General features: G+C 50.0%; 56 protein-coding genes and 8 pseudogenes (2 of these 64 only partly in view). 36 read left to right on the top strand and 28 right to left on the bottom strand.

From position 1 onward, the window contains the following. Positions 1-1,147: the 5' portion of an ABC transporter substrate-binding protein gene (locus tag JXQ78_RS15025; protein WP_330633333.1), read on the bottom strand. 140 nt of this gene lie to the left of the window's left edge; only the first 1,147 of its 1,287 coding nucleotides appear in the window; its start codon is at positions 1,145-1,147; its stop codon lies off the left edge, out of view. Between the two features lie 724 nt (positions 1,148-1,871). Between JXQ78_RS15025 and JXQ78_RS19125 the strand changes: the two are divergent. The 6 genes and pseudogenes from JXQ78_RS19125 to JXQ78_RS14990 form a co-directional block, all read left to right on the top strand. Continuing rightward, positions 1,872-2,161: pseudogene (locus JXQ78_RS19125) on the top strand (glycoside hydrolase family 97 N-terminal domain-containing protein); the annotation flags it as partial. Between the two features lie 36 nt (positions 2,162-2,197). Continuing rightward, positions 2,198-2,512 (top strand): hypothetical protein, encoded by a 315-nt coding sequence (locus JXQ78_RS15010; RefSeq protein WP_330633559.1) that lies wholly within the window; start codon positions 2,198-2,200, stop codon positions 2,510-2,512. Beyond that, complete coding sequence (locus JXQ78_RS15005; protein WP_330633332.1) at positions 2,509-2,925, top strand: hypothetical protein; 417 nt, start codon at positions 2,509-2,511, stop codon at positions 2,923-2,925. The genes JXQ78_RS15010 and JXQ78_RS15005 overlap by 4 nt, the downstream gene beginning before the upstream one ends. A gap of 357 nt (positions 2,926-3,282) precedes the next feature. Beyond that, positions 3,283-3,555, top strand: coding sequence for a hypothetical protein (locus JXQ78_RS15000; RefSeq protein ID WP_330633331.1), 273 nt, complete (start codon positions 3,283-3,285; stop codon positions 3,553-3,555). Continuing rightward, positions 3,552-3,758, top strand: a complete 207-nt coding sequence (locus tag JXQ78_RS14995) for a hypothetical protein (RefSeq protein ID WP_330633330.1) — start codon at positions 3,552-3,554, stop codon at positions 3,756-3,758. The genes JXQ78_RS15000 and JXQ78_RS14995 overlap by 4 nt, the downstream gene beginning before the upstream one ends. 440 nt (positions 3,759-4,198) lie before the next feature. Continuing rightward, positions 4,199-4,543, top strand: coding sequence for a hypothetical protein (locus JXQ78_RS14990; protein WP_330633329.1), 345 nt, complete (start codon positions 4,199-4,201; stop codon positions 4,541-4,543). A 312-nt stretch (positions 4,544-4,855) separates the two neighbouring features. On the opposite strand, the gene JXQ78_RS14985 is transcribed toward JXQ78_RS14990, so the two are convergent. After that, complete coding sequence (locus tag JXQ78_RS14985; RefSeq protein WP_330633328.1) at positions 4,856-5,479, bottom strand: helix-turn-helix domain-containing protein; 624 nt, start codon at positions 5,477-5,479, stop codon at positions 4,856-4,858. A gap of 88 nt (positions 5,480-5,567) precedes the next feature. Then, positions 5,568-6,029, bottom strand: coding sequence for a helix-turn-helix transcriptional regulator (locus JXQ78_RS14980; RefSeq protein WP_330633327.1), 462 nt, complete (start codon positions 6,027-6,029; stop codon positions 5,568-5,570). Positions 6,030-6,309: 280 nt separating this feature from the next. On the opposite strand from JXQ78_RS14980, the pseudogene JXQ78_RS14975 reads away from it, so the two are divergent. The 4 genes and pseudogenes from JXQ78_RS14975 to JXQ78_RS14955 all read left to right on the top strand — a co-directional run. Beyond that, positions 6,310-6,641, top strand: a pseudogene (locus JXQ78_RS14975) (TrmB family transcriptional regulator); the annotation flags it as partial. 610 nt (positions 6,642-7,251) lie between these two features. Continuing rightward, a complete protein-coding gene (locus JXQ78_RS14965) occupies positions 7,252-7,605 on the top strand; it encodes a phosphotransferase (RefSeq protein WP_407934075.1) in 354 nt (117 codons plus the stop codon). Between the two features lie 328 nt (positions 7,606-7,933). Beyond that, entirely contained in the window at positions 7,934-8,779 is an 846-nt protein-coding gene (locus tag JXQ78_RS14960; protein ID WP_330633323.1) for a formate/nitrite transporter family protein, read from the top strand. 368 nt (positions 8,780-9,147) lie between these two features. Beyond that, positions 9,148-9,987: a UbiA family prenyltransferase gene (locus JXQ78_RS14955; protein ID WP_330633322.1), complete on the top strand. Its 840-nt coding sequence runs from the start codon at positions 9,148-9,150 to the stop codon at positions 9,985-9,987. A gap of 160 nt (positions 9,988-10,147) precedes the next feature. Here JXQ78_RS14955 and JXQ78_RS14950 read toward each other — a convergent pair whose 3' ends face one another. From JXQ78_RS14950 to JXQ78_RS19120, 3 genes and pseudogenes are all read right to left on the bottom strand, one after another. After that, positions 10,148-11,740, bottom strand: coding sequence for a flavin-containing monooxygenase (locus JXQ78_RS14950; protein ID WP_330633321.1), 1,593 nt, complete (start codon positions 11,738-11,740; stop codon positions 10,148-10,150). Between the two features lie 24 nt (positions 11,741-11,764). Then, positions 11,765-12,646: a ribonucleotide-diphosphate reductase subunit beta gene (locus JXQ78_RS14945; protein ID WP_330633320.1), complete on the bottom strand. Its 882-nt coding sequence runs from the start codon at positions 12,644-12,646 to the stop codon at positions 11,765-11,767. Between the two features lie 334 nt (positions 12,647-12,980). Continuing rightward, positions 12,981-13,651 (bottom strand): annotated as a pseudogene (locus tag JXQ78_RS19120) (hypothetical protein); the annotation flags it as partial. 8 nt (positions 13,652-13,659) lie between these two features. Between JXQ78_RS19120 and JXQ78_RS14940 the strand changes: the two are divergent. The 3 genes from JXQ78_RS14940 to JXQ78_RS14930 all read left to right on the top strand — a co-directional run bounded on the left by JXQ78_RS14940 (position 13,660) and on the right by JXQ78_RS14930 (position 16,021). Next, positions 13,660-14,034, top strand: coding sequence for a hypothetical protein (locus JXQ78_RS14940; RefSeq protein WP_407934074.1), 375 nt, complete (start codon positions 13,660-13,662; stop codon positions 14,032-14,034). Between the two features lie 264 nt (positions 14,035-14,298). Then, complete coding sequence (locus JXQ78_RS14935; RefSeq protein WP_330633319.1) at positions 14,299-15,081, top strand: class I SAM-dependent methyltransferase; 783 nt, start codon at positions 14,299-14,301, stop codon at positions 15,079-15,081. A gap of 151 nt (positions 15,082-15,232) precedes the next feature. Further along, entirely contained in the window at positions 15,233-16,021 is a 789-nt protein-coding gene (locus JXQ78_RS14930) for an SDR family NAD(P)-dependent oxidoreductase (protein ID WP_330633318.1), read from the top strand. Positions 16,022-16,384: 363 nt separating this feature from the next. Here the strand turns inward: JXQ78_RS14930 and JXQ78_RS14925 are convergent, their stop codons facing one another. The 3 genes and pseudogenes from JXQ78_RS14925 to JXQ78_RS14920 form a co-directional block, all read right to left on the bottom strand. Next, the gene (locus tag JXQ78_RS14925) at positions 16,385-16,807 is read right to left on the bottom strand and encodes a hypothetical protein (protein WP_330633317.1); all 423 of its coding nucleotides are present in this window, start codon (positions 16,805-16,807) and stop codon (positions 16,385-16,387) included. 5 nt (positions 16,808-16,812) lie between these two features. Beyond that, positions 16,813-16,954 (bottom strand): annotated as a pseudogene (locus JXQ78_RS19115) (DUF6166 domain-containing protein); the annotation flags it as partial. Continuing rightward, complete coding sequence (locus JXQ78_RS14920) at positions 16,911-17,087, bottom strand: hypothetical protein (RefSeq protein WP_330633316.1); 177 nt, start codon at positions 17,085-17,087, stop codon at positions 16,911-16,913. The pseudogene JXQ78_RS19115 and the gene JXQ78_RS14920, both read right to left, overlap by 44 nt. A 50-nt stretch (positions 17,088-17,137) precedes the next feature. On the opposite strand from JXQ78_RS14920, the gene JXQ78_RS14915 reads away from it, so the two are divergent. Next, the gene (locus JXQ78_RS14915) at positions 17,138-17,473 is read left to right on the top strand and encodes a hypothetical protein (RefSeq protein WP_330633315.1); all 336 of its coding nucleotides are present in this window, start codon (positions 17,138-17,140) and stop codon (positions 17,471-17,473) included. 1 nt (position 17,474) lies between these two features. After that, positions 17,475-18,350 (top strand): fumarylacetoacetate hydrolase family protein, encoded by an 876-nt coding sequence (locus tag JXQ78_RS14910; RefSeq protein ID WP_330633314.1) that lies wholly within the window; start codon positions 17,475-17,477, stop codon positions 18,348-18,350. Between the two features lie 255 nt (positions 18,351-18,605). Here JXQ78_RS14910 and JXQ78_RS14905 read toward each other — a convergent pair whose 3' ends face one another. Together JXQ78_RS14905 and JXQ78_RS14900 are read right to left on the bottom strand one after the other, a co-directional pair. Continuing rightward, a complete protein-coding gene (locus JXQ78_RS14905) occupies positions 18,606-18,731 on the bottom strand; it encodes a hypothetical protein (protein ID WP_330633313.1) in 126 nt (41 codons plus the stop codon). A gap of 166 nt (positions 18,732-18,897) precedes the next feature. Next, positions 18,898-20,292: a dihydrolipoyl dehydrogenase family protein gene (locus JXQ78_RS14900; protein WP_330633312.1), complete on the bottom strand. Its 1,395-nt coding sequence runs from the start codon at positions 20,290-20,292 to the stop codon at positions 18,898-18,900. Positions 20,293-20,524: 232 nt separating this feature from the next. Between JXQ78_RS14900 and JXQ78_RS14895 the strand changes: the two genes are divergently transcribed. Then, positions 20,525-20,734, top strand: coding sequence for a hypothetical protein (locus tag JXQ78_RS14895; protein ID WP_330633311.1), 210 nt, complete (start codon positions 20,525-20,527; stop codon positions 20,732-20,734). 68 nt (positions 20,735-20,802) lie between these two features. Then, positions 20,803-22,266: a 2,5-dioxovalerate dehydrogenase gene (gene xacF, locus JXQ78_RS14890; RefSeq protein WP_330633310.1), complete on the top strand. Its 1,464-nt coding sequence runs from the start codon at positions 20,803-20,805 to the stop codon at positions 22,264-22,266. 65 nt (positions 22,267-22,331) lie between these two features. Here xacF and JXQ78_RS14885 read toward each other — a convergent pair whose 3' ends face one another. Continuing rightward, positions 22,332-22,556, bottom strand: coding sequence for an SDR family oxidoreductase (locus tag JXQ78_RS14885; RefSeq protein ID WP_330633309.1), 225 nt, complete (start codon positions 22,554-22,556; stop codon positions 22,332-22,334). A 769-nt stretch (positions 22,557-23,325) separates the two neighbouring features. Here JXQ78_RS14885 and JXQ78_RS14880 point away from each other — a divergent pair. Beyond that, complete coding sequence (locus tag JXQ78_RS14880) at positions 23,326-25,023, top strand: S8 family serine peptidase (RefSeq protein ID WP_330633308.1); 1,698 nt, start codon at positions 23,326-23,328, stop codon at positions 25,021-25,023. 398 nt (positions 25,024-25,421) lie between these two features. Here JXQ78_RS14880 and JXQ78_RS14875 read toward each other — a convergent pair whose 3' ends face one another. After that, on the bottom strand, positions 25,422-25,667 hold the full coding sequence (locus JXQ78_RS14875) for an AsnC family protein (RefSeq protein ID WP_330633307.1): 246 nt from the start codon (positions 25,665-25,667) through the stop codon (positions 25,422-25,424). A 350-nt stretch (positions 25,668-26,017) separates the two neighbouring features. Here JXQ78_RS14875 and JXQ78_RS14870 point away from each other — a divergent pair, with 350 nt between their 5' ends. Next, positions 26,018-28,033: a copper-translocating P-type ATPase gene (locus JXQ78_RS14870; protein WP_330633550.1), complete on the top strand. Its 2,016-nt coding sequence runs from the start codon at positions 26,018-26,020 to the stop codon at positions 28,031-28,033. A gap of 441 nt (positions 28,034-28,474) precedes the next feature. On the opposite strand, the gene JXQ78_RS14865 is transcribed toward JXQ78_RS14870, so the two are convergent. Further along, positions 28,475-28,801: a DUF7351 domain-containing protein gene (locus tag JXQ78_RS14865; RefSeq protein WP_456237579.1), complete on the bottom strand. Its 327-nt coding sequence runs from the start codon at positions 28,799-28,801 to the stop codon at positions 28,475-28,477. 35 nt (positions 28,802-28,836) lie between these two features. Further along, positions 28,837-29,158: pseudogene (locus JXQ78_RS19110) on the bottom strand (hypothetical protein); the annotation flags it as partial. A 253-nt stretch (positions 29,159-29,411) separates the two neighbouring features. Here JXQ78_RS19110 and JXQ78_RS14855 point away from each other — a divergent pair. Next, a pseudogene (locus JXQ78_RS14855) lies at positions 29,412-29,929 on the top strand (alcohol dehydrogenase catalytic domain-containing protein); the annotation flags it as partial. 174 nt (positions 29,930-30,103) lie between these two features. Here the strand turns inward: JXQ78_RS14855 and JXQ78_RS14850 are convergent. Next, the gene (locus JXQ78_RS14850) at positions 30,104-30,340 is read right to left on the bottom strand and encodes a PRC-barrel domain containing protein (protein WP_330633304.1); all 237 of its coding nucleotides are present in this window, start codon (positions 30,338-30,340) and stop codon (positions 30,104-30,106) included. A gap of 190 nt (positions 30,341-30,530) precedes the next feature. Between JXQ78_RS14850 and JXQ78_RS14845 the strand changes: the two genes are divergently transcribed. After that, positions 30,531-31,037 carry a CBS domain-containing protein gene (locus JXQ78_RS14845; RefSeq protein ID WP_330633303.1) on the top strand — a complete coding sequence of 169 codons (507 nt, stop codon included), beginning with the start codon at positions 30,531-30,533 and terminating at the stop codon, positions 31,035-31,037. A 232-nt stretch (positions 31,038-31,269) separates the two neighbouring features. Here JXQ78_RS14845 and JXQ78_RS14840 read toward each other — a convergent pair whose 3' ends face one another. The 3 genes from JXQ78_RS14840 to JXQ78_RS14830 form a co-directional block, all read right to left on the bottom strand. Next, on the bottom strand, positions 31,270-31,539 hold the full coding sequence (locus tag JXQ78_RS14840) for a hypothetical protein (RefSeq protein WP_330633302.1): 270 nt from the start codon (positions 31,537-31,539) through the stop codon (positions 31,270-31,272). A 661-nt stretch (positions 31,540-32,200) separates the two neighbouring features. Beyond that, positions 32,201-32,362 (bottom strand): DUF1059 domain-containing protein, encoded by a 162-nt coding sequence (locus JXQ78_RS14835; RefSeq protein WP_330633301.1) that lies wholly within the window; start codon positions 32,360-32,362, stop codon positions 32,201-32,203. A gap of 351 nt (positions 32,363-32,713) precedes the next feature. Beyond that, positions 32,714-33,682 (bottom strand): ring-cleaving dioxygenase, encoded by a 969-nt coding sequence (locus JXQ78_RS14830; RefSeq protein WP_330633300.1) that lies wholly within the window; start codon positions 33,680-33,682, stop codon positions 32,714-32,716. A gap of 240 nt (positions 33,683-33,922) precedes the next feature. Between JXQ78_RS14830 and JXQ78_RS19105 the strand changes: the two are divergent. Both JXQ78_RS19105 and JXQ78_RS14815 read left to right on the top strand, forming a co-directional pair. Further along, positions 33,923-34,422 (top strand): annotated as a pseudogene (locus tag JXQ78_RS19105) (hypothetical protein); the annotation flags it as partial. 604 nt (positions 34,423-35,026) lie between these two features. Further along, complete coding sequence (locus tag JXQ78_RS14815; RefSeq protein WP_330633297.1) at positions 35,027-35,395, top strand: cupin domain-containing protein; 369 nt, start codon at positions 35,027-35,029, stop codon at positions 35,393-35,395. Positions 35,396-35,539: 144 nt separating this feature from the next. Here JXQ78_RS14815 and JXQ78_RS14810 read toward each other — a convergent pair whose 3' ends face one another. Together JXQ78_RS14810 and JXQ78_RS14805 are read right to left on the bottom strand one after the other, a co-directional pair. Next, positions 35,540-35,683, bottom strand: coding sequence for a hypothetical protein (locus JXQ78_RS14810; RefSeq protein ID WP_330633296.1), 144 nt, complete (start codon positions 35,681-35,683; stop codon positions 35,540-35,542). Positions 35,684-36,072: 389 nt separating this feature from the next. Then, a complete protein-coding gene (locus tag JXQ78_RS14805; protein WP_330633295.1) occupies positions 36,073-36,840 on the bottom strand; it encodes an SDR family NAD(P)-dependent oxidoreductase in 768 nt (255 codons plus the stop codon). A gap of 281 nt (positions 36,841-37,121) precedes the next feature. Here JXQ78_RS14805 and JXQ78_RS14800 point away from each other — a divergent pair, with 281 nt between their 5' ends. Next, positions 37,122-38,762 (top strand): potassium channel family protein, encoded by a 1,641-nt coding sequence (locus JXQ78_RS14800; protein ID WP_330633294.1) that lies wholly within the window; start codon positions 37,122-37,124, stop codon positions 38,760-38,762. 390 nt (positions 38,763-39,152) lie between these two features. Here the strand turns inward: JXQ78_RS14800 and JXQ78_RS14795 are convergent, their stop codons facing one another. Beyond that, the gene (locus tag JXQ78_RS14795) at positions 39,153-40,034 is read right to left on the bottom strand and encodes a CPBP family intramembrane glutamic endopeptidase (RefSeq protein ID WP_330633293.1); all 882 of its coding nucleotides are present in this window, start codon (positions 40,032-40,034) and stop codon (positions 39,153-39,155) included. A gap of 271 nt (positions 40,035-40,305) precedes the next feature. On the opposite strand from JXQ78_RS14795, the gene JXQ78_RS14790 reads away from it, so the two are divergent. Both JXQ78_RS14790 and JXQ78_RS14785 read left to right on the top strand, forming a co-directional pair. Beyond that, entirely contained in the window at positions 40,306-40,953 is a 648-nt protein-coding gene (locus JXQ78_RS14790; protein ID WP_330633292.1) for a helix-turn-helix domain-containing protein, read from the top strand. Between the two features lie 112 nt (positions 40,954-41,065). Then, positions 41,066-41,410, top strand: a complete 345-nt coding sequence (locus JXQ78_RS14785; RefSeq protein ID WP_330633291.1) for an ABC transporter permease — start codon at positions 41,066-41,068, stop codon at positions 41,408-41,410. A gap of 621 nt (positions 41,411-42,031) precedes the next feature. Here the strand turns inward: JXQ78_RS14785 and JXQ78_RS14780 are convergent. Further along, positions 42,032-43,084, bottom strand: a complete 1,053-nt coding sequence (locus JXQ78_RS14780; RefSeq protein WP_407934073.1) for an NAD(P)-dependent alcohol dehydrogenase — start codon at positions 43,082-43,084, stop codon at positions 42,032-42,034. 292 nt (positions 43,085-43,376) lie between these two features. Between JXQ78_RS14780 and JXQ78_RS14775 the strand changes: the two genes are divergently transcribed. The 6 genes from JXQ78_RS14775 (at position 43,377) to JXQ78_RS14750 (ending at position 49,687) form a co-directional block, all read left to right on the top strand. Beyond that, on the top strand, positions 43,377-44,180 hold the full coding sequence (locus JXQ78_RS14775; protein WP_330633289.1) for an N-acyl homoserine lactonase family protein: 804 nt from the start codon (positions 43,377-43,379) through the stop codon (positions 44,178-44,180). 343 nt (positions 44,181-44,523) lie between these two features. Further along, the gene (locus JXQ78_RS14770) at positions 44,524-45,042 is read left to right on the top strand and encodes a phenolic acid decarboxylase (protein ID WP_330633288.1); all 519 of its coding nucleotides are present in this window, start codon (positions 44,524-44,526) and stop codon (positions 45,040-45,042) included. 291 nt (positions 45,043-45,333) lie between these two features. Then, positions 45,334-47,022, top strand: a complete 1,689-nt coding sequence (locus JXQ78_RS14765) for a thiamine pyrophosphate-binding protein (RefSeq protein WP_330633287.1) — start codon at positions 45,334-45,336, stop codon at positions 47,020-47,022. 81 nt (positions 47,023-47,103) lie between these two features. Continuing rightward, positions 47,104-48,156: an NAD(P)-dependent alcohol dehydrogenase gene (locus tag JXQ78_RS14760; protein ID WP_407934072.1), complete on the top strand. Its 1,053-nt coding sequence runs from the start codon at positions 47,104-47,106 to the stop codon at positions 48,154-48,156. Positions 48,157-48,361: 205 nt separating this feature from the next. Beyond that, positions 48,362-48,766 (top strand): hypothetical protein, encoded by a 405-nt coding sequence (locus JXQ78_RS14755; protein ID WP_330633285.1) that lies wholly within the window; start codon positions 48,362-48,364, stop codon positions 48,764-48,766. 318 nt (positions 48,767-49,084) lie between these two features. Continuing rightward, positions 49,085-49,687 carry an aldehyde dehydrogenase family protein gene (locus JXQ78_RS14750; protein ID WP_330633284.1) on the top strand — a complete coding sequence of 201 codons (603 nt, stop codon included), beginning with the start codon at positions 49,085-49,087 and terminating at the stop codon, positions 49,685-49,687. Positions 49,688-49,899: 212 nt separating this feature from the next. On the opposite strand, the gene JXQ78_RS14745 is transcribed toward JXQ78_RS14750, so the two are convergent. After that, a complete protein-coding gene (locus JXQ78_RS14745; protein WP_330633283.1) occupies positions 49,900-51,624 on the bottom strand; it encodes a GMC family oxidoreductase N-terminal domain-containing protein in 1,725 nt (574 codons plus the stop codon). Continuing rightward, complete coding sequence (locus tag JXQ78_RS14740) at positions 51,624-52,727, bottom strand: hypothetical protein (RefSeq protein WP_330633282.1); 1,104 nt, start codon at positions 52,725-52,727, stop codon at positions 51,624-51,626. Before JXQ78_RS14740 ends, JXQ78_RS14745 begins: the two co-directional genes overlap by 1 nt. A 404-nt stretch (positions 52,728-53,131) precedes the next feature. On the opposite strand from JXQ78_RS14740, the gene JXQ78_RS19100 reads away from it, so the two are divergent. Then, positions 53,132-53,233: a PLP-dependent transferase gene (locus JXQ78_RS19100; protein ID WP_407934080.1), complete on the top strand. Its 102-nt coding sequence runs from the start codon at positions 53,132-53,134 to the stop codon at positions 53,231-53,233. Positions 53,234-53,491: 258 nt separating this feature from the next. Here JXQ78_RS19100 and JXQ78_RS14735 read toward each other — a convergent pair whose 3' ends face one another. Continuing rightward, positions 53,492-53,650 carry a hypothetical protein gene (locus JXQ78_RS14735; RefSeq protein ID WP_330633281.1) on the bottom strand — a complete coding sequence of 53 codons (159 nt, stop codon included), beginning with the start codon at positions 53,648-53,650 and terminating at the stop codon, positions 53,492-53,494. A 908-nt stretch (positions 53,651-54,558) separates the two neighbouring features. Between JXQ78_RS14735 and JXQ78_RS14730 the strand changes: the two genes are divergently transcribed. Then, on the top strand, positions 54,559-55,110 hold the full coding sequence (locus JXQ78_RS14730; RefSeq protein ID WP_330633280.1) for a type II toxin-antitoxin system death-on-curing family toxin: 552 nt from the start codon (positions 54,559-54,561) through the stop codon (positions 55,108-55,110). 2 nt (positions 55,111-55,112) lie between these two features. After that, positions 55,113-55,250 (top strand): hypothetical protein, encoded by a 138-nt coding sequence (locus JXQ78_RS14725; RefSeq protein WP_330633279.1) that lies wholly within the window; start codon positions 55,113-55,115, stop codon positions 55,248-55,250. Between the two features lie 134 nt (positions 55,251-55,384). Here the strand turns inward: JXQ78_RS14725 and JXQ78_RS19095 are convergent. Next, positions 55,385-55,622: pseudogene (locus tag JXQ78_RS19095) on the bottom strand (hypothetical protein). 134 nt (positions 55,623-55,756) lie between these two features. Here JXQ78_RS19095 and JXQ78_RS14720 point away from each other — a divergent pair. Beyond that, the gene (locus tag JXQ78_RS14720) at positions 55,757-55,963 is read left to right on the top strand and encodes a hypothetical protein (RefSeq protein ID WP_456237580.1); all 207 of its coding nucleotides are present in this window, start codon (positions 55,757-55,759) and stop codon (positions 55,961-55,963) included. A gap of 295 nt (positions 55,964-56,258) precedes the next feature. On the opposite strand, the gene JXQ78_RS14715 is transcribed toward JXQ78_RS14720, so the two are convergent. Then, positions 56,259-56,760: the 3' portion of a TetR/AcrR family transcriptional regulator gene (locus tag JXQ78_RS14715; RefSeq protein WP_330633278.1), read on the bottom strand. 56 nt of this gene lie beyond the right edge of the window; only the last 502 of its 558 coding nucleotides appear in the window; its start codon lies beyond the right edge, outside the window; it ends in the stop codon at positions 56,259-56,261.

Below are 56,760 nucleotides of genomic sequence, written 5' to 3'. Positions count from 1 at the left end.
TCGAGTCCTGGAGGGACTCGATCTGTGCGGTCTGGAACGGGCCGAACTCCCCCGTAGAGACGTCAGCACGGGGCGGAACGGATCCCTTCTTCGTGTTAAAGCGGACCTGTGCGTCTTTCGTTCCGACGTACTGTAGCCACGTTTTCGCTGCTTTAGACGCCGGTCCGTCCTGCGGGATCACCCACGAATCCATGTTGAGTGCGTACTGCCCGCTCGTTCCAGGAAATGCGACGTGGTCCCAGTTCTCTCCGAAAGCAAAATCCGACCCATAGGCACCGGCCGCCCAGTCGCCCTGGTGGAAAAAGCCAGCAGCGCCTTCCACGAACATGTTGTTGGCCTCCTTCCAGCCGATGGTAGAGGCGTCGTCCGGAAACTGTTCACTGTAGGCGAGAAGAGTCTCGAAGGCGCTGGCGACAGCATCTTTGTCGCCGTTACCGTTGATGAACGCCTCATAGGCATCGATACCCGCTTGTCCGAGGAACACGGTTGCCCACAACTGGAGTGTCGTCCATGGCGACTTCGTTGAGTGAGCCATACCGACGGCATCCGTGTTCTCACTGATCGTCCGTATCGCATCGGCCAGTGCCATTGGGTCGTTCAGCTTCGATGGATCCACGCCAGCCGCTTCGACGACGGTTGTATTGTAGAAGAGGTTATTCATCCGGTGAATATTGGTAGGAATGCAGACGAAGGTCCCGTTCGACGTTGCGGCCTGCTTTGGCCCGTCAAGGTAGGCGCTTTGCATGTTGTTGTTTGACCAGACGGACTCACCGATGTCGCCAAGGAGATCCGCGTTCGTGAACTGTTGGAGATTTTTGCCAGGCCATTCGGTCCACGAACCTGGTGGGTTCTGATTGTTGAGTCGGGTGTTGATGCGTGCGTCGAGACTCGTGTTGCCGCCGCCACCAATAGCCTTGGCGTTCACATCGATGTCTGGGTGTTTCTCCTTGAACCCTTCCAGCATACTGTCGAAGGCGATCTGTCCGTCACCTCCGCTCCAGCCGTGGAGAATTTCGAGCGTTTCGTTGCCGCTATTATCGCCGCCACCGGTACAGCCGGCAAGACTCGTGAGTGCTGCGGTTCCAACGAGACCGAGCCCCTCGAGATACGTTCGTCGCTGAAGATTTTGCGTGAGTTTCTGTGTCATGGGTGGTGTTGATGCGAGTTGCATTCACAAGAGGTCGGTAACACTCCTTAAAGGTTATCAAAATTAACTCTATTCCGAATAATTATTTTGAGACCATAGTTCAATCGGCCTATCGAAAGTGTACCTCGCACATCGCGAACGCTACACGCTCTGAAATAGGGATTAGAGAAGTCGTAAACGTCTATTGTCTATGAAGCGTTTCGATCTGGAAAGCATGTTAAGAACAATCACCGACTCTGCATACGAGTAGACCGATGAATCATCATCTCGGACAACCGGTTAATGACCCCCGTTGTCTGATTCGCTCGGAAACGGGTCTAACGAGAGCGAGTGATGAATCGATGCCCATTACAAACGTAGGAGTGTAAAGTGAATTCCTATCTCAAAGATTTACCCACCGATAAAATCACACCTCACGAATCGATCGCGAGCATAGAGTGAAACAGGCTAGATACAGTCCAAGAACAGTTGCAAAACGGGACTGTTGGAAGCCCCATTCCGGTAGAATTCCTCAATGTGGCAGTACAATCGTAAGTAAACACCAGAAATATTAAGTCACTTTGTAGTGAAAAAGTGAGTGAATGACAAATAATGGTGGCAGAAACTCCATATAGAGAGGTATGAACCGTCGTTGTTGAGTCGCCGATCCGGTATCGGCGGGATCGCCACATTGTTTGCCGCATCGACATACTCGCTGTCCGTTCCGGATGCTGTTGTTGCACAGGTGACGAACAGCGACGATTCGGTTACTCAGACAGTCACGTCCCCGAACGAACGCGTGGTTGTGACAGTTGACGTTTCTGATGGCCGGGTAAGTTACAGCGTTGCATACGATGGAGTATCAGTTATCTCGGATTCAGCACCCGGTTTCGAGTTCAAAACCAGGACGCCTTCCGTGAGAAACTCACGGTCACTGGAAGCGAACGCTCAACAGTCGATACGACCTGGACGCCCGTCTGGGATCAGTACGACGAGATCAATGAACAGTATAAAGAACTCCGACTCGGGCTCTATGAGAGCGAGAATCCAGGTCGGACCGGAACACTCGAAGTGTGGGTGTTCGACGAGGATCTCACTGATGTCCGTATCGATAAACTCATCGTTGATCCGAGTACAACCATACTCGCGTCACTAGTCCGGGGCGGTGGGCAGGCAACCAGATTGACACGTGCGACACACAAAGAAATAAAGACGCTCCCAGCCTATGAATCTCCTGAGCAACAGTATACGTCCCTCAAAGTGCCGGAAGCTGCGGTATCGGGCCAAACAATCGACATCACAGTCACAGGAACGAACTCGGGGACAGTTATCGGTGGAGAAACCGTAAACGTCTACATCGATGGGAGGCAGGTTGGAACGACATGAATTGGGCGGCCACCAACTACGACGATAGTGACTGGGAACAAGTCGAACTACCTGCAAGCTGGGAAGATCATTCGGGATACACGGCGGACCAAGTCTTTGGCTGGTACCGGAAAACGATCGAGATCCCAAAATCCTGGGACGACTATGGAAATAGCCTACTACTACCATTAGGCAAGATCGACGATGTGGACCGAACGTTCTTCAATGGGACGGAAATCGGCAAAAGTGGGAGCATCCCCGCAGATGACTTTCGCACTGCGTGGACGGAACACAGAGAATACCCATTGTCGATGGTCGATGTTAATTTCGGCGAGAAAAATACCATTGCAATCAAAGTCTACGACGAGTTTGGGGGTGGCGGACTCTATGCGGGGCCACTTGGTCCCCTCCGTCTCAGATCCAATCATCCTTGAACGAGACAGATCTCACGACGCTCCTCGATTGAGATCACCGCTTTGTCTTTAACGGGTTGCTAGAGGGTGCCAGTATCGATATTCTAGAGGAAGAGTCCGATCACTCCGACCAAGACACTAAGATTCTTCCAGTCTAACCTGGCATAGAGAGTCGCGACAGCTATTTTGGAAAGAAGTGACAGTAGTCGCTGTGCATCACCTCCTCAAGCAGTGAATGTTCAGCACGGTGCAGGTTTGTAGTCTACCAATGCTGTTGTTATTACCGATCTGAAGGCGTAATCTGTCCAGTTTGCGTAGTGATGCTGACGGGATGGCGATCGAAGGGGAAATTACAACTCAACCACCAAGCATCATGTGATGAGTGATTCAAGACGGTGGAGTAGTACGGAGAAAGAAAAACGACTCCGCCGACTGTTCGAGAAGATACACAATCGAGGCAATGAAGCGGAGTTCATCAATGCCAAGTTTGGGGACGACGATCTGCTGTACCAATATATGATCGGATTCCACAATGTCACCGGACTGGATGACGAGATGGTTGAATCAATGAACGACATCATGGACAAGCACGATCTCGGAATCGAATCGAGTAGTGCTGACCGTGGCCTGCTTGGAGTATCGTCTCGATGATTCGCCGATTGGTCACACGTGAGTCCACATCGACCGATAACGAGTGGATCAATGCGTATCATAGAAGCCCTGAGTCCGCCGATGATGCATACACCGTGTTTGTTGACATCTGTAAGACGGTCTACGGATACAATCCAAGTGATGTGACTGACGCAGTCATCGTCAACACCGACACGACCGACATTTCCTGGACAGACGTATGAATACCAGCCACTAGTTGAAGGTAGATAAATTATCTTAAGAAAACGGACATAGTTGATAAGATCTGAGATAACGAATTGGTTATAGATCGTTGTACGGTCTCGTAATACTCAAACTCCTACGCTAGGGACCTATCACAGCATCCAGAGGACAGGCGTTTGGTGGGCGTCTGGCTGGTGAGAACTATCCACAATGGCTCCGCAGTAGATCCGCTCTCTGACCCTCGCCATCAGAGTATCTCGGAGGGACGTTTCGAGCGAGCATTCAAATTCGAAAGTGATCGTTCCCGCGGTAGTGCATGGATATCGTTTGCATGAACGGTCTCGGGATGGGAAAAACGTTTAGAACACCGGAGAAACGCTATAGACGAATATAAGCCAGTGTGTTCACACCCATATCATTACCCCATCTAGATCCATTTTGATAGGTGGAGAACAGCCCAATGCGTAAAACAACAATCGCCGTCGTGGTTGCTATCGCCATCGCACTGATTGCTGTTAGTGCCGTGAGCGCGATGGGAATCTACGACAATACCAAGAGCACCGAGACTGATGGGACCACAGCACCGGATATAAATGAGAAGTGTCAGATATTGATGGAACAACATGAGAATGTGTCTGTGGATCAGTGCATTCGAATGATAGAAGACAATGGTGGATCGCAGATGGAACAATGTGGAGAGATGATGCAGACGTGTATGCAGATGATGAACGGAAATGAATCGAATCAGAGGGGCAGTTCCGGTATGGATGGCATGATGAACAGTGGCCCAATGGGCTGCCACTAATCTCTTGTTTCCTTCAGATCTGATATAACGAAGTTGAATGCATGCGTGACTCCATGACGATCCAAGGCGAATCATTTCGCCTTTATTTCGTGGGAGATCCTAAGAGGCGTTTGTCTCATGGTGGCGGAGACAGCTCAGATTGCTCTACTACGATGCCCTGGTACCCGTAGTCAATCGTTTCTCATCGTCCTTCTCGTAATGGGGATGGTTCTGAATCGGACACTCACCAAGTCGCTCGGTGGTATCGATCGCGTGCTGAAAGAACTCGAATAGCGTTGGAAGGTTATCGAACAGAGGGAATGTCTCTGACGTTCATCCCTCAGCGATTGAGGAGAGAATTCGGGCTTCTATCTTTCGGAGATGTTCGGACGCCGTGCTTGGCGCACAGCCCAGAGCTGCAGCGACGTCTTCTGCAGTTCCTCGGCGCGGAACATCGTAGTAACCAACAGTGACTGCCGCGTCAAGAACCTCACGCTGGCGCTCGGTAAGGTCAGATCGTGGTGTTGTTGCTTGTGGTGAGTACTCGTTCACGCGATCAATCGAGGCTCGCCGACGAACGTCAGCGGGGAGCGCATCGAACCCGTGTTGGACGTCTGAATCGCGGCCAATAATCTCAATCGTACAGCCGGTATCATCAAAGACGACCGGGAACATGATCATGAGTTGGTAGTCATTGAAAAGCCGAAGGAGCGTCAATGCCTGCTCGGTTGGCTGACAGTGCTGATAGACATACCAGAAATCCTGTTTTGTCTCTACCACTTCGTACGCTAACTGGTTCGGCTCGTTCGTTGTCTCTAGTTCACTGAGAAGCTCATCGGGATCGATGTGAACCAGTGATAGCTCGAGTATCGTTCCATCCGGAAGGAGCTGGATATTGAGTAGACGACCTTCTGTTATCACTGAGGCGGGAGCAATGACGTCTTGTGGGAGCGTCATACGGAGATATTTCATTATTATTGGCTACTGTGAACGTTGATCAATATCAGCAGCCAAGAGCTTCCTTCAAAACAAATCTTGTGATTAGTCATGCAGAATCCGAACGAGGCTTATCCACGCCAGAGAGCGATTTGTCTGGATAGATACGATATGTCCGACCGTATTCCTCCCTGTAGAGCAGCCCGCGCTTTTCGAGATCAGTTACGGTCTGACTAATTTTGGCTTTCGAAAAGTCAGCGCGGTCTCGCAGTTCGCTTTGCGTAATGCCGGGAGACGTAAGCACCGGTTCAACAATCTGTGTCTCATCGTGGGGCAGAACGTCTAGAATGCCTGCTTGAGTTGAATCTGCCGGCTCCGGCGGTGAGTCAGTATAGCGCTGTGTAGATCCATCATCTCCGTACTCACTCGTCTCACCAGCAGTGAACGGTGAGCTTCTACCCGACCAGGGATGGGTGCTACGAACTGTGAGATATCCGCCACCCAAAGCAATGGTCCCAAAAGCGACGCCAGAGAGAGTTACAAGCCCGGTTGTGAGTGAACACGATATCATACAACTGAAATAGTGCTCCGATACCCTACTCTTTGTGGTTATCATCAATAACGATCCTTTCGGTGAGAGCTTTGAGCTCTTTCGACCCTTGGTTCCGACGATTGCGGCACTTACTACACCTTCTTCGGAATCCACAGGACTGTGGATCGTGTACCCGATATCTCTCGGAGTGGCAAATGACTCCAGGCCTCTCAGAGACATCATCGTCTGGGAAGTACCAATATACGACTGATAAAACAAAACATCACATCTAATTTGCTTGGGTGTATACCGACAATCTATGTCTGAATTGGGCATGCTGGGCCTCTCAAGTTACGAGGAGAAAGTCTATCGATCGCTTCTCGTGACAGGAGCAGCAACTGCAACTGAACTCTCTGAGATCAGTGCAGTTCCGAAAGGTCGTATTTACGATGTGCTCAACGGTCTAGAAGCTCGCAGGCTGATCCGGATGCGATCAAGTGACCCAAACCAGTACGTTGCCGTACAGCCAGAAACTGTTGTCGACAGGCTACTGGCCGAGAGAGCATACGAACTGAAACAAGAGTGAATCGGTATCGAAAGGGGGCAGAGAACGTCCGTTCGAACCTCTTGCCGACACCACCGACCGACACGTTGAATCGTATCTTGACTGCAGAGTTTTCGAATCCAGACAGCAAGGACGTCACATATCTCACTCGCCGCCTGCCACACGCGGTCTTTGACGTCTCACTCGCCAACGGCGATCATTTCATCATCAAGTTCACACAGGAACCCGCGGGTCGCGATCGTCTGCGTCGAGATATCTGCATGCACCGCTATGTGCGGGCATAATCCTCGCTCTCGGTGCCACAGATTCGAACCGCAACCCTCTCCCCAGCCGACGACGTTCCGCCGTACTATATTTCCGAAACCATGTCCGGGTGCTGACGGCGAGACGCTCCCCAAAAACACGACCCGTGAAAACCGAACGGAGCTGACACACCAGTTGGGAAGCGTTCTCGGAGAGATTCATGACCAGCTCCGCTTTGATCGAGCGGGCTGGATAGCATGGTGATGAGGATTCGCTCCTCCTTGGTGGACCATCGGACTGGCTAGCATTGCTTCGTTCCCGAACGAAGCAGTATGGTGCTGCCCTCGTAGGCACCCGATTCGAGAGCATCGCCCGCGGGCCAATGAACTGGTCGAGAAACAGGCCACAAACCTCACATTGGACAATGTACCTCGGCTTCTTCACGGTGACCCGGTGCCAAGCTTCGTCATCTTCGACACCAACAAGGTCACTGGTGTCGTCGACTGGGTATGGGCATGGGTCGGTGATCCCGTGTACGACTTCTCCAGGGTTGTTCGGGGTTTCGAATTGAACGAACCCGACGCCGAGACACTGATCGACTCGTTCGCCACCGGTTACGAAAGCGTCCGTGCGTTCCCCGACGATTTCGATCATCGACGGAAGGTGTACGACGTAATCGTTCGTCTCAAGCCGTTGAACGCGTTTGACGAGTGGGGTCCGAAGTCGGGCGACAGGCAGGAGGCCGTGGCCACACAGGTCGAGGAGAACATGATGGAACTCATCGAGCGCGCCCACTCATCTGCATAGGATCAATTCGATGAGAGAAGATATTCGTCGTAGCCGTGCTATTTTCCTTGCCCTTATGAATTGTATAATACTGGTTTCCTGGATATTGACCGCAAGCGGCATCACATCTGCATCAGATCTGGCTAGAGCCGAAGTCTTTGATGGATGCCACGGCTTTTAGCCGGTAGATGAGATAGTGAAATAACAAATATTACTACTCACTGGAGATGCCCACATATTCATCAATTGTCGCCGATTTATACTTAAAAATGAGATTTATAAAATATTTTTATTTAATTAGTTTATTGTTAGAGAATATTTTAATAGAATATACCGAGATTAGCTGTACATGAGCGACGATTCCAATAACCCAACTGGGGCAACGCTTTCTTATCGCAATATCCTCGAACGAGAGATGGAGAACGCGCTGAAAGAGATGGATCGGCCTTCGGTAGGAACGTTCATTTCTGGAATCTCGGCGGGACTCAACCTGAGTTTCGGTGCGTTGTTTATGGCGATGGTACTGACCTTCGCTGGAGAGTTTGACTCCAAACTTACCCAACAGGTTGCTCTCGCTGGCATTTCTTCAATCCCCTTTCTGTTCGTGGTCATCGGACAAACTGAACTATTCACTGCTCATTCGACGATGGCAGTCCTTCCGGTATTGGACGGCCGTGCGTCCCTTTTCGATCTCGGGCGCATTTGGGGTGTGACATATGTATCGAATCTGCTTGGCTGTCTAGTGTTCGTTGTATTGGTCGCCGCGATCGGTGCACCAATGGGGATTGCTGAACCGGCAGCGTTCCAATCGCTTGCGGGAGCACTCGTAGACCTCCCGTGGTGGGTTATCACCCTTTCAGGAGTCATCGCCGGGTGGCTTATGGGGCTAGCAACCTGGCTATCGGCCGCCAGTCGAGATACGATCGGTCGTATCGTTTTCGTCTTACTTACCACTGCAGCCATCGGATTCGGGCCATTTCACCACGCCATCCTTGGCACGACTGAAGTGCTCTCAGCGGTCGTCCTCGATACAGCGATTACACTCGAATCGTTCGGCATTTTCTTGTTTTTCACGACGATAGGAAACATCATTGGTGGATCGGTCTTCGTTGGCCTGCTCAACTATGGACATATCGCTCTTGCAGGCGAACAGAAAGACGTCGATTTTCAGGCGAACGACGGTGAGAAGTCATAACTCTACTATTGACGACGATCAGCATGCACGTGAGAAGTACGCAACGCCCACCAGCGTGTGCGAAGTGACGTTCAAGACGTACCCGGTGGTCGACCTCGCAACCGGCGAAAAACAAACTACCCGACGATGATCACGATTCTTCATTCCGCTCATGTTGATTAACTGAGCGTGCCGTTCGACCATGGGTGGCTTCACCCGGCTCAAAACGCCTTCGGCACATCCAACCCTGGTGGTGCTGACGGTCATCCTCTTGTATATTTTAGTTATTCCATGCAACAGTTACTTTAACAAAAAGGTTAAAACAACTAACTCGAGTAGATCAACAAGTAACATGATAATAACGGCAAGCAAATTCAGGTGGAACTAATATGAATATAATGAGATCACTAGTGTACAGCAATGTACTGATCTCGCTAAGTGGAGTTGGAATGGCATTGTTCACGCAACTATTGGCCGGATTTCCAATATCCATCTACCCGCTCTTTATCGCCTTTGTCATGCCAATGGTGGTGTATAACTTAAATAGATTGACAGATATAGAAGAAGACAAAGTAAATGTCCCGGACCGGACTCAATTCGTGGAAAAATATTCAAAATATCTTGCTATAATCAGTATCTGTGCTTATATAGTAGGTTTAGTCTATGCTTTCACTGAAGATCTCCAGCTATTTACTTTATCACTAATATACCCCGGTTTAGGCGTCATCTATTCTGTATTCCGAACAAAGAAGTATCTTTATGTAAAAAATTTGATTGTTGGTGTTGCCTGGGGAACGATACCGATAGTAACTGGTTCATACTATGGTGAAATTTTTAATAATGTTGTTTTATTTTTATTTGCATTTTTCACTTCCTCTTGGTTTATAAATACAATTATATTTGATATCAAGGATATAGAAGGAGACCGGGCTGAAGGTGTAAGAACAGTTCCGAACACCTATGGGCTCCAGTCTACCAAACTAATCAATTTGACTCTGAATGTAATAATCTCAATTTTGGTGATTTTACTGGCATTCTCAGGTCTCATTCCCATAGAAGGGTTGATTCTATTGCTTTTGAGTGGCTATATCACAGTATACATATGTATTTCGGAGGAAGATCATGGATATTGGTTCTATGGAATAGTAGTAGATGGAGAGTATATATTTCTGTGTCTATCAACTATAGTTCTGAGCTATTTTCATAGTATGCCTACCACAATATTGTAGGCAAGCAAATCATGCCTCACTAGGGTAATTGTCAAGCTGCTTTTTCATAGCTACCACCTTTAAGACTGAATGTTGATACCTTGTCAGTCGTAGGGTAAGGGCCCCCCTGTAGTGCGTCGGAAAATTGAGGGACCATGTCTCGAACTCGGTCGTTGTAAACTCACCTCTTATCCCTTACCTTATAATTTTTTAGTATATATAAGATGGGAACTGCCAACATAACGGAGAAAAGTGAGAGATAGACACCAGAGGCTGCGGTTAGTGGAGTAGACTCTCGCTCGTCGGCTTGGCGTTCTTCTATCAGTCCCCTATATTGCTTTCCACGTGCATTAATGCCGAGCCATTCTGTCGCAAAGGAGTGAGAACGTCGCGTAGGAATTCCCATATCGATAAGCAACTCATCAAACGTGTGGATGTCATATGCCCCATAGTAGTACCCCTTATGAAGAGGAATATTCTCATCCATCCAAGCTAAGCGCGATTCTATCCTCTCTTTCATTACGTCTTTATTGGGCATATCTGATAACTGACCCTGGAAGTAATCAGAAAGCCAATGAGCAGATAGATTCATAGAAAGAAAGTTGTTTAAAACCTCTCGCCGACCAAGTATCCCAATATCATCTTCGTTCAGAGGCAATATTCCACGGTAAAGATAATAGTCACCATCCTTTTTTAATCTAATTGATTCTGGTAAAAACGGATATTCGCTACGATAGCCAGTAGCCAATATGATCTTGTCCGCGTGTAATTTCTGGCCAGAGTCAAGAATAATCCCATCCTGATCGAGTTTCTTGACAGTACCCTTTATTGGCTGTATTTCTTCATTTTGTATAAACGAGGGGAATTCGTCAGGCATGACACCAGCCCGTTGTACAGCTAAAACGCTTGAGTCAGGTACTAAATCGTCCGGAAGATTTCGATAATCACTGCCAACTTTTACACCATTTTCAAGCAATTTTAAGAATGAAAATGTTAAAGGGTGAAGTAGTCTATCCATCCACCGCCAAGTATTCTCATTGTAATACATAGGTAAAACTGATTCACCGATTCGAGTATACAGTCCAGCGTTTTGAGGGACTATTTTCCATAACTTTTTGGGAGGGAACCAATTTGCCTTCCGAAATATCATTGCAGTTGATGTGGAAAACTTAGCTGATTCAGTGGCTATATCAGCTGCAGATTTCCCGCCACCAATAATAGCAATTTTTTTGTTTTTCAGTTGGCTTTTTGACTTCACCTCACTAGAATGTAGTATTTCGCCGTGGAATTTGGACTCATCTGCTATCTTAGGACGGTTTGGAATATCGTAAGCACCAGAGCAGACTACTAGATAATCGAAGCGTTCTTTGTTCTGACGGCTCTTTTTGATTTCCTGGGTTATAATAACCCATTCATTTGCATTTTTTCTAGCCTTTACTACTTCTGTTTGGAATTCAATATGATTTTCAACCCCAAATTCTTTGGCATAACTCTCTTGATAGCTCTGGAACTCTTCTGCCGGGGCATATGATTTCCCCCAAGGTTTGCCAATGAACTCAGTGACTTTATCTGGGAGTTGGTGGTTCAAATTGAGATACCGGTTTTCAGAGGACCACGTACCTCCTAATTCGCTATTTTTTTCATAAATAGTCACGTCATAACCATCTTCCAAAAATACCTTGCCAGCTGCTATACCTCCAGGACCAGCCCCGATTATACATACTGTGCCGTTCGTTTCACTACCGTTTCCGGTACTAACGCTAGATTCGCTCATTTATTTTTAGTTTTCGTTCTATGACTAATTGCTGATCGAATCTATAAATGACTCGAATTGATTATTTTTGGATATGTTTTTCATTCTTTTAGTATGGTTCTTTCTCATAAACATAATAATTTCCTTTTCGTCGATTTTCCCCGACTTGGGTGTAATGATGGTCGATAGAAGATCTTGTATGAGCGGGAGAACATTTGAGACATGTTCATCAATTTCTACTGGATCAATCTGTTCAATCTCCACAAGATCCGTAAGTTTCCTCACCCCATAGTCCACATGTCGAGCTTCATCCTGACTTATTTTGGCTGCTCCCTCCATTAGTGCTGGCAGTCTTGGGTTGTCAATATTATTCCCATTGTACATTTTCCTCAACCAGTGAAAACCAGATTGAAAGAGGATACCTTCCTGCGTCAGGTGATAATTTGCAAAGGCTCGAGCACAGTCGTGTGGGCTTCTTTTGTCCAGTAGCTTATTCATATCATCATTCAACCGTTTACTCTGAGCAATGTAGGATTCTGTTAACCACTGGTCATCATCTGGTTCGGTCGTTTCCATGCCACGAATGTCTTCTGCAGAGTTAATAGCCTGATACCAATACCGGGTGAAAAAATCCGCATGCTTAGCTTCTTCATATTGTTGGGTGGAAAGAAACATAGCATCACTTGTGGTTTTGGTTATCGCGAAAAATGGATGAAGATCTTCTACAACATCTTCCTCCCCCAATCCTATTTGAGCGATCACACTACGGAGAACCGTGAAATTGACTTCATCTAGATCTACTAATGCCTCTACATCATTTTTATAGTCTATTTCAGCTGGATCCCAGTGGTTTCTAACAGCGTCTCGATAATTTTTCAAGGATGGATCCGTCTCTTGTAGCTGATCAGTACCTTTTGCGTTATCCATAACAGGATATATGCCAACATTGGCAAAAATCTTTCGGGCAGATAATATAAATTTATATAGATTATATTAGATATTTGTATGAACTCCAGTATATAGTATGACTTATACTTATTGTGTGAAGGATTTTATTTTCTTCAACTTATCATGACTCGTTTCCCAAGAGGGTGTACTTCTTGAGAGAACACGCAGGGAAAAAATCCCAGTAATAGTGATTTTTGACCATCTCAAATTTTAGTCTTGTTACCCTCTGCGACCCTATTTGCCCTGATATCGGCTAGGTAGCAGATCAATGCACGGATCAGGCGTTTGTCCCGGCCATTTTTACAACCGCTGATCAATCCCAAGGCAACATTTTAAACCAACAATTATAATAAAGAATAAATATCGGCCGAACGGTACCGTTGCTCACGAGCCGGCGGCCACAGGGGTAGCCTGGCATCAATCGGCGGGGTTGACCGTAGGACTGCTTGGCAACGGCCAGAATACTGGTTCGCGTCTACACGTGGCGCGTACGACCTGTTCTCACCATCGATAGCTAGTTTCACCAGTAGATCGACGAGGCGCCAGACGTTGTACAGTATGCACGCGAACGCAAAATTGAAAACCGATAGTTGCGCTTGGTTGGGGTAGTCAGCACCTGAAATACTTTTGCTTCTTGAAGCTGTTCTCAATACTCCACCGACGCCGATATCAGCGCATCAGCTGCTCAATCATGGGGCGAGCGCCTTCTTGTCCATTTGCTGGCTGTCGGCATCACACGTTGTCACGTAGGAGTGGTTCGTTTCAAAATCACGGTTCCGATGATGTCCACAGCTCCGACCAGTGCCTTCTGCTTGCGCGTGGGGGCTCGTCAACTGTCCCTTCCGTGATGTGGACCCTATTGCCATTACGGTACCCATGCGATGGTATCTGCTTCGTCGCTGCGTTCAAAGATACGCGTCGGATTGAGGTAGTGGACTCCATGCTCCTCAGAGTCCCCTTTACTGGATTCCTGTCGGACGGTCGACGACGCGGTGTCTTTCCTCGAACGCATCTCCCACGCACAGAACTCGAACTTTCTGGTCGTAGATGCCGCCGGTGACATCACCCGATCGATCCAAGCCAGGCAGTCGCGACGACGCGACCTACCTACGGATTCGGTGCCATCACGAATCACTTCCAGTCCGAATCGATGCTTGAGTACGAACACATCAAGGAACGTTCCGAGAGCAGCGAAACTCCGACTCAAGAACCTCGTCGACCGGTTCAACACGCAGCAGGATGGATTCGACACGGTTGATATTCAGCGCGTCCTCACAGATCCCGAAGATGAGTCTGCTCGTGTGCGAGCAGAACGAGGACAATCCGATCATTACGCACTGATCGTGGGCGGTGGCACTCGGCGATGAAACCGGCACACTCGCGAAAGGGACCCCAGACGAAACGCCGTATACGTCCGTCGAGTTGTAAAAAGGCATCTTCTCGGACTTGCCATGTAAATATGTATCTATAAGTTGGTACGTAACCGTTGAGGTATCCAGCACATATGATATCCTATCCACATAAGCCAGGAATATTAATTAAGACGCAGATAGATACATATGGGAGTTTGATGTGGAAGAGAGGTTTTAAATATTTAGCAGCCAATTTAATATCATAAGGAGTTGTTTATTGTGTCTGAGCCATCAGATCATAAAGACGTTGTCCGTGAAGAATTCACAAAGCAAGCTGACGCTTATGCAGCAAATTCAATATTAACTGATTCAGAAAAAGTCAAAAGACTAGTCCAAGCAACTAATGCACATCCTGAAGCACAAGTCTTAGAAGTCGCTACAGGACCCGGCCACGTAGCATTTGAGTTTGCTAAAGTATCTGATGAAGTTGTTGGAATCGACATTACTGAAGCTCCACTTGAGATAGCGCGCAAGAAGAAACAGGAACGGGATATAGAGAATATTCATTTTCAGAAGGGTGATGGAGAGGATATCCCGTTCCCAGAAAATACGTTTGATATCGTAGCTTGCCGATTAGCGCTCCATCATGTTGAGGCCCCAAGCAATGTCGTCAAAGAAATGTCACGTGTATGTCGTCCAGAGGGTACAGTTGCAATAGATGATATTGTTGTCAGTGAATACTCGAAGAGGGGCAAGTATCAAAACAAATTTGAACGATTAAGGGATCCATCTCATGTTCGGGCTCTTCCTGTAAGTGAGATATTAGAAATATTCACGGAGAACAATCTAGAAATTATTCAGATAGAGACCGGTAAGCTCGTACAAGAAGTCGAAGAATGGCTAGACAATGCAGAGACGCCCCCAACTCGCGCATCAGAAGCTCGAGAAATGGTACTAAAGGATGCTAAACGGGACTTGAGTGGAACACATCCCTACTTCAAGGATAATGACTTACACTTCACCCAGCGTACTGCCGTAATAGCAGGCAAATGCATGTCTTGATTATTTCATAGTCTATTTATCCCCCATTATAAATACCTGTCTAAAATAGGTTTAATAGATAGATCATATAAAAAATGTACCTAATGCCTTAATTTCAGAATTAATTCTATACTACCATAGATTTAAGTTTCTTCCCTAAGATATAATCTATATGCGATTTGAAGACAAGACCATTCTCGTAACGGGAGCAGGATCGGGAATCGGACGGGCGACTGCGCAGCGATTTCGTGAAGAAGGTGCTACTGTCGTCGTCCTAGACATTGATGAAGAAAGTGGTAAAGAGACTATTGACACCATGGCTGATACAGAACCAGGAAGTGGAAGATTCCATCAACTAGATGTTACCAACTGGGAGAACTTTGAGTCGATAGTTAACGACGTTGCTGAGAACGAAGGTCTCGACGTACTGGTTAATAATGCAGGGACCATGCATCCATTAGGTCCTATGGAAACCATCGACCAGGAAACACGAGATCATATAATTGATTTGAACATCAAGGGTGTGTGGAATGGATGTAGCTCCGCACTTCCGATAATGCGTAACCAAGGACATGGAGCAATCGTGAATGTAGCTTCCCTGGCTGCAGTATTTGGATTTCCCCTCCAAGCAGGGTATTCACTCACCAAAGGCGCGATTCCGAACTATACTCGTGCTCTCGCTGCAGAAGCAGGTCCCTCTGGAGTACGAATAAATTCTGTTTGTCCGGGCATTACAGATACACCATTAGTCCGTGGTGTATTAGAGACACTAGATGACCCCGAATCCGCTCGTGAAGGCTTTGTTAACACATATCCACTTGGTAGATTAGGAGAACCAGAGGACATCGCCGATGCGATCCTATTTTTGTCTTCTGATGAAGCTTCTTGGATAACTGGTGAGAATCTTGTAGTGGATGGTGGTTTTCAAGCAGCAGGTGGGGATAGCTTCTACATGAAATAGCTATCTACGATCTGATGTCGGGCAGATAGCTCTGCAATGCACGTCCCGGATATTCTTTCCAACCATTTTCTCGACGGTAAAAGCTGACGACGATCAAAATCAGCTCGTCGGTTCAGATTTTCCTAGTTATGATGTGAAACAAAGTGGGGCGACACAGTGGCACCGCTCACAAACTGGGTGGACACGAGGGGTTCAATGATACTCAGGCGGGTCAAGTCCGTATGATTCCCTTGCCATGGTCAGAAACTGGTTCGCGTCCACCAGCGCTTGTACGATCTGTACTCGCCGTCGAGAGCGAGTTTCACCAGCAGATCCAGCAGTTGCCACACATTGTACAGACACACGCGAAGTTGAAACCGACAATCACTTCGGTTGAGTGGTACGCCCTATGAAGTGTTTGTGCTTCTTGAAGCCGTTTTCGATACCTAACTTGTGACGATACCGATGGATCAACCGCCCGATCATGTGGATGAGCGTCTTCACCTTTATCTCCTGGCCGTCGGCATCGTCGCCGATGAACAGGACTCCCTTGGTCATGTCGATCGCCGCCCAGAGTTTATCAGCGGGTTCACCGTGCGCTTCGGAGTCGAGGCCGACCAGCCCGGGCGGCTCGGAGGTACCGTTGGTGCTGTCAGCGGGGGTCAATGCCCCCGGATTCCGGTGTCGTTCGGTGGGTCTGCGGTTGGTGTCTTTGTGTCGAGTGTCCGATGCTCCCTCTGCGTGTGTATGGCGTGTGTGGTTCACCACCACGAGAACCCCGACAAACGGACGGAGGACTGTACCCACTAGCTGCTCACCACTTCGGTCTTGAACGCCTGGTACTCAGCAAGTGCCACCTCCTCATCGTCAGTGTAATCGACGGATGGTGAGTGCACGTTGTGCCGGTTCGCTACCACCATATCCTCATTCGAAGCCCGAGTTCGAATTTGAGGACGTGTTTTGCAACCTCAACTACGAGAACGTCCACCAAGCCGACCGGACCACCCACGAGGGCCACGTCATCGTTGACGGAATAACGCGAGACGTAGGGCTTTTTCTCGGCTCCTCCCTGGGGACGACCTTCCATACCACGACGACTTCAGAGCGTACGATCAGGAGTACAAAAACGTCCACTACGTGCCAACACTCCCCCACGAGGAGTATCTGACCGACTGGGACGGAGAGACTGCCTACGTCCAGCGGACGTTTCTCAAGTATCTCGAAGCAAATATGAATTTGATGGAGCTAGACGAGTTGCTGTGCCAGTACGCCGAGATAGAACCGACGTACAACATCGACGAGCGGAACGACACGCACAATCTGGAGGTGTACGCCTGCGGCATCAACGAAATGGTGTATTCGCCCGTTGATATCATACAGACGACTGGCGTCCCTGACGAGTACATCGAATCTGAAGGATATGGAGAACGACACGGGGGGATGCTACTTCCGTCTCAGGATGCTACTTCGTGATATGCGCTATTACCGCCTGCCAGCCGATGCCGACTCGCGGCTCATCGCCAGTGATGGACAGAACGCGTACGATCTCTCGACAGCAAGAGCGTCACTCAGGTCGTTCGGCGACTTGGCGTCAGTTGCCACAATCGTGGACACCGACATAGACGAGATCACAGACCGTCTAGTCCAAGATGCAGCAGTCGTCGATCCCGAAACGGTGTCGACCGAGGCGAAACTACCGGTGATCCCCAACGAGGTCTGGGCGGCCGGGGTGACGTACGAAATCAGTAGCGATGCGCGTGAACAAGAGAGCGGACGACCGGACATTTATCAGGATGTCTATGAGAACGAGCGGCCGGAACTCTTTTTCAAAGCAACGTCGAGCCGAACCGTCGGTCCCGGGAACAGCGTCGGGATCCGCACCGACTCGGAGTGGAATGTTCCAGAACCCGAACTCGCGGTCGTCATCTATCGTGGAACCATCGTTGGCTATACGGTTGGTAACGATGTGAGTAGTCGCTCTCTCGAAGGAAAGAATCCGCTATATCTTCCGCAGGCGAAGGTGTATAACAAATGCTGCGCACTCGGCCCATGCATCGCCTCTACCGGATCGATCAGTGATCCTCACGAACTTGATATGTCGATGACGATCGAGCGTGATGGAACCCGCGTGTTCGACGATACGACTTCAACGTCGAAGATGGTGCGAACGTGCGAGGAACTTACCTCATATCTCACTCGTTGCAACGCGGTTGCGGAATTGACGGTTCTGCTGACCGGAACCTGTCTTGTGCCCCCGGACGAATTCACGCTTCAGGACGGAGACCGGATCGTGATCGATGTCGAGAATATCGGAACGCTCACAAATGTCGTCGAAACGGTTCGAAAATAGCGAATAGAGATGTCTCACAGTCATTTTTAGATAGGTCACATAGGATTATAAAAACCGGACTAGTCATCAAGAATCTCTGCTGCGTTATCGCGCGGTTTGTAGCCAATCGTTCGCATCGTTTCGGTAATGGAGTAAAACCGTTCATCGTTTCGTGAAACCGCATTAACTGCCACCGGAGTGTCTGGCAAGTCTGCCGTCTGCTTTTCGATGGATATCCCGGCAGTCGTGGGGACTCAGCCAGGTTGCCCGGGTGAATCAGGCTTTTCTCGGCTTGAGGTCCTCACCTATCGTCTCACGGAGATCATCCTTGCTCATGTACCAGCCGATGCGGCCATTGATGACGTTGAGTCCGTGGACATCAGCATAGAACTTCGTCAACATTCATATGCGACGTTACTGACACCGTAGAAGGAGTTCGGTCGGGTCGAGTCATCGATATCAACAACACGTAGACGACAGAAATAAATACTATATCCAATCCTGTCGACCCAGTCGTTTGCTGTTCGACTGAACGCTGTTCATCTGCGCTCGTCGTAGACGATCGATCTCATACCCCGGAGGGCGCTACGTCTTGGATATCTTGGAATGCACCCTGGACAACCTCCGACAGCGCTGGATGTATATGGATCGTTTCGGCGATCGTTTTGGCGTCAGCACCGGCTGCGACCGCCGTACTCACCTCATGGATGAGCAACGATGCGTGTGGGCCAATGATGTGGAAACCAATCACGTCTCCATCGCTTCCGACAATGGCCTTCGCAAAACCCGCGTCAGCTTCCAGGGCCATTCCGAGCGCCGTATCATCGTAGGAGAGCGTACCAATCACGTAGTCGCGGCCATCGTCCCTGACTTCCGATTCGGTCTTGCCGAGTCCGGCAATTTGTGGGGACCCGAAGACGGCGTGTGCCATTCCAGGATACGTAACGGGCTGTCGATTTCCCGTAATCGCGTTCTCAATGACGTACTTGGCTTCTTTGTCGCCCGAGTGTTTGAACAGGTAGTTGCCTGAGATATCGCCTATGGCCCATACACCTTCCGTGGAGGTTTCAAGATACTCGTTCGTCTGTACGAACCCCTTATTGTTCGTCTCCAACCCTGCTGCCTTGACATCCCAGAGATCAGAGTTCGGTCTGCGGCCGGTGGCAACTAACAGTTCGTCTCCCTGTATCGTAATCTCGTCACCATCGTCCGACTCAGCAGTAACGGTTTTCGTATCATCGTCCGCCTCGAATGCAGTCGCCTCATAGCCTAAATGGAGTTCGTGTTTATCGTCATATACATCAGTTAGTCGCTCGGCGATGTCGCGATCTTCACGCTCGGCGAGCACCTCACTGTGGCTGACAATGGCGACGTCCGTCCCCATTGCGCCGAAAAAGTGGCTCATCTCGACCGCGATGTATCCGCCACCGACGATGACGAGGCGATCGAACCGCTCGTGGACGCGAAGTGCTTCGGCACTAGTTATAAACTCCACGTCGTCAGTGCCGCTGATCGAGTCAGGAATCAGCGGCCGTGAGCCGCCCGCAAGGACGATTTTCTCGGCGGTCAAGATTTCACTATTAGTTCCAGAATCTACTTCGACTGTATGATCGTCGATAAATCGGCCATCTGTCTGGTAGAACGTGATATTGTCGTTTTCACGGGCACGCTTGGCTTTTTCTTTTGCCTCTTCGGTGACTTCGGTGATGGCCTCGTCGACGATTTCCGCGAATGCAACGCCGTTCAGCGACGCGTCGATACCGAACGAGTTCGCCCGTTGTACTGTCTCAACGATGTCTGCTCGGTGAATGAGCTTCTTCGAGGGATTACAACCACGATTGAGACATGTTCCTCCAAGCCGGTCGCGCTCAATGAGCGCCACGTCAAGGCCCTCCTCGGCCGCCGCGGACGCAACGATGTTGCCCGTCCCGCCACCTAGCACAATGAGGTCGTGATCTCTCATGGGAGCAAGTACTACGACGATCTTCAAGAAGCCTCGTGCCACCAAGACGACACCTATCGCGGGAGGCTCTCTCAATCACTCACCCTGTGCAGGTAACAGGTTATGTGGACGACCGACACTAGCGTCGTTAACGCGAGAATGCGGAGCCAAAGCGCCCGTCTCCCGCCATCCACATTATAGAGTATCCAATAAGATCATACAAATAGAAATTGAGATCATTGGACTCGGACAGATGGCTGGCAATCTCGCCAAACAAGCACTCGAAAAAGGGATGAGGGCAGTCGGTGTCGATCCGAATGATCATCCAGATCGTGCGGAGAGCGGTGCAGTCGTTCTCGATGCGGAAGCATACGACCAACTCGTCGATGAACTCGATACGCTCCGTATCGTCTATCTCTCGCTACCCGCTGAGTCGCTCATCGACGACGAGCTTGAGTTTTGAACTACGTTCGCACTGCTTGTAATGGCAGGCCAAAAGAAGGGGAAACGTCGCCCCCGACCTACGGCGTGATGACACGGGGCTATGAGAATTACGTCAACGGCGAGTGGCGCGCCTCAACAACCGGTAAGACGTTCGCGGTCCGCAATCCCGCAAACGTCGAGGAAATCGTCGCTGAATGCCAGGATTCGAACACCGAAGACGCGACCGAAGCGGTTGAAGCGGCCGCAGCAGCACAGAAAGCGTGGGCGAACACGCCCGGTCCCGAACGCGGTAAGTTCTTACGCGAAACGGCAAAACGGATGGACGACCGAATGGAGGAGCTCGCCGAGACGCTTTCGCGAGAGGAGGGAAAGACGATCACCGAAGCCACTGCCGAAACCCAGCGGGCAGTGAACATCTTCTATTACTACGCAGAACGGGCCATGGATTATGAGGGGACAAGAAAACTTCCAAGCACGAGCGATCAGAATCTCTACACGATCCGAGAGCCGATAGGCGTTGCTGGTCTCATCGTCCCGTGGAACTACCCGATCGCAATTCCCTCATGGAAGATGGCCCCGGCGCTTGCCACAGGAAACTCCGTCGTCTGTAAACTCTCGAAGAACGCACCGACGGTGTTTCTGAACGTCACTGAGTGTCTCGACGCGGCAGCCGATGCGGTCGACACACCAGACGGCATCGTCAACGTCCTCACTGGCAGCGGCGAGAATGTCGGTCAGCCGATCATCGAACACGAGTTAGTCGACGCGATCTCCTTTACGGGCAGTCGATCAGTTGGCGACATGATCTACGAGCAGGCGACCAGCGAGCACAAGCGCGTCCAGACCGAGATGGGATCGAAGAATCCGACGGTCGTTACTGAGAACGCCGACGTGAGTTCAGCCGCCCAGACTGTGGGCAGTGCTGCTTTCGGCGTCACCGGACAGGCTTGCACGGCAACTGAACGCGTCATCGTTCACGAATCGATCCATGACGAGTTCGTCGACGAACTGGTAGCCTATGCCGACTCGCTCGACATTGGCCCCGGTCTCGACGATCCAGATATGGGACCGCAGGTGACCAAGGACGAACTCGAAAGCACACTTGCGGACGTCAAGACGGCGAAGAAAGAAGGCGCGACGCTCGAATATGGTGGTGCGAAACCGGAGGGGAACGAGTACGAGAATGGTCACTTCGTCGAGCCGACGGTGATTACAGACGTCGAATCGGACATGACCGTGATGCAAGAAGAGGTGTTCGGTCCGTTTGTCGGAGTCCTTAAAGCCACAAACATCGAGGAAGCCATCGATCTCGCCAACGACGTCGAGTTTGGTCTCTCTGCAGGCATCATCACCCAAAACCACACCGAAGTCAATCGGTTTATCGATGCCGTCAACTTCGGTATCGTGAAGGTAAATGGACCAACGACCGGTCTCGAACTTCACGTCCCCTTTGGTGGAATGAACGCCTCTTCCTCCGAAACGTACCGCGAGCAAGGAGCGGAGGGAATGGATTACTTTACTATCATCAAAACCGTCTACGAGAACTACTAACCCTTATTTTTTGATGCGGTCTCGCTTTCTTTCGATCCGGCTTGATATTCGACCGAAAACCTAGGTCAGATAGCCGTCCAGCCACCGTCGACGAACAGGAGATCGCCAGTGATAGAGGAAGCCTCATCGCTGGCGAGAAACAGTGTCGCACCGACGATGTCGTCGGGATGGCCCGCATGGACTAGCCTAAAGAGGTTGCCAATACTGTGGTATGGTTTTCTTTGGCGGAGGCCTCGTTCATCCTGGTAATGCCTTTCCTGTTGAAAGGGGCTATATGGCGCTCTGAACAATAATCGCTAACTTGTCTTTAATCTCACAGTTGATTGTGGATATAACTATTACATTCTATAAAAATATTCTTCCAAGTATGATGAATGTCCTAGATTAGGCTTCGATCCGCATATTATCAATGCTACGAAGACAGTGTTATCGGGAGATAGTCTCCTGACGGCAAACATTACGGACGTACTCTTGTAATCAGGAAACTACTGCAGACTTGCATTGAGCAATGACTAGTTGCCAATCCGAACACGCAGTTGGATATAAAGAATTCGCGAGTGCATTACCACGAAACGTATAGTGCATTGCTACAAGTGGGAACAATCTGCTAAACCGTGAACAGTGCAAACAAGATCCGTTTTCTAGACCATTGTTTCGTTAGTGTGAACCGATTTGTAGTGAAGATCAGCATCCCGATTCAATAGTATCCGAATCAATGTTTGTTTGATGTGAATATACAAATAAAGCTGAGAATATTACCATGTAGTTCAATTAGATTGATCAAACGTATTTATATTATATGTACTATTCTATTTATTCACTCTCAATATGCAGAATATTCATTGTGTGTGATTATCCGATTCAACTTCAGGAGACGGCTGATCACCTGAGAGACGTTGTACAGGCAATCCTCAATGCAATCGATTGAGAGGATGATCAGGATATGATCCCGATCGATATCTACTTTTCACTCGAGTTATAGTCATTAGATTCGAGTTAATTATCTAGAATTATTAAATAAATATTAAGTATTATAGAATCAAATGTGGGTAATGTACCATGCCAAATGGTAAGTACACAGGAGAAACGAGCAGACGCACATTCCTGTACATAATAGGCGTATTGGGGAGTTCAGCCACCTTTGAGGGGGCCAAAGCAGATAACACACCAGAGCCGAGTGACAGTGCTAACGAAACGGAGCTGATTGTCGGTATCGATCAGCGGATTAGTATTACTGATGCAAAAGCAGGGATTCGGGCGGATTTACCGAGCGAATCGCGAATCGTCCGAAGCAACGAGGCCATCGGCTTCCTAGAGGTTCACGTACCGGAAAAAACCAGTTCGCCATCCAAAAGCGCAATCGAATCCACTCTGCAGGGTCGTAGCGACGTAACCTACGTTGAGGAGAATAAATCGTACTATCCACAGCAGATCAATCCGTCGGATCCACAGTTCGAGCAACAGTACGCACCCCAGCTGGCTAATGCACCCGAGGCCTGGGAAGAAACTGACGGGTCGGCGTCCGTAACGATTGGCATCATCGATCAGGGGATCGATTACACGCACGAGGATTTAGAAGGACAGTTTGGGGCAGATAACGGCCGAGATTTCGTCGATGGTGACAGCGATCCAGCACCAGAGCCAGCACCAAACCAGCGACAATCAGAGATTCACGGTACGCATGTTGCCGGAATCGCTTCGGCAACGACTGACAACGCGACGGGTATTGCAGGGATGTCGAACTCTACCATCTTGAGCGCACGGTGTCTCTCCGTCGGTGGAGGATCCGTGGGAGCAATCGCTGACGGAATCACGTGGTGCACTGACCAAGGATCTGACCTAATAAATATGTCGCTCGGTGGTGGGGAACCCTCCCAGACGCTCCAGAATGCCTGTGAGTATGCTCATTCCAATGGTGCCCTCCCGATCGCCGCCGCTGGAAACAACGGTACACGAGGCGTTTCCTATCCAGCTAAATTCGACTCCGTGGTTGCCGTTTCCGCAGTCGACTCGAGTGAACAGCTAGCCAGTTTCTCACAGTACGGCCCGTCGATCGAAGTAACGGCCCCTGGTGTCAACGTGCTCTCGACAGTGCCAAACGATATTGGACAACCGGTCCAGTATCAGGAGTTATCCGGGACATCAATGGCCTGTCCAGCGGCTGTCGGCGTTGCTGCACTGGGACTGGCAGCTGACCCAAGCCTGTCTCCCGAAGCGCTACGACAGCTCCTAAAGGACACCGCTCGCGATATCGGTCTCTCCCAGGAGCAACAGGGATCCGGATTAGTAGACGCCGCGGCGTTGGTTGTGGCTGCTGGTGACGGGGGCGACGGTAATACCGCGCCGAATGCGTCGGCGAGCGCGTCCTCAAGCAACGTTGATATTGGGCAGGAAGTTACGTTTGACGCAAGCGGATCGTCCGATACAGACGGTTCGGTCAGCTCGTATAGTTGGTCCTTTGGCGACGGCACTTCAGCTACTGGACAGACCGTCAGCCATAGCTATTCGTCAGCAGGTGATTATACGGCGACTGTTACAGTCACCGACAACGATGGTGCTACCGACGACGACTCCGTCGTCATCACCGTCGGTGATGGGGGTGGAGATTGCAATGCACCGGTGTACAGCAACACCACGGTTTACCGCCCCGGCGACCGTGTCACCTATCAGGGTGCTCTCTGGGAAGCCACGCTTCTCACGATGGCTAATCCACCGAGCGCAGGGAACCACTACTGGAAGAAGATTCATGACTGCTGAGGGCACGGTATGTGGTGATCTGAACCAAGGAGGGACACGTGATTAGGTGATTGCAGGATGCAGCTTCGGCCAGAAAAACCGGCAGTACGTTGTGAGTGCTACCATGATTTCGACCGGGGCAGCTGTGAGCCAACTGCCTGCCGAGAGCCTAGATACAGACCCACACCGCTGATCCGCCTGCAATATCACGAAGGGCAGGGTGAAGACGATCAGCCACAAACCAATAGTGTATGTGACCGGCCAATGTCCAATCCGTGGCTGTGTGTGCGATAATCGAAACGACTCCGGCAACGTTGCCCATTGAAACGATGGATCTGGAATGGGGTTGATCAGGAACGCAATTCCTATCAACGCACCTCCTGTGAGAAACGCATACAGGTCGTATTCAGAGGCGCGGGCTATCCATCGAGGGGTGGCCCGCTACCGGAGTCTGATCCTACAGACAGAGTTCCATAAAAACGGAAACACCGCCACAAAGTTTTGAGCGGTCGAGGTCGAGCGTGAACCAACGGTGAACTGAGATCGACGGCACAAGAGATTTCACGGTAGGGCCGGCATGCATCGTCGATTAAGAGCCGAAGGATTTCGAAGTCTGTCTCGTCTAAGGTGGCATGCACTAATGAAATCGCGTACACAAATCTCATTTCCTCAATTTAGAAACTACAAGAAGTTATTTGCCTATTTCTGCTAGCAAAGATGGTATGAATATTGACCACATATATGTGGCTACGTTAGAGAGCTGGAAACGCTGGCCAGGTTTCATATGAAACTACACCACCATACGGGACGCCAAATGACAAATCACGACGATCATAATCAAGACGAGAACAAAGGCAGGAATGAGACGTCTTCAGGTCCGGAACAGGACCAATCTGATGGACATTCAACTCGCCAGAATATAGATCACGAGCAACCCTACGTGGAGCAGGAGTTGGCGGAAGACGAGACACAGGTACCGGGGACTGCTCACGACGAGGATGGAGACCACGGTGGGATGCACGAAGGCCACGAGCAGATGTTCCGGCGGCGGTTTTTCGTTTCGGCGCTCCTCTCGATTCCTGTCCTCCTGTACAGCGAGACCCTTCAAGAGTGGCTTGGGTTCTCGGTTCCAGCATTCCCCGGCAGCGAATGGATTAATCCTCTCTTCGCGGTGATCGTGTTTGCCTACGGTGGAATTCCCTTCCTGCAGATGGCCGTCCCCGAGTTGCAAGATCGTTCGCCTGGGATGATGACGCTCATTTCCATGGCAATTACCGTTGCCTTCGTCTACAGTCTTGCGAGCGTCGTGTTCCCGACCCAGTCAGCGTTCTTCTGGGAACTCGTGACGCTGATCGACATCATGCTTCTGGGCCACTGGATCGAGATGCGGTCGGTCCGACGAGCCTCCAGCGCACTCGATGAACTGGCGAAGCTGATGCCCGATACGGCCGAGCGAATTACGGAATCTGATGACACCGAGGAAATCCCCGTGACCCAACTCGAAGAAGGTGATCTCGTGCTCGTCCGTCCTGGTACGAGCGTTCCAGCAGACGGTGTGGTCGCAGAGGGCGACTCCGATGTGAATGAGGCGATGATTACCGGCGAATCCAAGCCCGTCTCGAAGGAACCGGGAGACGAGGTCATCGGTGGATCTGTGAACGGCGACGGCAGTCTCCGCGTCCGAATCGACGCTATCGGCGACGAGACCACATTGGCAGGCATTATGCGGCTTGTCGAGGACGCTCAGCAGAGCAAGTCCAAGACACAGATGTTCGCCGACCAAGCAGCAGGATGGCTCTTCTACGTCGCTCTGGGTGCCGCCGTCGTTACCGCTGTCGCATGGACGCTCGCGGTCCAGTTCGACGCCACAGTCATTGAACGAGTCGTCACCGTTCTCGTTATCGCCTGTCCGCACGCGCTCGGGCTGGCAATTCCGCTCGTCGTCGCCATTAACACCTCAATGGCCGCACGGAACGGGATGCTCATCCGCGACCGGATCGCAATGGAACAGGCACGAGATCTCGATGCAATCGTGTTCGATAAAACAGGGACGCTCACGAAGGGCGAACACGGTGTCGTTGGTATCGAGACGACCGACGCCATCACCGTGGATGAGGCGCTCGCGCTGGCCGCCGGGGTCGAGGGTGATTCCGAACACATGATCGCCCAGGCTGTCCGGAAGGCAGCTGACGAGAGGGGAGTCACCGCACCGAACGCAACGGACTTCGAGGCTCTCAAAGGACGCGGTGTCCGGGCGATGGTTGAGGACAAAACCATCCACGTCGGCGGACCGAACCTCCTCGAACATCTCGATAGTGATGTCCCGTCCGACCTCCAAGCGTTCGTGGACGAGGCTGGCGCGAACGCCCAGACAGTCATCTACCTCGTCCGCGACGGACAACCTGTCGCCGCATTCGCAATGGCCGACGTCGTCCGCGAGGAGAGCTACCGGGTCGTCGAAGCTCTCCATGACCTCGGTGTCGAGGTGGCGATGCTCACGGGTGACTCCGTGGACGTGGCTCACGCGGTCGCCGATGACCTCGGCATCGACACTGTGTTTGCGGAAGTCCTCCCCGAAGACAAGGACAAGAAGGTGATGGAACTCCAAGAACAAGGCAAACTAGTCGGGATGGTCGGCGACGGAGTCAATGACGCACCGGCACTCACCCGGGCAGACATCGGCATCGCTATTGGGAGCGGAACGGACGTTGCGGTCCAGTCAGCAGACATCATTCTGGTCCAGAACAATCCAATGGATGTCGTCCGACTCGTCAAGCTAAGCCAAGCGAGCTACAAGAAGATGCGATCAAATCTCGTGTGGGCAGCCGGCTACAACGTCTTTGCCATTCCGCTGGCAGCTGGCGTGCTCGCCCCATGGGGGATTCTGCTGTCTCCGGCCGTCGGGGCGCTACTGATGTCTTTGAGCACGGTCATCGTTGCCATTAATGCGCAGTTCCTTCGACGAGCTGATCTCGAAATCCCGGGCCTCTCCGAGGTGTCGTCGCCGGGCGACATCGGACTGACTAGTTGATTTTCCGCGAGTACCTTCTCCGTCCCGCATTGCCATCAATAGAGCGCGATTCCTAGCGATTATACGCGGCGTACGCGAATCTACAGTAGCAGGCGAGAGGTCATTCTCACCGTTGCGTACTCACTCGCGAGATATTTCGCTGGATTGGCTTCTATTCCTCAGTTTTGATCGAGGTCCCACTCTCACCAGGATAGCAGTACCAATCGAGTTCAGAGTTCGACACTCAGTACGCCTCGCGAATTGCGCGCATTTGTCGCTCGTCGTTCTGGTTATCAGTAAAAACTCGGACGTAAGCAGCAACTTTCATGGATCAACTGGCCACCGACAAAAGCACTGTTTCTATACCGAAATTTACCTCGAAAAACTCAACAACACTTACATACTATTTTGTTGATATTAGATCGAGTGCAATTCTGAATTTCTATGATTTCCTTGTGTGTGCTACGACTCGATATCTACGATTTTCATATTTTCGCCGACGTGTACAGTAAACTCATCGCCGTCTATCGTCATCAGCACCTCGATTTGAAGCGGCTCCTTCGAGCGGACGGTGACATCCCCTCGTGGCACATATGAACGAAACTCCCATGGCATCATCTCACGAATATCGATGTTGTAGTCGTCAAACAGCGAGACGACTGCAGAGTGCTGTTCGATCATCCCGACAACGCCCGTATATAGTTCCATCTTACACAACGAGCAAGTATAGTGGACGAGCACATCCGATGAGAACTCAATGTCGTGGCTGAAGAGCCATTCGGCAGTCATCGTCCCCGAACAGAATGGACAAACGCCATGCTGGGCGAGCGCATCAAGTCCGAGCAGGAGCCGTCCTGGGCAAATCCTTCCACATAGACAGCATGCTCGCCGAAGAAGTCGTCCCCCGACGTGACGCCCATCGTGAGTGGTTCTGACCGATTGGGGAGGTGCACTTCGAGACCGTCGAACATAATGTCCATATGGACCTCGCCTCCGCCTCGGTAGCGCCGGATTCCCCGAACATCACGTCACCAAGGGTGTCCCATCGATAGTCTTCCCCCGGAGGACCTCCTCTAGCGGATTGTAGACATCGATCGGGTTGATGATCGAGTAGGAGTCAGTAGGAATGTGGAAGAGCGGATCTATTTCAGCCCCCTCTTCGGTCGTCTGTTCACGAGTTCGCCTCGGCTCAACGAGTTCATCGCCCTTCAGCGACGAGATCCAGTCCTTGCCGTGGGTTTACCTAGTCGCCTCCATCAAAACGAGGCTCTCCGAGAATCTCAACCATTCCAAGCGAAATATCGTCGAGAAACTGCACGAGGTGTGGAACGGCAATTCGGCCACCGCTGAATGCTTACTCTTTCGAGGTGTGAATTTTTAACACATGACAATTCAAACCATCGTTTTCAGCCACGAGATGTGAGTATCGTGTCGGAAGTTGGGGGCGTGGTCTCTACACTTGAGAAAGGAAGCCATGTAGCCATGCCGTTCAACGTTGCTTGTGAATCCTGTCATAATGCGAGGAGGGCTACACCGGGTTCTGTACCAACGGCACTCCGGTCTTTGCCGGTGGTGCACACGGATATGTCGTGATGGGATCCTATCCGGGCGACCAGGCCGAGAAACTAGAGGATTCCATACGCCTTTTAACGCGTTGAAACTGCCAAAGGGGACGAGCATGAAGCCACATTTTGCGATGCTAGCAGACATCTTTCCAACGACCTAACACGGTACGAGACTGGCGAACCTCAAACCCAGCGAATCGATCGCTGTATTTGGACTGGGACGGTCGCCTTGATGGCTGCCTACAGCGTTAACCAGGTCCCGAGCCGTCTGGAACTGGCGGAGAGCCACTGCGATGTCTACCTGATCAACTTCGACGAGGACGGTCCTGTCGACCAAATCATCGATGAACACGAGGTCAACAAGAACGAGAAAGGTGTCCGACGTGTACGTGAGGTCAGTGGTGCTGCCGGCGTGTTCACGATGGGAAACTCATCCATAGAGCCATCAATTCCGTCTCGCTTCATATTGCAACTGATCGTCGATCCGGCGGGCGTCACACCGCGTCACTCAACCCGCTGCTGTCCCTTAGAGTGACGAGTGGAGTCTCACCTCATCATCCGTTACTTCAGCCACGGTCTCCTCTTGAAGTGGATATGTTTCTTCGTCAGTCTCCGCCCATCCCAGCCGTGCCTTGATTTTGTCCGTGAGACCTGGGTCGGGTTCGATATGTGCGGTCCCGTGGTCGACAGTCGCTACGATTCCGAGTTTGTCCTCACCATGAACAACAGGTTTCCCCTCATCTGCGTCGGTTATTTCTGACATCATATTGTTTGAGAACGACAGACAATATCAAGACTTTGACTGCACATGCAGGGACGAGACCGAACGGTCCCATATTCGAACCACATCACTGAGCTTGGTGATGAATCCGGACTGGAGAACCAGATAAGATACGCTGGCGAATACAGCCAGCATGTTTAATGAGGGAGAACGAGTCATCACATCTGTTGTCATGACTATCAGACAAATCGCACACGATGCCGTATCAGCAGCGGCGGACGAGTCGATGATTGACGCTGCGAGGACGATGGACACCGAGGATATCGGAGCATTGGTTATTGAGGAAAGCGGCACAGTTGAGGGGATCGTCACCGACCGCGAAATCGCGTTGGCAGTCGCGGAACACGAGGGTGATCTCTCAGACGTTACTATCGAAGATGTGATGACCGAGGGAACGCACACACTCAAAGAGGACGTCGAGAGCATTAAAGCAGCGAGAACGATGGCCGAGGCAGGCGTCCGGCGGATTCCAGTTGTTGATGATTCAGATTCGCTGGTCGGGATCGTCTCGCTCGATGACGTGGTTGCCCTTACTGGCGAACAGTTGGGGGACGCAGCCACCGTTATCGAAAAGCAATCGCCTGGCTATGACCGTAATACAGGCCTGAAGAGGAATCGATCTCTCAGTTGTACTCACGTGCAGATGATTGTTGGTCGCGATGACGTGGGTCGGTGTTGATCGGTAGAACCATCATTTCTGTCAGAGTCAACAATCAGCCAGTCATGGTGCGGTATATCTCCATATCAATAGGCACTCGTATTCTGCATGCAATCGAAGCTTGGTTGAGGAGAACCAAAAACTGACTGGGCGATGCTTCGCTCGCAGGCAGACTACATATCGAAAACGTCAATTTGGCAACAGAGACCTGATTAGCTGGTATGTATGGTGGTTGCCAATATATAGTATGGGATTATATTTCTATCTTCTCAATAATATCCTTCGCTTGTTCTTTCGCTGTATCTTTACCAGCACTTTTTTTAATCAAGACACTTTCCACCTTCCAGCCGTCGCTGTCCTCCAACCGTCCGGTGCGAACCTCAGCGCCGTCAGACACCGACTGCGCTGCGTTCTCCGCCCAGTCAGGCGTCCGAATCGTGTCAAATATATCCTCGTCCCTGAATTCGACGTGATAGTAGTCGTCACCCTCTCCCACCGTGTTGATCTCGGGAATATCGACCATACCGACATACTGTTTCTGGATTACGACCAAGACTGTTACCCCTGCCAATTCAGATACTGCTGATGTCGGGTTGTTGACGAGGACGTGAGCGCGGCAAGCTGTGTGAATGTCGCAATCTCGAGAAGGATACACTCACGCTTACCCTCTTCAGTAACGTACGATCATGGCGGTCATGAATATTGCCGTTATAAACGTGTGCCTGTAAACCCATGTAGCCCGACAATATAATTCAAAACGGCGACCCTACCGACGTTTCCCGGTGTATGCACTACTCGGGCATATTTCCAGGAATGCTGGTGATACGACCGAAAATCCCGCCTATATCGCCGTCAATTATCTTGGCTTGCATGAGTAAGAATCATCCCTTCGTAGGCACTGGCAAATCAGTTTGAATTCTGCAACATCAATCATTCAATACCCGACGTTGTCCCCAAGATATGGGGATAATACCCTTGCTAACAAACTGTGAGTGTAGGTTCATCTGGAGACGTTTCGCCATTATCTGTGGATGTATCGTAATAATAGAGCATGATGATTCCTCCGCCTGACATTTCCACTGGCTGCGTCTTGATACAGATGGGAATTGCCCCCTCGAACGATTTAGATGACGATGAGGAGGACAGAGACCAACGCGGATCACCTTCCGAAAATATTCCCGCGTTTATCCCGGTCCGATGACGTACTGTTCGACCTCCTCTCGGGTTGGCGTGGTACCGTGGGTGTCTCGTGTGTGATCCTGGGCGCTCTCGATAATGAGCGCCTCTTCGTTGGCCTGCTTCGAAAACTCACAATCATCAACCGGACACTGAAATTCCCAAACCATCGTACGATACTGTTTGACCAGGTAGCGTGTAAACATATCCCCAGCAATATCAAGGAGGTGTAATGATTGGCTCGTTCAGACGCACGAGAGGGATACCATGACCAGCATAGGGTTGACCGCTTATAGAACCCATCCATTAGTATGAAATACAGTTTCCAAGATATTTCGTCATCGTTGTTCCCCCCTGAGAGCGATGTTTCCCTCCACTACACACCCATGACCGACACACGTACCAAAATCGATCCGGTTCGAACTGAACATCGAGTTCGGTGGCGTGCATTATGACCCGAACGTGAGCGATTTCGGAATCGTACTCGACACGGGGTCACGGTTTCTCATACACGGAGAACATCAGCCTTCGTCAGGAGCGGGTTCAACAGACGGGCTTTCGAACGACGGAAGCCGCGATTCGATCTCGTTGCGTTCGTTCTCCAGCCACTCAGGAAGTGCAAGATCCGTGCCGAGTTCGTCCTGACTCTGATCGACAGTGAATCCGGGCCCCATCGTGGCTATCTCGAACAGGACGCCACCCGGCTCGCGGAAGTAGATTGATTTGAAGTACACTCGGTCGATAATATCGGTAACGCGCAGTCCATGTTCGCTCAATTGCTTGCGCCACCGTTCCTGTTCGTCAGTGTCCTCGGCCTGGTACGCAACGTGGTGGACCGTTCCGATTCCAATCTGCCCTCGCCCATGATCGGTTTCGACGAGATCGACGATAGAGCCGGGGCCTCCAGCAGCGGAGCGGTAGCGGTAACGACCGTTCTCTTCGGCTTCGAATTCGTAGCCGAGTGCGTCGGTCAACACATCGGCGGTTGGTTCGGTGTCACCAACCGCGAGGGTAACGCTGTGAAAACCACGCAACTGATGTCCTGGTGGAACCGGACTTTCGTCCCACGGCTGTCCGTTTGGTGCATCGTCTGTGGCGACGAGCGCGAGCGTAATACCATCCGGATCGTCGAACGTAACGACAGTCTCACCAAACCGTTCGGTCGAGCCATCGACGTCGATGTCATGCGATTCCAGTCGATCGCGCCAGTAATTGAGCGACCCTTCGGGAATAAAGTACGTCGTGGTCCGGGTTTGCCCATCGCCGAACTGTCCCGAACGTCCATGCTCATCCCATGGGAAGAACGTAATGTTCGTTCCCGGTGTTCCTTCGCTGTCGCCGAAATAGAAGTGATAGGTGTACTTACTGTCGTGGTTGACGGTCTTTTTGACGAACCGCAGACCGAGTGTTTCGACGTAGAACTCGGCAGTGCGCTGCGGATCACCCGCGATAGCGGTGACATGATGAAGTCCCGATGTAGCTGGCGACATGACACCCGTATCTAACGCGGCGCGACCGTTTATATTTCTGCCAACACTCGAAGTAGCGGGTGACAGCAAGGTTACCACTCATCGAAGAACCGTTCTGTTGCCCGGCATTCGATTGCATCGACCATCGTATAGAGCCATTCACCCTATGAGGAAGACTCTATCATCGGGCAGAAGTCGTATTTCCTCCACACGAAGAAACGTGGGTGCTGTGCTGTACGTAATATTGTAGTGAGCAATAAGGCCAATCGACACGGCCGTGCTATCGGTCAGACGGTTACGGGAAATCCCACAGTCGTCGGGCCTGCGGCGGGGACGGCCGCCGTAAAGGCGTTCGACCTCGAAGCGGCGACCACAGGAATCGTCGATCACGGTGACGCAGAAGAATTGGGATTCGATCCGATCACGAATACGATCGAGGCCGGATCACGCGCGGGTCACTATCCCGGTGGATCGCCAATCACGATCAGCTTGACCGCTGACCGTGAGACTGGTCGGTTGCTGGGGGCAAGCATGGTCGGAAAAGAGGGGGGTCGTCCACCGGATTAATTCAATCGTGACGGCACTTCATGCCGGCATGGCGACCGACTGACGTCGAGTATCTCGATCTCGCGTATGCACCGCCGTTCAGTCCGACCTGGGATCCAATTCTCGTGGCCGCAAAAGTACTGAACGGACAGTTTGATAACGAACCCGTTGTCGAAACCGAATCCGATGAAATGTTCGATTCAACCTGGAATTAGTGAGGTATAGCCGTCGTGTACCTCAAACATCGACGTGGACCTCGTCACCGTCGTCGTTACGAAGTTCGCTCGTTTGCAAACTACTTCCGAAATTGGATATCTCGGAGCAGCTACTGTTTCAGCCACCACGGAGTACGTTCCTGTCTTCGAATTGCACCGTCTCGTAGGCTACAAACCCAACGAACAACGTCGTGAGCAGCGATAGCGAGAACTCGTATTGCTATTGAATCAATGCGAGAACAATGATTACCACGACAAGCCGCAGGACGATGATGTTGCCGTGGTCGTGGTATCGAAAGGCGTTGTGCCCGAGTAAATAGAGCGCCACGCCACAGAGCGATAGCCAGTACTACGCCAATCAAGGTGGGAGGATGACACTGAAACCGAGTTCCAAACCCCCGCACCGACACCAATCGAACAATGATGGTTCCAAATATCATTCTCTTAAGAATAGATTCGCCGTCTATCAGAAAACCGATTATCCGTCCGGAGCCCTTGTCCGCTGGAATCATTCTGTGTCGTGGATATCCAGTTCCTGCAGAAGGATTATCACCACTCGAAGCGAACTTTGACGGGCAGTGCGTGAGCAAACAGGTGAAAGCCAATGACTGAATCCGATATAACAGAATACCATCCGTTCATCGGTAGCGAAGACGAGGACGAACACTTCGTACTTGAGGACGGTGAGGTAGACGTGCGCGCTCACAGTGCGGATAAAGCCAGCGAATTACATACGCACGACGAGACCCACATCATCTTCGTGCGTACCGGGGAGATGCTTTGGGAAGTCGACGGCGAGGAGTTCCACGCGGAGGCCGGTGACACGATCGTCACGCCTGCAGGAACTGAACACAAATTCGAGGTCATTGGGGGCGAACCTGCCAACACAGCGTGTCTGATTGCTCCCGCACGATCGGCCGATGATCGAGGACCGTCCGGGACACACGAAATCACCAACCCTGACGAAGTCTGACCGAGCAGTAAAAACGACGTTTCTACAGTCAGCCTGCAGTCGGCTGGCTTGATTCGTCATTCATAGACTCATACGAAATTCAGAAGATCGATATTAGTCTTATCATACGTTAAGCATGAAAAACTACCTGCCTGACATCAGATGCTACAGGGTTTCTTCGGTACTTGTAACCCCGATTTCGATCAAGTCACGTTCGAAGTAGAGGACCTCGATGGCGAAAACTCCGGCGACAAGGACGTACAGCAGTGTCGCCGCGACGATCGAGGCATAGATCGCGTTGTGGACCATATGCTCGGGATTTTGATGCCCTCCTGATCGATAGCATTGATGAATTATCTGAGACTATTTCTCAGAGCCGCAGATTGTCCCCACTTGCAGCAATGCACAGTACATTTCGGTGTAATGCACTCGCGAGTGATTGATATCTAACTGTCTGTTCAAATCGGTAACCAATCATTGTTCAATGCAAGGCTACAGTAGTTTCCCGATTACAAGAGTACGTCCGTAATGTTTGTCGTCAAAAAGCTATTTTTTAGCAACACTGCCATTCGTAGCGTCGACAAGATGTGGATCTAAGCCCTAATTTAGGCCATGAATTACACTGAGATTGAGTATTCTATAGGTATTTAATATTTATAATTAAATAATTGTTCCAGAGATAGATTAACGATTATTGTTCAGAGCGCCATATATCCCCCCTCAACAGGAAATGCATTGCCAGTGATGAACGAAGCCTCCGTCGAGGAAAGCCACACTACAGTATTGGCAACCTCTTCAGGCTGGCCCATGCGTCCCATTGGCTGTTGCTGCACAAGTTGCTGGATTTCTTCAGTCTCGCTTCCAGCTTCATCTGTCGCTCCACGTTTGATCATTGCCGTGTCAATCACCCCTGGACAAATTGCATTCACTCGGATCCCCTTCTGGGCGTATTGGGTGGCTGCGCTGCGGGTGAGACCGATGACACCGTGTTTGCTCGCCACATAGGCTGGCGTTCCAACCGCAGTCAATCCTCCGATTGAGGCTGTGTTGACGATCGCGCCACCACCGGATTCTATCATGGCCGGAATTTCGTACTTCAATCCAAGCCAGACCCCTGTAAGGTTTACATCAATTACTTGCTGCCACTCAGCCTCTTCAAGCTCGGTGACTGGCTGGTTGGAACCCTCAATACCGGCGTTGTTGTGCGCTATGTCAATTCGACCATATGTATCGAGAGTTTCTTCAACCATTGCTTCGACGGCTGCTGCATCTGATACGTCAACCTTTATGGCAATCGCAGCTCCTTCTTCCGATGTGATCCGTTCGACTGTCTCGGATGCTCCATCAAAGTCTACATCAGCTACAACTACACGTGCACCCTCGGTTGCCAATCGTTCAGCGGTTGCTCGCCCGATTCCAGATCCTGCCCCTGTAACTACCGCTACTTTATCGTCTAAATTCGTCACACTTTTAATACTCGCTTCTGGAGTAAAATATTATGGTGTGATAGTCATTGTGTAGAATTTTGAAAGTGATCTAGTTTCTATTATTGGAAAAATCTGATGTAAAAACTCACTCTTTAGGGGTTAACGAATCACTGTATGATTCGTTCTCACACCAGAACTATTTGCGTTTTTGCTACTTCAGCGCGGAGAAGATATTAATGATACGAGAGGTCCAATTACAATGATCACAAGTAGTCCTGAAAGGCATGGTAGCTAAAGCGTGGAGGACGAATCGGGCTTATATGGCAGAGCAATCACGTCTCGTTCGGTACTACATCATCGCACTGATGGGAGCGCTCGCCGTCTTCACCCTTGCGTACAATTACGGAATGACTACTTTCGAAAACCAACCGCAACCGCTTCTGAACTCCATGGAGGTCGTTATTCAGACGTTCACGACCGTCGGTTACGGGGAGGACGCGCCGTGGACGAGCCCAATAATGAACGTACTTGTTATGGGGATGCAGACCGCAGGCATCCTCCTGATTTTTGCAGCACTTCCAGTATTCGTTATACCGTTAGTCGAGGAGGCCCTTGCGACGACTCCACCAACGACCATCGAAGACCTACACGACCACGTTATTGTCTGTACGTACACGTCGCGAAGTGATACACTGATCGCTGAACTCACTGATCAAGATGTCGATTATGTTCTCGTTGAACCGGACCGAGAGACCGCAACAACGCTGCATGAGCAGGGGTATTCGGTTGTCCACGGGAATCCTGAATCACCAGAGACACTTCAGGATCTCCACCTTGATACCGCAGTAGCGTTGGTCGCTGATTCATCTGATGAAGTGAACGTCAGCATCGCTCTTGCAGCCCAGGAGATCACAGGTGATATTCACACGATTAGTATCGTCGAGGACTCGTCGCTTGCCGACTACCATCGCTTTGCTGGCGTGGCCAGAGTGTTTTCACCATATCAACTCCTAGGCCAACGGCTCGCAAACAAAGTGACATCCGCGGAGTTACTAAACCTGAACGATATTATTGAGCTGGCTGATGACTTTGACATCGTTGAAGTTCCCATTCAAAACCAGAGTCCGCTAGTCGGAAAGACGCTATCAGAAAGCCGTATCGGAGAGCAGACCGGTGTGGCCCTGCTCGGCGCCTGGTTCGACGGTGAATTTACAAGCCCAATACCACCGAAAGCCGTCGTCGACGAACATACGAAACTCCTTGCTGTTGGTCGTGGTCCGCAACTTGAGAAGCTAAAGCAGATCACTCATTCGAGTCCGCGACAGCCAGTTCATGGCCACGGCAGTGTCGTAGTTGCTGGACTAGGCGACGTTGGGATGGCAGTCACGGATGCACTGTCGGACGCCGAAATTTCGTGGACTGCCCTCGATATCGAGGATAAACCGGGCGTCGATATCACATGCGACGCAACGAACCCAGAGGCGCTTCGCAACGCGAACATCGAAACAGCGAACACCGTAATTCTTGCTCTCCCCGACGACACCGAGACAGTGTTCACAACGCTCCTCATTCGTGAACTTAGTCCAGATGTGGAAATCATTGCTCGCGCGAATGAAACCGAAAACATACCCAAGCTATACCGGGCCGGTGCGGACTACGTGCTGGCGCTCGCGACGGTCAGTGGTCGTATGGTCGCTGCGGACTTCCTCCCTGCTGAATCCGCTTCTTCGATGTCTGATCAAACGCAGGTTGTTCATACGAAGGCTCCAAAGCTAACCGGACAGACACTTGCGGAATCGAAGGTACGTACCCGAACAGGAGTGACAGTGATCGCCGTTGAGCGCGGGGGAGAGATATTGACGGGGATTGAACCATCGTTCACAGTACAAGCGGGTGATGCTGTACTTATTGCTGGGACTGATGAGGAGATCGAACACTTCACCGAGCTAATGATGGACTGACCGGTCTTCTACAGCGTATCTGACTGATCGGTCAATATCTACCCTCTTAACACTCATTGGCTACTGACACAAATTCACGTTTGTACTGAATCTCCGGAAAATCTCCTACCGTCTTACCTCGTGTTAGTGTGTCGATAGTGACCGACATTTAGAGATCGATCAAGGATGTGTATGAATCGATGATCACCGGTGAGTCGCGGTCTGTTCGATGCTCGCCATCGCTATAACAGACATAGCATCGACCGTCATGCTGCTTGTCTCGGCGCCCAACCACACTGTGGCCACTATGGTAGCATCGGTGTGGTCGTTCGCGTGTGTCGTGTATTTAAATGCGATGCTGTCTCCAAAGCATATGTCTCACCGTCACTATGATTTTCTGCAGTTGGCAACTCAAGTGCGACCAACCCAGTTAGGCAGTCGATATCTTGCCAGCGTTTGTGGTCCCCAGGCGATGGTGACGACGATTGCCCCGATTGCGGCGATTAGACCGGTAATAATTTGAAGATGATATGATCCCCCAGGGAAAAGTATCCATTGACTGGTATTAGTTGTGGAATGACATAGAGCAACTGCGAAAACACTTTTTCCGGTATTGTTGTAGAGCCAGACCCACAAAACCCGTGTCCCGACCATGAAAAGACATGCCCAAACGATGTATCCGAGTGATTGGCCAGCCTGCATCATCGGTATGATATGCAATACGGCCCATACCACCCCCAGGAGAATGCTGGCTTGGAGCGCGTTCCACCGATATTGCATTGGGTCGATGATATATCCTGCCCAGCCCAGCTCTTCACCCAGTGCCATGATAAAGAACGCAAGAAACAAAACTAATGCTCCTGGAACCGAGAGTTGTGGGGTGGGAAGCGGTAACTCCAGCACCCGCATCAGTTCATACGCTGAGACCATTATTGCAGGCATCATACAAACGATGGGTATGTACCAGATCTTCGTGCTGATTCGCGTGTGATCGAACGATCTCCGCAGCAGTTTGATCACGTCTTCGGTGCCGTTCTCTCCATATGCAAGAATTGCAGCAGCTGTCGCTGGGCAGACGAAAGCGAGCCCAGTCACCGGAATGCCAGGATATAGCTCTCCGCCAGTCACCGCACTGATTACCACGAACGGAGTATAAAGAACAACAGTCAACAGAAAGAACGTCAGGAGTGATTCGCTCCGCGACGTGATGGTATCCGAGGGACCGTCCGTATCTGACCGCGAGAATGGAGGCTGTGCCTCAGATTTTCCCGGAGGAAGGGGTGTTTCAACCATATGCTAGATCCCCCCGAGTACCAGCGAGAAGTCTATCGTCGAGCTCCTTACGTTGGAATTGGATTTTTTCGCCATACGTCGCTAGTCTGCACGATGCATCCGCGTATATGAATGGTGCCCGAGATATGAGGTATATTTATGTGTGGTCTCTGTGCTCTCTTACTGTGCACCAAACCGATCACAATCGAGACATTGTGTCTGGTTCGCAGTGACTACATTAAATTCATTTATTAGTCTTGGACGCAATGCGGATGTTGAGTGAGCTACTAGTATGGAATACATCTCTTTCATTGTTCCCCCGATTGAAGACGAGTCCGATAGTGAGATGGATCACCAAGCCGTGTCGATGATAGAACCCGTAGCAACATACTATCTTAATCTCTTGGACGACGGAACCACTGTTGAGCTATCGCACATTCGCAATGATCCAGAACATATTAGAGACGCATTAGAAACGGATCCGCGTGTGTTGAGCTACGATGTCGTTCCCGAAACGTCCGGAGGACTTGTATATATCCATTCACGAGCGAGCGAACTCGTGAACGACGTACTCACTATACTCGTACGACATAAGCTCGTTGTAGACTGGCCGATAACGTACACAACTCACGGAGGCCATCGGGTGACTGTTCTCGGGAAGGATACGCAGATACGGCGGACAATTGAAGAACTGCCTGATACGATTCAGACGATACTTGAGGGGATAGGGAACTACCGACCTGAGATTCGACAGCCCCTCTCACTTTTGACGGGTCGCCAACGACAAATCCTGGAACTGGCGGTCGAGATGGGCTATTACGAAATCCCTCGGCATACGACACTTGGTGAACTTGGAAAAGCATTACAAATCACTGCGGGAACCGTTGGTGAGCATCTTCGGAAAATCGAATCGAAGATCATCTTGAACCATGTTCGATGACGGCATCCCTATGTCTGATCGTGTGAATCTCTGCAAGGTGTTGAGGAATATTTAAATGGTACAAATAATATGAAATAAATAGACACGTGTCTCTACTGACGCCTTTCTCACATTGTTCACAGAGATATTCGGACAGATCACCGGTGAAGCCCTCAGGAGCCCGCTCAGAATGAATGTCCCTTATATCACATATTTCACACCGGCCATCCTCATCTTCTCGACCATGGAGGCAATCGCTAACTCTGGGATGGGCCTAGTTGACAACATGGAAAGTGGCATGTTCGAAAAAGTGCTCGTCTCGCCATCCCACCGCGGAGCAATGTTCCTCGGAAAAGCCCTCACGGATGTGATTCGCATTATCGTTGAAACGAGGCTGATTCTCGTGCTCGGGTATGTGGTTTTATGGGTCGATAGCGGTGGCTCCGTCGGGACATATATCCAGACACGGGGCTGGTAGGTGTGATTGGAATCTTCGCCATTGTCATCGTGTTTTCGCTCTGGTTCGTGGCCTTCTCCAACATCACTTCGCTTGTCACATAGGACTCCGAATCGACCGCCGTGTTGACGAATCTGCCACAGCTCCCATTGTTTGTCTCAAGCGCCTTCTTACCGGTCAGCGTCCTGCCGGAGTGGTGTACAGGTAGTGGCGACGGACTGCTCCGATCAATTGAGGAGTGTGTTGCTTCCATCCGTATGCTTGCAGGTGAGAATGGCGTGTCTGTTCCGGTGAGTAGAACTCGTTCGCTTGAGACCGATCTCCGCCCGTTAGTGGAACCAGAAGATGATCCCACCCAATGAGAGATTCTTCAGCGAGCAGACGAACAAACAGGGGAGGCTAACATCATTTTGGTAGCGCAGTTTGGTTCTATGTGGTGTGAACTCCCCTTTGGAAATTCATTACATATAGTGGAGCTATCACGAGTTCTCGAATAAGCTGTAATTGTGTACCATGACACTGTTACACTTCAGTCAGGGACAAGCAACGGGTGAGAGGGATCGTTAGGGTATTAGACCTCGATCCGGACGTAATTGGTGATTATTTCTGTATTTAGAGATCTATGAAATAGGTGTGAAACAGTTACTCAAAATCTATGAGTGGTTTGATCATGTCTTCTTTTCTAGATTCCATGAGTTGAATCCCTTCCTCAAGATCCTCGAATTTGAATGTATGTGTTGTCATCCGGGTTGGATCGACTTTGTCCCGGTCGAGTAACCGGAGAAGACGCTGGAGACGAAGCCGCCCGCCGGGGCAAAGCGATGTGACGATGTCTTTTTCGCCCATCCCTACACCCCACTCAGCACGAGGAATATTGATGTGCTCTCCGTCGCCGAAATAACCAATCACCGAGATAGTGCCTCCTGGTTTGGTTGCCTTAATACAGTTTTCGAACGCTGTATTTGATCCTGCTGCCTCAATAGCCGCATCTACGCCTTCGCCGTCGGTCAGTTCCATGATTGATTCAACTGTATCTCCTTCTGTATAATCGATGGTTTCATTGGCCCCGTAAAATTCGGCCAACTCTCGTCGATTCGTTCTTCGATCAACCGCAATAATATTGCTTGCCCCGCGTAGTGCAGCCCCCCTTGTCGCCATCAATCCAACTGCACCCTGTCCAAAGACTACAACTGTCCCCCCAATAGGGATATCAGCACGCTCAGCCCCGCTAAAGCCTGTGCTCATCATGTCTACAGTGTAAACTGCGGCCTCATCACTAACGCCCGGCGGAATGTGTGCCATATTCGCATCGGCATCGTTCACGTGAACATATTCTGCGAAGACGCCATCCTTGGAATTTGCGAATTTCCATCCACCGAGCAGTTTTGACGACTGTGATGGATGACCATTCTGTGCGGCCAATGAACCCCACTCTGGGGTGATTGCACCGATAGCGACACGATCACCCGGATCAAATTCTTCTATTTCGTCCCCAATTTTTTCAACGATACCAACAGCTTCGTGACCAAGCGTGATATCTTCTCGTTCACCGATAGCACCGTGAACGGTATGGATATCCGACGTACACACTAATGCTTTTGTTGGTCGTATAAGTGCATCGTTCGGGCCAATGTCCGGGCGATCTTTTTGGATGTATCCTGTGTCTCCAACCGAGTACATTACATACGATTTCATGTATCTATAAAATAAATATTTAGGGGAATATTTTAATCTTATTATTATATTATTTTAATATTATAGAAGAGATGCAATATGGGGCAAAGTCTAAACTAATCCCTGTCCTAAAAAGTGATTCTCATATTACTATTTCTTTTATATGAAATTTTCACTTTTTATCCTCTTAGGTCTTATTGGGGTCTTCAGTGTATAGTTGTCGCTGTATTTGGCTATATCTTCTCTATAGGTGGATAATATATCCTATCTAAATAGGAAATATAATACTACATCGATAACAATGTATTATAATATGGTGAATGCTGAAATACATCTAGTCGATCGCGGGACAATCCGGGCCGACCTGAACTACTTCATCGAAGGATATACGAGGGGATCGGCAGCTGATCCAAACCCTGATGTCGAGATGGGTACTGCCCCAGTGTACAATCTGGTCATTGACCATCCTGATGGAACAATCCTCTGGGATACTGGGTCACATCCAGATGCGGGCAACGGCCACTGGCCGGAGGAGTTATACGCCGCATTCCAACATTATGACGCTCACGAGCGTGATCTCGAAACTGCCCTTGACGATAGTGGATTTGAGATTGGCGATATTGACTATGTCTTTCAAACTCATCTTCACATCGACCACGCTGGTAGTCTGCATCAATTTGCAGGGGCTGATACACCCATATTTGTTCATGAAAAAGAGATTAAGTACGCCTACTACAGTGCCAAAACTGACGAGGGGGGCATCGCTTATGTACTGGAAGATTTCGATCATGACCTAAACTGGCAAGTTCTGCGTCGGACTCGGGAGACGCATTTCGAGGATGTCGAATTCATTCATCTTCCTGGTCATACGCCAGGCACGATAGGAACAATGGTCCATCTAGAGAACACTGGTACTGTCTTGTTTGCCGGTGATACACTCTATCTCCGACCAAACTACGACGACGAGAAACCACTTGGATCGGGTGTGCTGTGGAGTAAACAACATTGGTTCGATAGTCTTTCGATGATGAAAGAACTGGAGCGGAAACACAATGCCGATGTGTTCTGTGGCCACGATCCTGGTGATGTGGAACGCCTCCGGAGTGGTCTCTCGTAGGTGTTGGTGCTTTGTTGAATGAGCGTCCTAGGAAGTGTAATTGGTCGAAGAAAAACTATAAATTACTCTGGGTTATTGTCTGTTTTAAGGATACTGTCGAAATAGTATTAGGGGGTGGGCCCATCCCCGAAGATTAATATCACGCCTGGTCTAGATATCACTCCGAAAATGGCTGGAAATATCATCCACTATTTGTTTATAATCTATACCTTTCTAGGATAATAACTATGGTATTATGAAAGAAACGTGTTCTCGAGATAACTGGTAGGTGTCTAATCACCGCCTGATTTTTACAGCACAATAAATCGAAAATAATTTAAGATCGTAACAGCTATGGTATTTTATGGGAGAGAATTCAGAAAAGACATCCACAGAAGAGGTTTCTAGAATTCTTGGCAAACATCTAATTTATACTTATGATAATGGTTGGGAATATGAGTTGTATGTCAAAAATTCCACTACGATCGATTATCGTATACACAGTGGAATGGTCGGTGGTAGATGGGTACGAAATCAAGATGTCTCCATCACAAAGTTAACTGATAATATCTTTAAAATTTATTGGGATGAACCAACTGGGACGAGTGTTAGTGTCACCTATGATCTTACCGAACGCCAAACACATGGCGTTGTCTTCTTCCCTCAGTGGATCAAACAAAACCCGGAATTAACTATTTGCTATCAGAACAATCATCTTGACGAAATGCGTCAATACCGTGATCAAGGACCAACATATCCAAAATTGATTATGGATGAGCCTGCCGAGATCACCTTTATGGAAGATGTTGGTACTGAAAGAGAAGATATCATCAATTGTGCTCCGCAGGAATTACCTGATGAATACGCAGATAGACGCAATTAATATTTTTAATAGTATAGAAATTATCATATTGAGACTGCAGTAGAAAATTCCCAACCAATTTATATATTTTTCTATTATTTTAAAATTAATAGTATAAATAATTTAGAAAAGTATTTCAACTAAGGAATATTAGTTATACTATGGCATGGATTCAACAGCCTCGTCAAACAGGTCTTCGTTCATTAAGCAATGATAGAAGAATAGTAAAGCATACTCTTGGAAGTAGATCTGCGTGTCCTTCGACAATATTCGTTTGCCATTCCCCAGTCATAAACAATCGAGCACGGAATTATGGAAAATAGCAGTTACACTGGGGCCGATCTATTTGTTGATATTCTTGAGGAATACGGGGTTACGCATGTATTTGGAAATCCTGGAACAACTGAATTACCCGTGATTCAGGCGATTGCTGAAAGTAACATCGAGTATGTGCTTGGTCTCCACGAAGATATCGCGGTCGGAATGGCAAGTGGCTACGCCTCAACACTCCGATATTATGGTGATGAGGATACCATTCCGGTTGGTGTCGTCAATCTCCATGTCTTACCAGGACTTGCTCATGGTCTCGGCAATCTGTATGGTGCACAGATGGCTGGGGTTCCCCTTGTCGTGACAGCCGGAAATCACAGTACGGATTATCGACACCATGAACCGATACTGTCTGGTGATCTCGTCAACTTAGCTCAGCAGTTCACAAAGTGGAGCGCGGAAGTACTTGATGTTTCAGCATTTCCAACAATGCTCAGGCGGGCGTTTCGAATCGCACTCACTCCCCCAACTGGACCAGTATTCCTGAGTCTTCCACTTGATGTGACACTGGCTGAAACGGATGAATGGCCAGAACGTCTTGGTGCGATTCCGGAACTTGGATTGGGGGACTATCAGCAGATAGAACATGCTGCTGATTTGCTCATAGATGCAGATAATCCTGTATTCATAATCGGCGATCAGGTAGCCCGCTCGGGTGAAGGCGCTGTTGAGACAGCCGTTCGTCTAGCTGAAGTGAGTGGTGCACGTGTTTATGGCGAATACTACACCGGTGAGATAGGCTTCCCCACTGAACATGATCTATGGGCATCATTTATACCCATTGATGAGGCCTTAACAAAAGCAGTCTTGGATACCGATACGCTCGTCTTTATCGGTTGTTCAACAAATACTACGGCAACAAAATATGAGGGGAATCTTATCGAACGGGACACTGTTTGTATTCATATAAGCAATGATGTATGGGAAGTTGGTAAAAATGCACTTACCGATGCAACTGTGCTTGGCAACATCGAGTGTAGCCTTATAGAAATTGCGGCGATTGTTGATGATAATTTGTCGCAGGAAGAGCGTTCTAGTCGAGTAGAACGGTCTAAAGCCACAGTTCGGGAGATTCGGTCTTCAATGATCGCTCGAACAGAAAACAATAATGAACACAACAATCGTCCGTCAAAGGCCGACCTCGTTGATACATTACAAGCCATTGTTTCTGATCCATATATTGTCGATGAAAGTGTAACTTCGAAATATGTGCTTTTAAATCGATGGTCGCTCGATCATAAACAATATATTGGAAATAAAAGTGGTGGCCTTGGGTACGGTCTTCCAGCTACTATTGGTGCGGCGATTGCTGCACGAGAAACAGACGCTCCGATAACTGTACTCGGATTTATAGGTGATGGGTCATATCTCTATTATCCCCATGCGATATACACAGCGGCACACAAAGATATCAATTTCACAGTAGTTATCCCAAATAACCAAAGTTATCAGATACTCAAGGAAGGGACTGCCGCGATGCTTGGTGGTAACGTATCTGATTACTCTTTTGTTGGGATGGATTTTCAGCCATCCATTTCGTTCACAGACAACGCTGAGAGTTATAGTGTGAAGGGGTATCGGATCGAGACTACCGATGAACTCGAACAAAGATTGAAGCAAGCAATTAATGATGATGAACCAAGTGTAGTTGATATTCTTGTCCAGGATTAATCGCAATATTATTAAATTAATTATATTATAGTAATAGAATAATTTAAGTTGGTTGGAGTATTATATACTATTAGATTAAATATGAAATCATATGTAATGCATTCGATTGGAGAGACTGGTTTTATGGAAAAACCACGTCCAGAAATCGGTCCGGACGACGCACTCCTCAAACCAACGAAAGGGCTCGTTTGCACCTCCGATGTCCACACCGTCTCCGGTGGACTTGGTGAGAAAGAAGATCTCACACTCGGACACGAAGCTGTCGGTATTGTTGAAGAGATTGGGGACAATGTTGAGAGATTCAAACCAGGTGATCGTGTGGCTGTCGGTGCGGTCACTCCCGACTGGGATTCGCTGGCAGCTCAGAATGGCCATCCATCACAATCAACGGAACCACTCGGTGGGGTGAAGTTCACAAACTTAAAAGATGGTGTCTTCGCCGAGTACGTCCACGTGAATGATGCCGACGCGAATATGGCATCCATCCCGCCAGACGTTAGTGATGAGGCCGCAGTTTATGTTACAGATATGATGTCTACTGGATTTAGTGGAGCTGAACGAGCCGATATTCCTATTGGAGGAACGGTGGTGGTCTTTGGGCAAGGGCCGGTTGGGCTGATGGCAACAAAGGGTGCTGCTCTCTGCGGTGCAGGCTATATTATTGCAGTTGATCGGAGCACGAATCGACAAGAGCTAGCCGAGTTCTATGGCGCAGATGAAACGTTAGACTACACCGAAGGAGATACGGTTGACACAATCATGGAGCTGACTGACGGCGAGGGAGTCGATGCTGCTATCGAAGCGGTGGGATCGAAGGCCACGTTCGAAAACTGTATCAAGGTAACCAGACCAGGGGGAACGATCTCCGGGGTTGGCTACCATGGAGAGGGTGAACACATCCCTATCCCTCGCGTTGAGTGGGGTCTTGGGATGGCCGAGAAGGACATCGTCACCGCACTCTGTCCTGGTGGTCGCCTCCGGCTTCGCCGTCTCCTCCGATTACTCAAGCGAGGGAAAGTCGATCCAACCCGGATGACAACACACGAATTCAAATTTGATTCGGTTGATGATGCCTTCCATCTCATGGATACTAAAAAAGATGGGGTCATCAAGCCACTCGTAGATTTCGAGTAAGAGTATAGGCGGTGATTTAATCTTTGCTGACCTGGTGTGCATTCTCCAAATTCTTTATATTAATTCAATATTTTTAAATTTTTTGACTATGGATATATTTGACGAAATTAAAACGCCTATGGCCTTTTTTCCCTAAACTAGCTTTCCATGCGTGCGATATGAGCGATTAAAGGAATATTTGAGCTATTAGACACGCCTCCAACCAATGACTGCGTCCAAGAACAATCCTCCTCGCGATGACCGTCCCCCAGAGGTGGTGATCGACGGTTTGCTCTCCGATGCTACCTCTGCCAAAAAACGCATTTCGGATTACGACCAGTCACAGATTGATACACTAGTTGAAGAGATTGGATGGGCAATCTATCAGGATCATCATGCTAGGACAATTGCCCGGACGACATACGAAGAAACAGGGTTTGGGAGCATAGCGGACAAGTATAAAAAGCTCCGATACGGCAGCAAGTGCATTCTTGCGGATCTTCTCGGCAAACCCTGGTCCAACAATTATGGACGCCGTAATGCTGGCCGTGAAAGGGCGCAATGCGATCATCATTTCGGTGTCACCACATTGTATGTAGTCAGCATATTGCACGATCGAATACATCCGTGATCAACTCGACAGGGTTGGTGCACCCCGCGATCTGGTTACACTCGTTCCACCGCCCGCGAACCGAGATCGGGCGAACGAACTCATGCAGCAGGCCGATATGGTACAAGTTACTGGCTCTAGGACCAATGTCGATGCAGGCCAGCAGTCTGGGACCCCGAACCACTGCGTTGACAAGGAAATCTCGTCGTTATTGTAGACGAAACGGCCAATCTTGAGCGGGCAGGCCGGCAGATCGCCACCGGCACGGCGTTTGATCACGGGACTCCCTATGTCAGTGAGAGTGTCCTCGTTGCTCACACCGGCATCTATTCACCGCTGTTGAATTTACTCGAAGCAGAGAATGGCTACCACTGTTCAGAGAATGAAACGATAGCAATCGAACAGACATTGTTTCCAGATGGCTCACTCGATCGCTCGGTGATCGCTAAATCACCAAGCGTTATTGCCGACCACGCAGCCATCGACATCCCAGATGAAACAGAATTTCTCATCGTAGAGCAGACAGGAATCGGGAAGACCAATCCGCTTTCAGGAGAGAAAATTGCCCCAATCATCACAGTATATCGAGCAAGCACATTTCGGAACGCACTGGAAATGACGAAGCAAATCCTAGATTATGAAGGCACAGGTCACTCCTGTACCGTCCATACGAGGAGTCATGAACGAGCTGGGGCGATGGGGCATGAGATCAACGTCTGTCGTATCGGTGTTAATCAGCAAGGCTTCGCTGTCGGAATGAGTGCCGACAATGGACTTACCGCCGCATACTCACTGGGTGCTGGTCCGTGGGGTGGAAACCAACTTGATCAAAATCTTTCATTCGAAGACTTTCTCTGTACAACTCAAGTTACGTACCCACTCGATGATTCAGATATAGATCCTGAGAGCTCAATCGACTCCAACGACGATATTGTCGAGTAACGTCGTGTATTATCTCTTATTATTGGCCAACGCTTTTGAGAGTACGATCACGACGGATTCATAACACGAAATGAAATGTTAGCCCAGAATCAGCGCATAAATATGAATCGCTGCTTAGCAGCTTTGATTTTGACACACAAAAATTGATGATATGGGGGTCTTGCGTACACTCACAAGCGTATGCCATTCTAGATATCTTAAACGACTATCCATTATTGGAAATAGAGTTGGGCAATCCGATCGGCAGTTCGCAATGCAAGCGCCTGCCCAGTGTTCGTCGGTGCGGGTCCCCCTAGACAGTTTGGCAAGGCAGAATGGTCGGCGACAAAGAGGCGAGGAACGTTCTTTGCCTCGGCGTTCGCATCGAGTACCCGTCCCATTCCCAGCGATGATTGTGCAAATGTCAGAAGTGGTGCCCAATCAACCCGATGGACGTACTCGGCACCAGCCGCTCGGAGGATGTGAGCTCCCATGCGTGCGAGTTCGTCGCGCTTGGCACTGTCATCGGGATGTGGTGTCCAAGAAACCTGGGCGACGGGTCCGTGCTCATCACTGAACCCCGAATCGAGCGTGACACCGTTGCTTTGGCGGGGAAGATCATCCGTGTAGATGAATAATGAAGTCGTCTGTTTGTAGCGTGCCATCTTCCGTTTCAGTTCCGTGCCGACGAGGTATCCGCGACCATCCCACGGCTCATCCGGATCGACATCGGTGTCGAAGCTGTATCCTGCTTGGCTAAGCAGATAGCATGCCAATGAGGTCACCCCGGCTGGTCCTGTAGCATCCTTGATGCATCCTGTGCCCGGCTTGTCGACCATTACAGCGCCAGCATCTCCAGCGTACGGCCTGAATTCGGGCTGTCCAGTGAGATCTTTGAGGACGTCATCTGGGAATACCCCGACAATCCAGTCGAACCAGTGTGTGGTAAGCCCTTTACCCACCCAACCGTCATCGGGCAACCCGGAGTTAAGCCACAGTCGTGGGGATTCGATAGTGCCAGCGGCAAGCACGACGACATCTGCTGTAACTGTTCCTGTATCTCCCGACCATGTGTTTCGATACTCGACACCAGTCGCTTCGCCACCCTCGATAGTGATAGTGGTCACGGCTGTGTTGGGCCGTATCGCGACGTTGCCCATCTCGGGTTCGTCCGTGGCTGCCAATGCTCGTGGTACCCAGCTGACGTTGCTTGATTTCCGTGCCTTCTCATCGACCGGTGCATCAGTGGGGGTTGGTGACCCCATGAACTCATCGGCAATCAATGAGTTTCCGCGGAATCCATCCTCGTAGCTGAACGATCCATCATATTCAGCGTTCAGTTCCTCGGGCGGTGCAGTGATGGCATTGGGAAGCGGACGATACCCCGTATCGGTGACGTTGAGTGTCTCGCTGCGCTCAAAGCCAACCTCCTCGGCTCCTCGAAGAAATGGTTGGTGTTTTGCTGTGATTGGGGCCTGCTGGACATTGGTGACCATTTCATTGTGTTGATAGTAAGGAACCAACTCCTCGTAATCGATCGGCCAGTGGTCCTGTTCGTTGATGGCATGGGGATACGCTCGGGGATAGTTGTTGAATGAGGACAACGACGTGCCACCGACGGCATTGACATGCCAGGTGAGTGCGTTTTGATGGATCGTTCGCATCCACGGTGGTCGATCGAGATTGGCTGGTCCCAGACGGAACATGCCACCGATGCGATCGATGCTCGCTGCCTCGAGGGCTGTGAGCTGCTCGTCGAGCAACTTCCCGTTCAGGTCTGTGGGTGAGGAACTCTCAGTTCCACCGGCCTTGCTGTGAGGTTCAGGCCACTGGTCGTTGCCGTGCCACGGACCGGCTTCGAGAATGAGCACATCCAGTCCGTGCTTGCGTGCGAGCCGGGCCGCACAGGCGGGGCCGTCAGCTCCGGCCCCGATTACGACAACATCGGGAGTGGACATCATTCAGCACCACCACCAATCTCCCCGATAACGTCTCCTCCGGTGAGATCGTCCGGAAGTTTCAGTTCTGATGCGGGTGGATCATCAAATCCGCCATCGATAAGATGCTCCCAGTCGATCGCATACCCCGCAGCCGGTCCTGGATACCCTGTTTGACTGTGTCCCTGTATCTCGTCGGGTGGCGTCGTCAGTTCACGCCTGGTAGGTGGTGCGGTTTTACTCTCGCCGTATCCCGCCCATTCTGAGTAGTAGCCGAATCCAGAGAGTGCATTGAGCATCATCAGGATGTATCGCAGGATACCGGGTCGCGGTACGAACACCGACAGCAGTGGTGCAAGCTCTGTGAGGAGCTCCGTATCGATGATGCGCCACAGTGCACGGAGCCTGTCCTTCCCCAATAGCTGAGTGAACGTCCCTCCACCACTATCGATCTGCTGTGACGTGGTCGACAATTCGATCCCAGTGTTCGGGCTGGCGATTGCATCGGCGGCAACGATATCCCACACCAACGATAGCAACGACGCGTACGGAAAGCTCTGGATGGTCTGCTCGAACGTTTCATTCGGCGTTTTAACGGTTCGCGCAAACGTCGCTGGGCCGGATTCGTCGGCCGAGAGATCATTATCAATCATGATCTCGAATTGCTCGACTGCCCCGAACTCAAGCGCTTCTTCCAGCGTGGCGAAGTTCGGGAGCACTGTCGTCAGATCGACTGGAGCAATCTCGTTTACAGCCGCAAGATCCGACGATACGTTACTGGTGTCGAGTACGATTTCGAACAGCTGGGGATCCATCATCTTGTCGGGCAATTGTAGTGGTTCGATGTTTGATGGGTGAGCAAGCCGTTCAAGACGAACTTCACAACAGTGATCCAACTGCCAGATCACATACTGATCCAGTCCTATATTGAGTGCTCCGGGAACGTGATTGGGACCAAACTCCTCCTCTAACGCCGGGGTTTCAGGCAGGATGACGTCCACGAGGGATTGATACGTATCATTTGTGTGTGGGTCGATCTCTGAGGAGTCAACAAGCGACTCCCAGGATGTGGCTGCTGTTCTATTCGACAGCGATACCATCGCAAGCCCACCCAATCCTTTCATCAGTACTCTCCGACTGACATCTTCTCCGTGGTTATCCGACATAGCCACATTATAATGCTATATTATAGCACTTTAATCAATCTATAATCTAGATTAAATTATATATAGTTAATAATAAATATATGATTATAAGATTGATAAATAATATATTAATATACTGATTGAGATTATAAAACCATAAATATTTTGTTTTTATCTAATATTCTAAGATGGAAATGAGAATGCCATGTCAGTTCACCGAAATTCTCCACACTAAATTGTACTTGTCCCTAATCAATCACTATGTATCTATCTACAAAAATACCTCAATTATAACAATATTGGTTGTGTCTATGGCGTGGTACAAGAGCCGAAGTGTGCGAGAGTCTCATTGAAGCTCCGTCGCTGATGATCCCCGACTAGGTCTGCCACGGATCGACCACTGCGGAGATTCGCTGGTTCGGATTTCTGTCGGTATCGAAGATGTCGATGATCTCTGTGAAGACCTCCAATCGGCGCTACCGTAGATGTATCTCCCCTTCTATCCATCTGTTTCGATGCTACGTTTTCTGATCTCTGCTGTATCATTCCATAATATTTGATTCTTTCCGTGGATCTTTCCTTGATCTGCAGAAGTGTGGCTATTTTTTATCACAGGATGACTAGTTATAAATAAGCACAGTCTATACCAATTTTGCTGAAGAAGCGACTATGTCATCAACGGTTGCCTCCAAACAGGCTGTGTTTCAAACGATTGCAGACTCTTCTGACTTCTACTGGCCGTATTACGTGACACAGAGACCGAGTACACGATTAGTGTCCTCAAAGCATTCGAATACGATGTTCACCGACTTGCTTGCGAGTGGTTCAAGCACGACGCCCACAAGGACGTGGAAGCGTTTATCGGCTGGTGTCCGCTGCACCATCTCGATTTTAGTCCGCATGACGTCCATCCATCGCGGCACGCGAAGACGAAGCCGGCTGTTCCGATGATTCGTGCACTGATGGTGATAGAGCTCCATGGGTGGGAGTACGAAACAGCACTGGTAGGCTATCTCGATGCCCGACCAGGTCTCGTCGACACTCTGGGATTTGAGAATATCCCTACCCAGTCGACGATTTGGCGGACTCGCCACGAGGGATTTACCGATGAACTGCTCCGATCGAGGAGTGTGTCGCCTCCCTCTGTATACTTGCGGCTGAGAACGGTGTGTCTGCTCCGGGAGTAACTCCAGTTCACTTGAGACTGACCTCCGCCCGTTAGAGGAACCAGAAGATAGTCCGACCCAACGAGAAATTCGTCAGTGAGCAGACGAACACACAGCGGAGGCCCGAATCGATGATCCACTCAACTTCATGCTGACTGCTATCAATTCCCGTCGTTGTCTTCTCACTCGCTACGAACACACTATGTTGCGATGCAGCGCTTCTTGGCTGAGAAACAACGAGTCGGTCTCACTTTCTTGGTGCTGTGTTGGTCGCGATCGATACGACGGAATCGAGTCCGTTTACAGGTAGTAAGGAGGATTACATGAACAAAAGTATCAGGCGGAAGAAGGTGAGCATGCGTACCTGTGAGTGATATATCTAGTTCTGATCTATCTACTCATTTCTATTACTGGATATTTGTCCAATTAATAAATTTTGATGTGAAAGACGCCACCTTAGATGTGAATTAAATAATAATTATGAAAATTTAGCCCCTAGTTGCAAACGGCGAACTCAGTGTATGGGTTCGTATTCGTTCCACACGACTCCAATTCGGTTACATCCTTAAATCTCAACGCGAGCCATATGGAACTCACCTACCAAAAGCAGTGGTTAGATAGTACTGTAACACAGAATATCGATAATGGACGAGGACACCGAGTCAATCATCTATTTATCCGCTACTGACATACACGCCATTCACGAGCTAATCGTGGAGTCAAACGTAGACACAGCGGCTGGCATCTCCTCACCAGGCGATATCGAATACACCGTTGAACATATCAAAGAGGGACATTTCGGTCATGTTCCCGATTCGATCCACGAAAAGGCATTTCAGCTACTTCGACTCATTGCAGCGAATCATCCATTCGTTGATGGCAACAAGCGTACGGCACTGATGTCGACCCGGATCTTCTACGCTTTGAACGGCCTCCGTTTCGACTACGATCGGACAATCAAAGAGATTCTGAAAGCCCTCGCGACAGATGAAACCAGTGTTGATGACGACAACGTGATTGTCTATCTGCAAGAGCACACGGAGCCACTTGCACCAGAATACGAGGCGACTATCAACCTCTGGCTGTCACGTATCGAAGGCATAGATCATCTCTCTAAGGATTCCGTGTATGACTCTGCTGACGATGTAACACGCGAACCGAATGGTTATGACGACACCTCTCGTAATGAAAAATGAGTATGGCCACCGAAAATGACCAGCCTAAGATCCCGAATGAGATGTCTCATGAGGAGGCACGGCAGTATCTCATCCGGTTCCTTGGACGGCAGGATCTTGATGAACACGAGGAAATTTACAAAGAGCTTGCTACCGAATAGGAGAGTGCCCCGTAACTAAAGATACTGTAATACCACTATACTATTCAATCTTCATACCACTTGGTAATGTGGATATAACAAGTGAAGTATCGGGCCTGTATCAGCGACTGCAGCAATCACGCATCCAATCCCCACTATATATCGTCTTCGACAGCCTGAAGTTCGCGTTCTGCACGCTTGAGATGGTTTCGTCCGACAAGGCCAATTGCTGTTTCTCGATTGATTTCGTCGTCTATATATCTGGAGAGGACAAGGTCTATCCAGAGATCTTCCACACCACGTTCCAGTGCCTGCTCAAGAATTTTCGACTCGAGAACATCTCTCTCTCTCTTTTGCAATTTCTTGAACCCGTTCGGTGAGGTCCGTAGCCATGTTTATACAATTGATTACAATGGCTTAAATATCTGCGAATGGTTTGAAAGGAGATAGTTCTTGACTTTCTATAGCGTGCTAAAATTCGGTTGGAGGAATGTCGCCTTCGGTGATTCCACTATGGATGATCCAGAATGAGTGACCGTTGGGAGATCGAGATAGGCTATAAGCATGTTAAGCGGTTCATGGCGAAAACGATCTCAAAGGACTTCGTCCTCCGATTTTTCTACTTTGCGTTCGCCTGCTTGCTGTATTCGCTCTGGCCGTTAGTCGACTACCTGGTACAGGTGTTCTTCACGGACACCTACGGCGATGACTCCACTAAACACACTATGCAATGAATCGGAGCACCGTTGAGGAGATCACGGAGGGATAAACGGTACTGTATCCATATCGAGCTCTTCTTAACCTGCTGGCCGCTCCGCTTGACCATCTCTTCGGTCACATCCTGGTAGTGCTCGACCGCCCGTCGACACTCTCGTTTGTCGAGGACGAGATCTCGACGGTACCGAGGTGTTGATGCTGGCGCTCGAGACTGGCATATCTGCCCACGTTAGTCGCAGACTCCCACGCACCCTTACGGGCGATGTGGAGAAACCCTGTCTCACCGGACTCGTCGACGAGGTCGTCGTCAGCTCACTGGTGACGCCGCAGTTCGGAGTCGATGTACGACAAGAGCGAAACCCGTGTCGCCGTCGCCGCGTTCTCCCGGTCGGTCGTCGCCCGTGCGTACATCGTGCCGTTGATCGTAGCTTGAATGTGCTCTGCGATTCGCGTCGGATCGACGTCACGAAATGCTCCTTCGTCGATCCCTCGCTCGATAATCTCCTCTGTAGTTGTCACAATCTGCTCGTCAAGCCGGGTGAACTGTTCGCGGAAGGCTACGTTCGTTACGGCTTGTGAGCGGAGGCCGACCATCACCTCCCGGAGGTGTCGCTCTTCTTCGCTGGGCCGGAGAGGAATGATCTTTTCGATTACATGTTCGAGGTCGTCGTTGGGATCCGATCCGGTTTCCGTACCGATCGTCGCCTCGAATTTGTCGACGGCGAACTCGAGAAATGCGACGAGGAGATCGTCCTTCGAGTCGTAGTGGTAGTAGAGTGCGGCCTTCGATTTGTCGAGTTCGTCTGCGATACGC

The organism is Halocatena halophila (genome assembly GCA_027563145.1).
GTDB classification, from domain to species: domain Archaea; phylum Halobacteriota; class Halobacteria; order Halobacteriales; family Haloarculaceae; genus Halocatena; species Halocatena halophila.
The sequence above is the reverse complement of the archived record's forward strand: the minus strand, read 5'-3'. Positions and strand labels throughout refer to the sequence as shown.

What these genes read in the sequence shown, in the direction of transcription:
- JXQ78_RS14745 (WP_330633283.1), bottom strand. Translation starts at nt 51,624, where the DNA reads ATGTCCACTCCCGATGTTGTCGTAATCGGGGCCGGAGCTGACGGCCCC.
- JXQ78_RS14835 (WP_330633301.1), bottom strand. Translation starts at nt 32,362, where the DNA reads ATGGTTTGGGAATTTCAGTGTCCGGTTGATGATTGTGAGTTTTCGAAG.
- JXQ78_RS14760 (WP_407934072.1), top strand. Translation starts at nt 47,104, where the DNA reads ATGAAATCATATGTAATGCATTCGATTGGAGAGACTGGTTTTATGGAA.
- JXQ78_RS14995 (WP_330633330.1), top strand. Translation starts at nt 3,552, where the DNA reads ATGATTCGCCGATTGGTCACACGTGAGTCCACATCGACCGATAACGAG.
- JXQ78_RS14865 (WP_456237579.1), bottom strand. Translation starts at nt 28,801, where the DNA reads ATGACTGCCGAATGGCTCTTCAGCCACGACATTGAGTTCTCATCGGAT.
- JXQ78_RS14875 (WP_330633307.1), bottom strand. Translation starts at nt 25,667, where the DNA reads ATGAGATTTGTGTACGCGATTTCATTAGTGCATGCCACCTTAGACGAG.
- JXQ78_RS14815 (WP_330633297.1), top strand. Translation starts at nt 35,027, where the DNA reads ATGACTGAATCCGATATAACAGAATACCATCCGTTCATCGGTAGCGAA.
- JXQ78_RS14910 (WP_330633314.1), top strand. Translation starts at nt 17,475, where the DNA reads ATGCGCTATTACCGCCTGCCAGCCGATGCCGACTCGCGGCTCATCGCC.
- JXQ78_RS14810 (WP_330633296.1), bottom strand. Translation starts at nt 35,683, where the DNA reads ATGGTCCACAACGCGATCTATGCCTCGATCGTCGCGGCGACACTGCTG.
- JXQ78_RS14980 (WP_330633327.1), bottom strand. Translation starts at nt 6,029, where the DNA reads ATGATATCGTGTTCACTCACAACCGGGCTTGTAACTCTCTCTGGCGTC.
- JXQ78_RS14730 (WP_330633280.1), top strand. Translation starts at nt 54,559, where the DNA reads ATGGACGAGGACACCGAGTCAATCATCTATTTATCCGCTACTGACATA.
- JXQ78_RS14840 (WP_330633302.1), bottom strand. Translation starts at nt 31,539, where the DNA reads ATGGTCGATATTCCCGAGATCAACACGGTGGGAGAGGGTGACGACTAC.
- JXQ78_RS14850 (WP_330633304.1), bottom strand. Translation starts at nt 30,340, where the DNA reads ATGTCAGAAATAACCGACGCAGATGAGGGGAAACCTGTTGTTCATGGT.
- JXQ78_RS14905 (WP_330633313.1), bottom strand. Translation starts at nt 18,731, where the DNA reads ATGTTGACGAAGTTCTATGCTGATGTCCACGGACTCAACGTCATCAAT.
- JXQ78_RS14755 (WP_330633285.1), top strand. Translation starts at nt 48,362, where the DNA reads ATGACTGCGTCCAAGAACAATCCTCCTCGCGATGACCGTCCCCCAGAG.
- JXQ78_RS14740 (WP_330633282.1), bottom strand. Translation starts at nt 52,727, where the DNA reads ATGAAAGGATTGGGTGGGCTTGCGATGGTATCGCTGTCGAATAGAACA.
- JXQ78_RS14870 (WP_330633550.1), top strand. Translation starts at nt 26,018, where the DNA reads ATGCACGAAGGCCACGAGCAGATGTTCCGGCGGCGGTTTTTCGTTTCG.
- JXQ78_RS14900 (WP_330633312.1), bottom strand. Translation starts at nt 20,292, where the DNA reads ATGAGAGATCACGACCTCATTGTGCTAGGTGGCGGGACGGGCAACATC.
- JXQ78_RS14735 (WP_330633281.1), bottom strand. Translation starts at nt 53,650, where the DNA reads ATGCGGACTAAAATCGAGATGGTGCAGCGGACACCAGCCGATAAACGC.
- JXQ78_RS14955 (WP_330633322.1), top strand. Translation starts at nt 9,148, where the DNA reads ATGAATATAATGAGATCACTAGTGTACAGCAATGTACTGATCTCGCTA.
- JXQ78_RS14720 (WP_456237580.1), top strand. Translation starts at nt 55,757, where the DNA reads ATGAGTGACCGTTGGGAGATCGAGATAGGCTATAAGCATGTTAAGCGG.
- JXQ78_RS14830 (WP_330633300.1), bottom strand. Translation starts at nt 33,682, where the DNA reads ATGTCGCCAGCTACATCGGGACTTCATCATGTCACCGCTATCGCGGGT.
- JXQ78_RS15005 (WP_330633332.1), top strand. Translation starts at nt 2,509, where the DNA reads ATGAATTGGGCGGCCACCAACTACGACGATAGTGACTGGGAACAAGTC.
- JXQ78_RS14895 (WP_330633311.1), top strand. Translation starts at nt 20,525, where the DNA reads ATGGCTGGCAATCTCGCCAAACAAGCACTCGAAAAAGGGATGAGGGCA.
- JXQ78_RS14780 (WP_407934073.1), bottom strand. Translation starts at nt 43,084, where the DNA reads ATGAAATCGTATGTAATGTACTCGGTTGGAGACACAGGATACATCCAA.
- JXQ78_RS14765 (WP_330633287.1), top strand. Translation starts at nt 45,334, where the DNA reads ATGGAAAATAGCAGTTACACTGGGGCCGATCTATTTGTTGATATTCTT.
- JXQ78_RS14985 (WP_330633328.1), bottom strand. Translation starts at nt 5,479, where the DNA reads ATGACGCTCCCACAAGACGTCATTGCTCCCGCCTCAGTGATAACAGAA.
- JXQ78_RS14800 (WP_330633294.1), top strand. Translation starts at nt 37,122, where the DNA reads ATGGCAGAGCAATCACGTCTCGTTCGGTACTACATCATCGCACTGATG.
- JXQ78_RS14775 (WP_330633289.1), top strand. Translation starts at nt 43,377, where the DNA reads ATGGTGAATGCTGAAATACATCTAGTCGATCGCGGGACAATCCGGGCC.
- JXQ78_RS14945 (WP_330633320.1), bottom strand. Translation starts at nt 12,646, where the DNA reads ATGGATAACGCAAAAGGTACTGATCAGCTACAAGAGACGGATCCATCC.
- JXQ78_RS15000 (WP_330633331.1), top strand. Translation starts at nt 3,283, where the DNA reads ATGAGTGATTCAAGACGGTGGAGTAGTACGGAGAAAGAAAAACGACTC.
- JXQ78_RS14725 (WP_330633279.1), top strand. Translation starts at nt 55,113, where the DNA reads ATGGCCACCGAAAATGACCAGCCTAAGATCCCGAATGAGATGTCTCAT.
- JXQ78_RS14770 (WP_330633288.1), top strand. Translation starts at nt 44,524, where the DNA reads ATGGGAGAGAATTCAGAAAAGACATCCACAGAAGAGGTTTCTAGAATT.
- JXQ78_RS14930 (WP_330633318.1), top strand. Translation starts at nt 15,233, where the DNA reads ATGCGATTTGAAGACAAGACCATTCTCGTAACGGGAGCAGGATCGGGA.
- JXQ78_RS14790 (WP_330633292.1), top strand. Translation starts at nt 40,306, where the DNA reads ATGGAATACATCTCTTTCATTGTTCCCCCGATTGAAGACGAGTCCGAT.
- JXQ78_RS14880 (WP_330633308.1), top strand. Translation starts at nt 23,326, where the DNA reads ATGCCAAATGGTAAGTACACAGGAGAAACGAGCAGACGCACATTCCTG.
- JXQ78_RS14950 (WP_330633321.1), bottom strand. Translation starts at nt 11,740, where the DNA reads ATGAGCGAATCTAGCGTTAGTACCGGAAACGGTAGTGAAACGAACGGC.
- xacF (WP_330633310.1), top strand. Translation starts at nt 20,803, where the DNA reads ATGACACGGGGCTATGAGAATTACGTCAACGGCGAGTGGCGCGCCTCA.
- JXQ78_RS14845 (WP_330633303.1), top strand. Translation starts at nt 30,531, where the DNA reads ATGACTATCAGACAAATCGCACACGATGCCGTATCAGCAGCGGCGGAC.
- JXQ78_RS14990 (WP_330633329.1), top strand. Translation starts at nt 4,199, where the DNA reads ATGCGTAAAACAACAATCGCCGTCGTGGTTGCTATCGCCATCGCACTG.
- JXQ78_RS14795 (WP_330633293.1), bottom strand. Translation starts at nt 40,034, where the DNA reads ATGGTTGAAACACCCCTTCCTCCGGGAAAATCTGAGGCACAGCCTCCA.
- JXQ78_RS14920 (WP_330633316.1), bottom strand. Translation starts at nt 17,087, where the DNA reads ATGGAAGGTCGTCCCCAGGGAGGAGCCGAGAAAAAGCCCTACGTCTCG.
- JXQ78_RS14960 (WP_330633323.1), top strand. Translation starts at nt 7,934, where the DNA reads ATGAGCGACGATTCCAATAACCCAACTGGGGCAACGCTTTCTTATCGC.